General features: G+C 42.3%; 31 protein-coding genes. 24 read left to right on the forward strand and 7 right to left on the reverse strand.

The genetic code is table 11. The features are described from left to right. Positions 1-129: 129 nt before the first annotated feature. From AMS66_RS12170 to AMS66_RS12200, 7 genes are all read left to right on the forward strand, one after another. A complete protein-coding gene (locus tag AMS66_RS12170; RefSeq protein ID WP_053781057.1) occupies positions 130-996 on the forward strand; it encodes a carbohydrate ABC transporter permease in 867 nt (288 codons plus the stop codon). A gap of 28 nt (positions 997-1,024) precedes the next feature. Continuing rightward, on the forward strand, positions 1,025-3,040 hold the full coding sequence (locus AMS66_RS12175) for a YIP1 family protein (RefSeq protein ID WP_053781058.1): 2,016 nt from the start codon (positions 1,025-1,027) through the stop codon (positions 3,038-3,040). A 46-nt stretch (positions 3,041-3,086) separates the two neighbouring features. Further along, the gene (locus AMS66_RS12180) at positions 3,087-5,258 is read left to right on the forward strand and encodes a DUF5696 domain-containing protein (protein WP_053781059.1); all 2,172 of its coding nucleotides are present in this window, start codon (positions 3,087-3,089) and stop codon (positions 5,256-5,258) included. Further along, positions 5,255-6,151 carry a carbohydrate ABC transporter permease gene (locus AMS66_RS12185; protein WP_053781060.1) on the forward strand — a complete coding sequence of 299 codons (897 nt, stop codon included), beginning with the start codon at positions 5,255-5,257 and terminating at the stop codon, positions 6,149-6,151. Before AMS66_RS12180 ends, AMS66_RS12185 begins: the two co-directional genes overlap by 4 nt. Further along, positions 6,148-7,125 carry a carbohydrate ABC transporter permease gene (locus AMS66_RS12190; RefSeq protein WP_053781061.1) on the forward strand — a complete coding sequence of 326 codons (978 nt, stop codon included), beginning with the start codon at positions 6,148-6,150 and terminating at the stop codon, positions 7,123-7,125. Before AMS66_RS12185 ends, AMS66_RS12190 begins: the two co-directional genes overlap by 4 nt. Positions 7,126-7,260: 135 nt before the next feature. Continuing rightward, a complete protein-coding gene (locus tag AMS66_RS12195; protein ID WP_053781062.1) occupies positions 7,261-8,622 on the forward strand; it encodes an ABC transporter substrate-binding protein in 1,362 nt (453 codons plus the stop codon). A gap of 112 nt (positions 8,623-8,734) precedes the next feature. Then, positions 8,735-11,887 carry an alpha-mannosidase gene (locus AMS66_RS12200; RefSeq protein ID WP_236703360.1) on the forward strand — a complete coding sequence of 1,051 codons (3,153 nt, stop codon included), beginning with the start codon at positions 8,735-8,737 and terminating at the stop codon, positions 11,885-11,887. Between the two features lie 118 nt (positions 11,888-12,005). Here the strand turns inward: AMS66_RS12200 and AMS66_RS12205 are convergent, their stop codons facing one another. Continuing rightward, positions 12,006-12,836: a helix-turn-helix domain-containing protein gene (locus AMS66_RS12205; RefSeq protein ID WP_053781064.1), complete on the reverse strand. Its 831-nt coding sequence runs from the start codon at positions 12,834-12,836 to the stop codon at positions 12,006-12,008. A gap of 154 nt (positions 12,837-12,990) precedes the next feature. On the opposite strand from AMS66_RS12205, the gene AMS66_RS12210 reads away from it, so the two are divergent. The 5 genes from AMS66_RS12210 (at position 12,991) to AMS66_RS12230 (ending at position 20,122) form a co-directional block, all read left to right on the forward strand. Then, positions 12,991-13,737: a sugar phosphate isomerase/epimerase family protein gene (locus tag AMS66_RS12210; protein WP_053781065.1), complete on the forward strand. Its 747-nt coding sequence runs from the start codon at positions 12,991-12,993 to the stop codon at positions 13,735-13,737. A gap of 18 nt (positions 13,738-13,755) precedes the next feature. Beyond that, positions 13,756-14,871, forward strand: coding sequence for a Gfo/Idh/MocA family protein (locus AMS66_RS12215; protein ID WP_053781066.1), 1,116 nt, complete (start codon positions 13,756-13,758; stop codon positions 14,869-14,871). A 275-nt stretch (positions 14,872-15,146) separates the two neighbouring features. Further along, positions 15,147-16,688 (forward strand): extracellular solute-binding protein, encoded by a 1,542-nt coding sequence (locus AMS66_RS12220; RefSeq protein ID WP_053781067.1) that lies wholly within the window; start codon positions 15,147-15,149, stop codon positions 16,686-16,688. A 19-nt stretch (positions 16,689-16,707) separates the two neighbouring features. Continuing rightward, positions 16,708-18,345, forward strand: coding sequence for a response regulator (locus tag AMS66_RS12225; protein WP_053781068.1), 1,638 nt, complete (start codon positions 16,708-16,710; stop codon positions 18,343-18,345). Continuing rightward, a complete protein-coding gene (locus tag AMS66_RS12230) occupies positions 18,338-20,122 on the forward strand; it encodes a sensor histidine kinase (RefSeq protein ID WP_053781069.1) in 1,785 nt (594 codons plus the stop codon). The genes AMS66_RS12225 and AMS66_RS12230 overlap by 8 nt, the downstream gene beginning before the upstream one ends. A gap of 6 nt (positions 20,123-20,128) precedes the next feature. On the opposite strand, the gene AMS66_RS12235 is transcribed toward AMS66_RS12230, so the two are convergent. Further along, positions 20,129-21,028 (reverse strand): AraC family transcriptional regulator, encoded by a 900-nt coding sequence (locus AMS66_RS12235; RefSeq protein WP_053781070.1) that lies wholly within the window; start codon positions 21,026-21,028, stop codon positions 20,129-20,131. Between the two features lie 157 nt (positions 21,029-21,185). On the opposite strand from AMS66_RS12235, the gene AMS66_RS12240 reads away from it, so the two are divergent. The 6 genes from AMS66_RS12240 (at position 21,186) to AMS66_RS32305 (ending at position 28,253) form a co-directional block, all read left to right on the forward strand. Continuing rightward, a complete protein-coding gene (locus AMS66_RS12240; RefSeq protein WP_053781071.1) occupies positions 21,186-22,541 on the forward strand; it encodes an MATE family efflux transporter in 1,356 nt (451 codons plus the stop codon). 66 nt (positions 22,542-22,607) lie between these two features. Next, on the forward strand, positions 22,608-23,237 hold the full coding sequence (locus AMS66_RS12245) for a DapH/DapD/GlmU-related protein (RefSeq protein WP_053781072.1): 630 nt from the start codon (positions 22,608-22,610) through the stop codon (positions 23,235-23,237). Between the two features lie 563 nt (positions 23,238-23,800). Further along, the gene (locus tag AMS66_RS12250) at positions 23,801-25,237 is read left to right on the forward strand and encodes a helix-turn-helix domain-containing protein (protein WP_053781073.1); all 1,437 of its coding nucleotides are present in this window, start codon (positions 23,801-23,803) and stop codon (positions 25,235-25,237) included. Positions 25,238-25,394: 157 nt separating this feature from the next. Then, positions 25,395-26,102 (forward strand): purine-nucleoside phosphorylase, encoded by a 708-nt coding sequence (deoD, locus tag AMS66_RS12255; protein ID WP_053781074.1) that lies wholly within the window; start codon positions 25,395-25,397, stop codon positions 26,100-26,102. Between the two features lie 342 nt (positions 26,103-26,444). After that, positions 26,445-27,626: a NupC/NupG family nucleoside CNT transporter gene (locus AMS66_RS12260; protein WP_053781075.1), complete on the forward strand. Its 1,182-nt coding sequence runs from the start codon at positions 26,445-26,447 to the stop codon at positions 27,624-27,626. Between the two features lie 279 nt (positions 27,627-27,905). After that, positions 27,906-28,253 carry a leucine-rich repeat domain-containing protein gene (locus AMS66_RS32305; RefSeq protein ID WP_053781076.1) on the forward strand — a complete coding sequence of 116 codons (348 nt, stop codon included), beginning with the start codon at positions 27,906-27,908 and terminating at the stop codon, positions 28,251-28,253. Positions 28,254-28,387: 134 nt separating this feature from the next. Here AMS66_RS32305 and AMS66_RS12270 read toward each other — a convergent pair whose 3' ends face one another. After that, a complete protein-coding gene (locus AMS66_RS12270; RefSeq protein WP_053781077.1) occupies positions 28,388-29,494 on the reverse strand; it encodes an FAD-dependent monooxygenase in 1,107 nt (368 codons plus the stop codon). A 298-nt stretch (positions 29,495-29,792) separates the two neighbouring features. Here AMS66_RS12270 and bglS point away from each other — a divergent pair, with 298 nt between their 5' ends. From bglS to AMS66_RS12285, 3 genes are all read left to right on the forward strand, one after another. Further along, positions 29,793-30,506 (forward strand): beta-glucanase, encoded by a 714-nt coding sequence (gene bglS, locus AMS66_RS12275; protein ID WP_053781078.1) that lies wholly within the window; start codon positions 29,793-29,795, stop codon positions 30,504-30,506. A gap of 210 nt (positions 30,507-30,716) precedes the next feature. Next, positions 30,717-31,094: a hypothetical protein gene (locus AMS66_RS12280; protein WP_053781079.1), complete on the forward strand. Its 378-nt coding sequence runs from the start codon at positions 30,717-30,719 to the stop codon at positions 31,092-31,094. A gap of 327 nt (positions 31,095-31,421) precedes the next feature. Next, positions 31,422-33,395: a Na+/H+ antiporter gene (locus tag AMS66_RS12285; protein WP_053781080.1), complete on the forward strand. Its 1,974-nt coding sequence runs from the start codon at positions 31,422-31,424 to the stop codon at positions 33,393-33,395. A 665-nt stretch (positions 33,396-34,060) separates the two neighbouring features. On the opposite strand, the gene AMS66_RS12295 is transcribed toward AMS66_RS12285, so the two are convergent. Together AMS66_RS12295 and AMS66_RS12300 are read right to left on the reverse strand one after the other, a co-directional pair. Beyond that, the gene (locus AMS66_RS12295) at positions 34,061-34,651 is read right to left on the reverse strand and encodes a class I SAM-dependent methyltransferase (protein WP_053781082.1); all 591 of its coding nucleotides are present in this window, start codon (positions 34,649-34,651) and stop codon (positions 34,061-34,063) included. Continuing rightward, a complete protein-coding gene (locus AMS66_RS12300) occupies positions 34,648-35,148 on the reverse strand; it encodes a DedA family protein (protein ID WP_053781083.1) in 501 nt (166 codons plus the stop codon). Before AMS66_RS12300 ends, AMS66_RS12295 begins: the two co-directional genes overlap by 4 nt. Positions 35,149-35,460: 312 nt before the next feature. Here AMS66_RS12300 and AMS66_RS12305 point away from each other — a divergent pair, with 312 nt between their 5' ends. Beyond that, positions 35,461-36,159, forward strand: a complete 699-nt coding sequence (locus tag AMS66_RS12305) for a response regulator transcription factor (RefSeq protein ID WP_053781084.1) — start codon at positions 35,461-35,463, stop codon at positions 36,157-36,159. After that, a complete protein-coding gene (locus AMS66_RS12310; RefSeq protein ID WP_053781085.1) occupies positions 36,134-37,435 on the forward strand; it encodes a sensor histidine kinase in 1,302 nt (433 codons plus the stop codon). The genes AMS66_RS12305 and AMS66_RS12310 overlap by 26 nt, the downstream gene beginning before the upstream one ends. A 73-nt stretch (positions 37,436-37,508) precedes the next feature. Here AMS66_RS12310 and AMS66_RS12315 read toward each other — a convergent pair whose 3' ends face one another. Beyond that, the gene (locus AMS66_RS12315; RefSeq protein ID WP_236703361.1) at positions 37,509-38,450 is read right to left on the reverse strand and encodes a LuxR C-terminal-related transcriptional regulator; all 942 of its coding nucleotides are present in this window, start codon (positions 38,448-38,450) and stop codon (positions 37,509-37,511) included. Between the two features lie 407 nt (positions 38,451-38,857). Here AMS66_RS12315 and AMS66_RS12320 point away from each other — a divergent pair, with 407 nt between their 5' ends. Then, complete coding sequence (locus AMS66_RS12320) at positions 38,858-39,601, forward strand: SDR family NAD(P)-dependent oxidoreductase (protein ID WP_053781087.1); 744 nt, start codon at positions 38,858-38,860, stop codon at positions 39,599-39,601. Positions 39,602-40,176: 575 nt separating this feature from the next. Here the strand turns inward: AMS66_RS12320 and AMS66_RS12325 are convergent. Then, on the reverse strand, positions 40,177-41,544 hold the full coding sequence (locus AMS66_RS12325; RefSeq protein ID WP_053781088.1) for an MFS transporter: 1,368 nt from the start codon (positions 41,542-41,544) through the stop codon (positions 40,177-40,179). Positions 41,545-41,961 lie beyond the last annotated feature (417 nt).

Raw genomic sequence — 41,961 nt, forward strand, 5'->3', positions numbered from 1 at the left:
CGACGATTATGCATTCATCCGGTTTGAACTTGGTTATGCTTCTGCAGTGTCGGTCATGCTGCTGTTGTTCAGCTATTTTGTGATGAGGTTTGCATATCGGCTGTTCAACTCGAAGGAGGAGCTGTAATTATGATAGCCAAATTACGTAAGCTCCGTTCAGTATCATCCTACGATGTCATTCTGATCTTGTTGTTTACTTGCCTGGCAGTATTTATGTCTCTGCCCATTGTATTTATTTTCAATCATGCCTTTAAACCGCAAAATGAATTGTTTTTGTTTCCACCTCAATTCTTTGTACAACAGCCGACACTAAATAACTTTGAGACGTTGTTTCTGCACGCTTCCAATGCCATGGTACCGTTCACCCGTTATCTGTTTAACAGTATGGTTGTTGTGTCATTTACACTGATCAGTGTAATCATGGTCAGTACAATGGCAGGTTATGTATTGGCAAAATATCAGTTCCATTTCAAGAAACTCATTATGGGGATGATCACGCTTTCCCTTATGTTCGCACCCGAAACTGTTTCCATTCCACGTTATCTGGTCAACAGCGCTCTTGGACTGAACAATACGTATTTCGGACACATCTTACCTTCGCTTGCATCACCGGTAGCGGTGTTCATGCTGGTCGGATTTATTTCTCAGATTCCAAATGATTTGATGGAGGCTGCTAAGATTGACGGTGCCAGTCATTTCGGCATATTCAGACGAATCATTCTCCCTTTATCCGTTCCAGCCATTGCAACGATATCCATTCTTACTTTTCAAAATGTGTGGGGCGATGTCGAGACCTCAACTTTGTTCATGCAAAAAGAGGCAATGCGTACATTACCGTTCTATGTGAATAGTCTGCTTAGCGGACTGCAGAACAATGTCGCAGGACAGAATATGGCAGCAGCAGCCGGACTGCTCATCTTCATTCCAAATTTGATCATCTTCCTGCTCTTCCAACGCAAGGTATTGGAGACGATGGTCCATTCCGGTATTAAGTAAAGTCATCAGTAAAGGAAGTAGAGTCGCGATGAAAAAATGGTTATCAATGGCACTCATAGGCTTGATTGCGTTAACCGTTCTGCCGAAGGCAGCTTCGGCAAGTCTTCCGTACTGGACGGCTTATTATGACAGTAACCAGTCTAACTGGTTCCAAATTCAGCCGATTTACAGACCAGCAGGCGCTTATTCCGCCGATTTCGGGGAACCGGTAGACCTTGACGTAGCCTCAGACGACAAGGTCTACATCGCAGATAAGAAGCAGAACCGAATCGTAGTGCTGGATCAGGATGGTAGCCTTCTGCGTACGATCGGTGAAGAAGAAGGATCAGGACAGTTGTCTTCACCGGAAGGTGTGTTTGTAACACCGGAGCATGCAGTGTATGTTGCGGATTCAGGTAATCAGAGGATCGCGGTATTTAATCAAAACGGGGTGTTTCAGCGTGATTTCAAAAAACCGGATACACCATTAATGGGATCCGAGCACTTTGTGCCCGTCAAGTTGATCGTTGATCGTCGGGGTGTCATGTACATACAACTGAATTCATCTTATCAAGGACTTGTACGGTTAAATCCCCAAGGTGAATTCATGGGTTACTTCGGTGCTAATAAAGCTGATCAATCTATGCTCAACTGGTTGAAGAAACTGGTTCTGAATAAAGATCAATTGGCCAAGGAGAAGGCGGCGCTTCCTAAACCGATTACGAATGTCTCGCTAGACAAAGACGGCTTTATCTATACCTCGACTGCTGGCGGTGAGGGGAAGGGAGCCATCCGTAAGCTGAATGCAGGCGGCGTGGACATATTCAAGAATAAGACGTTAGAGAACGGTCACGGTATTGTTGATGTTGCGATTGATGCTGACGCATTTCTCTATAATATTGACCTTGATTCTATGCACATCAATTTGTACGACCGTAATGGGGAAGCGATGTTTGAGTTTGGTCTTGTCAGTAAAGATACGCAGCAGTATGGCATATTGGGTTATCCGACAGGCATCGGGGTGGACAGCCATCATGCAATCTGGATCTCGGACAGCGGTACAAACACCGTCCACAAATATGTACGTACTGATTTGGGGCAGGACGTCCTGAAAGCGCTAGCTTTGTATGCAGATGGGAAATACGAGCAAAGCAAGCCTTACTGGGAAGCCGTGTACGCCCGTAACGATATGTATAACGGTACCTTTCAAGGACTAGGAAAAGTGCTTCTCCATGAAGGACGGAACGATGAAGCGTTGATGTTTATGAAGGCAGCCTTTGATACGGAAGGATACTCCAAAGCATTCTGGAAGCTGAGGTTAGACTGGTTGCAGAACCACTTTATGATCCTGATATCTAGCCTAGTAGGGGGTGGACTCTTCCTCCATTTTGGTATACGTGGATTACGCGCATACCTGCGGAAGCGGCCGCTTTCCGAGCGCTGGCAGCAGCCTCTGGCTGATTTAAAGAATTTCAGTTATGTGATGTTTCATCCATATGAAGGATTCTACCGGATCAAGGAAGCAAGAATTGCATCATGGATTACGATAGCACTGCTGTTTCTCGTCCTGACCATCAAATTGTGCACAATCTACTGGACGGGGTTCCTCTTTCATCCAGTAGAACTCTCAGAAGTTAATTTACTGAAAGAGATGGGGTTATTCATGATACCCTGGATCACCTGGATTGTTGCCAATTACTTAGTTTGCAGTGTCAAAGACGGTGAGGGTAAATTTCGGGAAGTAATTCAAGGAAGTGTGTATGCGCTCTCACCCTACGTGTTCTTCTCGATTCCACTACTGTTATTGTCTAACATCGTCTCACTGGATGAAGCGATCGTCATTCATGTGATGAATATGGTGATGGTACTGTGGCTTCTCTCCATGTTCTTTGTGATGACGCAAGTAATTCACAATTTTGAATTTGTGGAAACGATCAAAAACTCGGCCGTTACTGTGTTTGCGATTCTGACGATCTGGATGTTTGGCTTCATTATATTCGGATTGTCCTTTAATCTGTATGACTTTTTCTATGAGCTTTACAAAGAGGTGAACATCAATCTATAACACACTCAAACGAAAATGGAATAGGGCAGGGTGGTCCGCCGTCATTGTGCTGGTGCTTGGCCTGATGCTGATCATGTTGGTGATAAAACCATGGCAGCAGAGTACAACGGAGAGTTTTGCCGCTACTGGAATGCAAGTACAGCTGCCAGAGAAAGATTCCCTCTATAAAGGTGAAAGATGGAAGCCTTCTGCACAAGTAGATGGTTATGCAATTGCGGTAGATAACGATCAGTACGCTCTGTATGTGAATCCGCTCAATACTCAAATCTACGTTCTGGACAAAAGAAGCGGATACCGTTGGACCAGCAATCCTACTGAAGTTGAGCTCGCGGATGAGACCGTCAAGGGGAAACTGTTGGATAATTTGCAGTCCCCGTTTGTATTAACCCATGTACGTACGCAAGGGGCAGATCAAACGGTTAGGGAAACTTTGAACAGTAAAGCGCCTGGTTTAGAGACGACGATGATCCGTGGTATGAAAGGACTTCAAATTCATTACTGGTTTCCTGACAAACGCATCGGTTTTGCTATTCAATACGAATTGACGGAATCCGGATTAAAGGTCAAAGTGCCTGCAGCAGGCATCCGCGAGGAAGGAGATCACGTGTTGTTTTCACTGGATGTCCTGCCCCATTTCGGCGCTGCTATGGCTAGTGAAGATGGATATTTATTTGTGCCTGATGGTCCTGGCGGACTGATCCGCTATGATACGGCAAAGGCAAGCCTGTCCAGAGGGTACATCCATCAGGTATATGGCCAGGAACTGACCAATTCAGGGAATATAAATTTAATGGTTCAGAACAGAGAGGATATCGCTTATCCGGTATTCGGGTTGAAACGGGGGGATCATGCTTATGTCGCTGTCATGAGGAAGGGCGAGGATTCTGCTAATGTAGTCGCAATGGCACCTGGACAACGCTCATCCTTCTACAATGTGTACTCGAGTCAAATCTACCGAGAAGAGTATTTATACAGAATGAGCAGGTTGGCTACACCAAGCAAGGCCATTCAGAAGCAAAAATTGGACCTGGACCGTGAGGTAGAGTACCGCTTTCTGAATGGGGAGCAAGCTTCTTATATCGGAATGGCGAATGCTTACCGAGATTATCTACAAGAATCCGGCCAGTTGGGAGAAGCTTTGCAACCGGTAGAGCATGTGCCCCTCTACCTGAAATTGATGGGCGGAAATTATGAAAAAGCTTTTGGAAGAGTGCAATATGTTGCTACCACTACGTTTGATCAAGCGACTGAGATCGTAGAGCGGCTGCAACAGCAGGGTGTCGCTTCGCTTAAGACGATATTTTATGGCTGGCAGAACGAGGGCGATTACAACATGGAGAAGCGTTTTCCGATTGAGAATTCGCTCGGAGGTGAGGTTGGTGCTAAATCCTTCGTCGCCTCGATGAAGAAATCCGGCATTGATGTTGCTTTCCAAGAGGATTTCCTATGGTTGGATAGTGAGTCATCATTCTCTGGCAAGTCAGATGCCATCCGCGGTATTGATGGCACGGCTTATAACATTGATGGGTGGTATCTTGCTAAACCATTATACACCGCAGTAAGTGCAGCAAAGACCATCGACAAGCTAAAAGATATTGGAGTGCATGGGATCCATTACAGCGGATTGGGCGAGATTCTGATGCATGACTATGAGTTGTCCGGCATCCGTACAAGAGAATATACGAAGACCGTATACAACGGTTTACTTGATTACACCCGCAAGGAGTTGGGATCGGCTAGCGTTGAACGCGGCAATGCTTATGTGCTTGGCAGCACTGATTTCATTGACGGAATGCCATCCTCCTCCAGTTACGATTTCATGATCGATGAGACCGTTCCGTTTTACCCAATCGCACTGCACGGCAACGTACCTTACACATTCGAAGAAGGAAATTTGCGCGATGATGAGGATACTGAATTTTTGAAGGCGATAGAATATGGAGCGCTGCCATCCTTTTTCGTCACTCATGATGACTCCCGGAAGCTGAAAAACACCCCTGTATATGGGCTATACAGCAGCAGGTTCGACAAGTGGGAGAACCGCATTGTGGAGGAATACGGATTATTTGATAGCTTAAGCGATCTTTATTCGCTTAGGATTGTTGATCACGAGCAAATAAGTGATGAGCGTTATATGACCACGTATGAGAACGGAACTCGCGTCATTGTGGATTATGCAGGCAAGAGCTTCAAGGTGGAGAAAGGGGCTGCCCAATGAGCCAGTTGCAAGAACACAAGAAGAAGGCGGTTCAGTATCAATTCAAGCGCTATGGCGTCGGCTTGCTTTTCATGCTGCCCTGGATGATCGGATTCAGTGTGTTCGTAGCCATACCCATCGGTTGGTCAATGTTCATGTCCTTACACAAGGTGGCGGTGGTGCCAGGCGGATTTAAGTATGATTGGATCGGCATTCAAAATTACCGGGATGCTTTCCTAAAGGACAATGTGTTCCCGATCGAGATGATCACCTATTTTCAGCAAATGTTGTTGATGGTCCCGATTATCGTCATCTTCGCTCTGCTTATTTCGCTGCTACTGAATCAGAAGTTTCCCGGCAGGTTCATCTATCGCGCTTTATTCTTTCTACCTGTCATCTTCGCCACTGGTCAGGTGTTGTCGGAGCTGTTTACGCAGGGGGCAGGCGATATCCCCTTTCTGGATCAATACAATCTGGAACCGTTAGTGAAGCAATATGTCGGAGGCGAAATGGCGAAGATGATCATGGAAGTGCTGGGTCGCGTTGTCCTAATTCTCTGGTATTCGGGGGTACAGATCTTGATCTTTATCGCCGGATTTCAGACGATATCGCCATCCATTTATGAAGCAGTACGGATTGACGGGGCATCGCCTTGGGACAGCTTCTGGAAAATAACGCTGCCTGCCAGCATTCCGTTCATAAGCCTTAATGTGCTGTATACCATCATAGATCTCTTCACCTTCCCTCTCAATCCGGTGCTGAAGCATATTCGCGAAAATATGTTCAAAGTGGATACCGGATACGGATATGCAAGTGCGTTGGCCTGGATCTATTTCGGATTCATCTTTGTCCTGATCGCGATAGTACTAGGAATGTTTAGCCGTAGCATGCGCCAGAGGGGGAGAAGATCATGAAAGAAGAACTATGGTTCGATCGGGCCAAAAATTATGCAAGAGATTTGCTGTGGCGGAGAGAATCGCAAAGGCTTAAAGCTCTGCTTATGGGCAGGAATTTGTCAGACGGATTGCTGGCTAAACTGATCATTTATGTGCTGCTGTCTATTGTGGCGTATCTGTATCTGCAGCCACTTCTCTACATGATAACCACGATGCTAAAGACGGTCAGCGACCTGTTGGACCCGTCTGTGAAATGGATCCCCCGCGTCGTTACATGGGAGAACTTGACAAAAGCTTACGAGGGATTGCGATACCCGGAAGCACTGCGGAATACGGCGGTGATTGCTCTTACTTGTTCACTTGTACAGGTGCTGGTCTGTTCTATGACCGGATATGCACTTGCACGGCTAGCAATCCCCTTCAAAGGACTAATTACAGCACTGGTATTATTGACCTTTCTTATACCTCCACAGGTCATCATTATTCCGCTGTATGTTATTTTCAGCAAGTTAGGACTGCTCAATTCTTTGTTTGTATTCCTGGTACCTGCGATCTTCGGCCAGGGTTTAAAGGGAGCGCTGTTTATTCTCATATTCCGCCAGTTCTTCAAATCTCAGCCTCCTAGCCTTGAAGAAGCGGCGAAGCTTGACGGTGCATCTGTAGCCCGACTTTACTTCCGGATTATGCTGCCGCTGGCTCAGTCCGCCTGTCTGGTCGTCTTTCTGTTCTCCTTCATCTGGTATTGGAACATGTATTATGAACCATCCATGTTTTTGGCTAAGGGGTTCACACCGTTGTCGATACGTCTGGACAATCTGGAAGAAGTATTGAATCCCTCTCTGCTCAGCAGCCAGGAGTCGGTTAATAACCCGGTTACGGAAGGGACCAAAATGGCAGCGGCATTCCTCATTATTTTCCCGCCGATGTTGATTTTTATGTTCCTCCAGCGCTGGTTCATCACCGGAATTGAACGAACTGGAATTGTAGAGTAGATCACTAACGGGGATGTATAGCGATTATAACTTTGACTTCACTGGAAAGGGGGAATGCTGGCCAGTAGTGGCTGTGGGCGGTCTGTATCTTTGAAGGAATGATCACAAATAAGATCAAAATGGGGAGGGAAAAGCTTGAAAAAGAAGCGGTTAGGAACATCGATATTGGCTGCAGTCTTGTCTCTGACTTTTATGTTGGCGGGATGCAGCGGAAATTCAGGAACTAGCGGGAATAAGGAGAGTTCACCGCCTGCGGGGAATGACACTGTAGTAACGGAGCCGGGTCAGGATGGGGACCGGGAGCCGGTTACGCTCAAGTTCATTTCCTGGAAAGAGGGCACTTATGACGAATTATATGAACTGTTCCATCAAAAATATCCTTGGATAACCATTGAGCAAATTCCGGTCAATAAGCAACCGATCATGGAAATCATTGCGTCACTTGAAGCTGCCGGAACACCGGCCGATGTGACCGAGATCGATACCGATTTGGTGGCTTTTGAGCAGGGGGGTCTCATTGAAGATTTAGCACCTTACATTGAAGAAAGCGAAATTTTCCAGAATGCGAAATTTCCTGAGGGTTTCTTGGACACCATGACGTTCAACAGCAAAAGACTGGCAATACCGATGGTCGATGTACCGATGTGGATCTTGGTGAACAAAGATTTACTTGCTAAGCATGGCGTCGATATGCCTTCTAATGATTGGACCTACGATGATTTCCGGAATATTGCTAAGCAGATTACCGATTCGAATGCGGGCGAGTATGGAGTGACTAGCCAACCAGAAATTCAAATGCGCATGCTCTCCAGTAAAGCGATTGCGGATGGTTATGCTGCGAACCACCAATACATGAACGAAGATATGACACAGAGTTTGCTGAGTACGCCGGAGATCATGAACGAAGTGAAGTGGTTCCAGGAGCTGGTTACCAAGGATGGTTCCATGCAGAGCAACGCAGCCGCAGAAGCAGACGGAAATGTGACTAAGGATTTCATAAACGGTAAAACAGGTTTTGCAATTGGTGGCGACTGGGTACTTCCGACATTGAAGGAGAAGGCGCCATTTCAATGGGATGTGCTTCCGTTCCCTAAAGGGAAAGTGAGCCAGCCGGGTTATTCCATTTATGGACCGCTCGCCATGCTCGCAGGCTCCAAACAAAAGGAGGCGGCGTTCCTGTGGCTCAGCTTCCAATTCACGCCAGAAGCGCAGAAATGGAAGATTGACCAAGGGGCAAATGCATCGGTTAACGATCCAGAAATCACCGCTTATTACGATGAAGCTCCAATATGGGAGGGTAAGAACATTGAAGCGGTAAAAATTGCACAGCAAAATGCTAGAATCCAGTCTGGTTTGACCGTAGTGGGATGGAGAGAATACAACTACAATAACCTCTTGAACGATATTATTTTCGGAGATCGCGATATTAACGATATCATTCCGGAAACCGAAGTCTGGAACAAAAAAACGCTAGAGTTACGCGAAAGTCTGAAGTAACCTGAAGCGAAAATAATAACCGTTGGTCCTATGATCAGCGGTTATTCTACTTGGTGTTATATAAGATAAAAGTGAGAACGAAATCGTTGAATTGACAGGAATTTCTCCGCTCATGCTTGAAGTAACAATGTATGCTAGCCTACCAAATCATGTTATGGAGGGTACTCATATGATGCCAGATAGACAATTAGAACGGATGCTCGGGAAGTTAGTTCGCTTTACCAAGACCATTGAACCTCTTATGTTTACCAAAGTGGATGAAGTGCCAATGAAGAAATACCATACAACAGAATCTCTATATTCGATTCCAGACGAATCGAATTTTAAGGATTGCAAGAAGGGGGATATTTGGGAAGGAGAAAAAACATACTGCTGGTTTAAAGGAAGCTACAAAGTACTCAGTAATCTCGCCGGACAAAATTTATATTTGTATCCTCACATCGGTGGATATGAAATGATGATGTGGGTCGACGGCGTACCGTCTGGCATTTTCTGCTCTAAAATCATTGTGAACAGCCATGGTAACCATTACTGCGACATGTTAAAACAGCAGGTTACAGGTGGCGAGAATATAGAGATCGTTTTGGAAGTCTATGCTCATCATGATTTTCCGGGTGTAGCGCCTCTGGAGACAGAGAGTCAAGGAAACTTTACTTATGTGTATGAAAGCGTTGATATTTGTACTAAGAACGATGAAATTTGCGAATTCTATTTTGATTTAAAAACGCTTAATCAAGTTGTTTCTAAATTGGACTCTAACAACTTCGTGAGAAGCAATATCGTCGCCCAACTAGTCGAAGTGCATAAAGTATTGTACTACGATTACGACAATGTAGATTACGATACTTTTATGGGTGCTATACGACAAGCACAACCGATTCTGCAAAACCTACTAAAGAATCGAAATTCTGTATCCGCACCAAGTGCCGGAATTATTGGACACTCCCACATGGATACAGCGTGGTTGTGGCATAAAGACGAGACATTGAAGAAATGTACTCGCACCTATGCCAATCAATTAAACCTTATGAAACAGTACGATGAATATAAATTTGTACAAAGTTCCGCATATCATACGGCAATGGTTCAGCGGCATTACCCTGAAGTATTTGAAGGTATCAAAGAACAGGTTATAAACGGCAGGTATGAACCCAATGGAGGGGTATGGATCGAAAGTGACTGTAATTTGCCTAATGGTGAATATTTAATCCGCCAATTTATTTGGGGACAACGATACACGCAGGAGAATTTTAATTACCGTTCGGATTGTTTCTGGTTACCGGATACGTTTGGCTATAGCGCTTCTTTGCCTCAAATTATGAAGGGCTGCGGAATAAAATACTTTTTGACAACGAAAATGGACTGGAATGATACGAATGTATTCCCGTATGACACATTTATTTGGAAAGGACTAGACGGATCGAGAGTTTTCGTTCATTTTAATCGAACTCATATATGGCCTGATGCTGCAAGCTTGGTAGATTATGTTGCCGGGGGAGATATGAGGGGAATTAAGGAAAAATCCGTTACAAACAAAAGGTTATTAGCCTATGGTTTTGGTGACGGCGGTGGAGGTCCACAATTTGAAATGATTGAAATGGCACGTCGTGTTAGGGATTTGGAAGGGATTCCTAAAGCAAAGCACACTACAGTAAGTGAGTTCATGAGAGAACTCAAAGAAACTGCAATAGATCCGTCCATTTTCAGCGGAGAACTATATTTGGAACTACACCGCGGAACATTAACCAATCAACATAATATCAAAAGGAATAACAGATTGGCCGAAGTTTCTTTAAGAAACCTAGAATATGTAACGGTACGTGAAGCCATTAGGAAAAATACTATAGCCAGTGATGAGAAAATTCGTCCGCTAATGGAAGATATGCTGGTTAATCAATTCCATGATATTTTGCCAGGTACAAGTATCGCTCGAGTACATGATGAATCCTTAGCTGAAACATCTGCAATCATTGATAAATCAGCTCAATACATTCATGAATTGATTAAACCTCAGAACAGACCGCTATCCAGAACGGTTATAAACACCTTGTCTTTTGACCGGAGTGAAGTCGTTTATCTTGATTATACTGATGGTTTAAAGGTCCAAGGAGATTATCGTCAACAAGTGACTACCGACATTCACGGCAACAAGAAACTAGCAGTAAAAGTCATGATTCCAGCTTTCTCTGGCATCGTGCTAAAACTGGAGGAAGGTGTGCCTGAAGGTGAATCAGAGTTTAGTTTGGAGGGAAATCAATTAGAAACGCCTTTAATCAAAGTAAGTTTTAATGAAAAGGGTTATATTGAATCATTCTTTGACAAAAAAGCCAAGAGGGAACTTCGTGGTGAAGGCTATGCATTCAACACCTTCCTTATAGCAGAAGATGTTCCGACTGCATGGGATAATTGGGATCTGGATGTTGATAGCCAGTATAAATTCGCGGATACTGCTGCAATGATTTCAAGAGAATTGATTTCTAATGGCCCTATTGAAATACGTATTCGAAGCAAGTATCAAATTACAGCGAAAACAACCATCATTCAGGATATGGTGTTCTATAGTGATGGTCTGCAAGTGAGGTTTGATACTCTGATTGATTGGCAAGACGAACATCGTTTCTTGAAAACAGCCTTCGATACATCTATTTTTACGAATACAGCAAAACAGGAAATACAGTTTGGATATATTGAACGGCCAACAACAAGAAATAATTCTATAGAAAAAGCCAAGTTTGAAGTGGTTAATCACAAATATACCGATTTGTCCGAAGCAAGGTATGGAGCCGCATTATTGAATGATTGTAAGTATGGAATCAGTGTGGAAAATTCAAGCATGCAACTTTCGCTACATAAGGGAGGTAATCGTCCAGATCCTCGAGGGGATAAAGGCTTACATGAATGCAGTTATTCTTTCTTACCTCATGATGGCTGCTATTGTGCGAAAAATGTTGTGCATCCTGCATATCAATTCAATATGAAGCCGCTTATTTTTGAAGGGGAATTTAAGGAAAATAGTTTATTATCGATAGATGCTGATAATATTCTCGTTGAAGCTATCAAACCGTTAGAAAATAATGAAAGAGGATTTGTCATTCGAATGTATGAGGCAGAAGGAGCATATACAATCACCTCTTGGAATTTAAATATCTCTGTTGACAAAATGGAAATAACTAATATGTTGGAAGAAACACTTGAAAACTTAGATTCTAATATGGACCTTGTTTTCAAACCATTTGAAATCAAGACCATTAAGGTGATTTATTAAAATAGCTAGTGAATAAGAACTAAAAATATGAAAAGAGCGCAGAAACAAGGAATCCTTGTTTCTGCGCTCTTTTTTTGATGATTGAATGTTAAATATAATTACAGAACGAATAAATACATCACTTGAGAAGCATTGTATTTTGTTTGACGGAAGGTGCATAGCCGAGAACCTTTTTATAAGCCCGGAAGAAAGATGAATAATCGTGAAAGCCTACGGCTGATGCTGCGGAATTGGCTGTTTGGCCCTGCGACATCAAATTTTGCGCCATAACGACCCGTTTATGAATGACATAATTGCCAACCGTTGTGCCTGTTGCTCTCCGGAACATTTTGTTCAGATGGTGTTTGCTGATGTAGAAGACAGCAGACAAATCGTCCAGCCTAATTGATTCGGTAATATGATCGTTTAGATAAGCAATGATTTTTGATACAGATTTAATGGATGATGAAGATTCAGATGCCCCTTTGAGCGAATAGCTGCTTATCAATATTTGTGATAAAAGAGCTTCGAGACGCACACGAAGCGACAGTTCACGAATGGCCTCGTCGGCGAATCGGGCGTCGATCAATTGTTTAAAAAAAGGGAACATAACATGATCCCCGTTATCCGTGTAATAGATGTCAGCCGAACCGTAATCAGCATGGAACGGAGACAGTAAGACCGACTGGTTTTCAAGAGGCAGAAAGCCAGGTACAAAATGTAGCGATATTCTCTCATAGGGAATGTCGCTTTCGATTTTGACCCCATGAAAAACGTGGGGAGCAATGAGCAGGAGGCTGTGGGGCTTGGGAACATAATGTTTGCCCTCTACAAGATAGCTCACATCACCGGCAACGAAATAGAACACCTCGTAGAAATTGTGGCAGTGCAGCGCATATTGTTCAGTCTTCTTACGGTCTATAGCATGATGAAGAATTAACGAGTCGGTATGGATATTGACAGTTTTCATCCAGTCACCTCCTCCAATCGGTGTAATGTCAGTCTAGTAGATCGACGCTATATTTGCAATGTAATTGCTCCGATTTACAATGGAAAATCTGCACGTCAGAACTATAATTAATTAATGTAAACACATTCCAAACGTAGAGAGGGAGCTGTTTCCCGTGATTTCAGGTGCACAGTTGTACACAGTACGTTCTTTTCTCCAAACTGAGAAAGATATTAGACGTACATTGCAAAAAATTGCAGAGATGGGCTATACATCGATTCAAGTTTCTGCAATCGGTAAAATCAAGCCGGAAACACTTAGATCCATGTGCGACGAGTTATCGCTCCAAATTGCTCTGACGCATACGAGCCCTGACCGGATATTGAACGAAACCGATCAAGTGATTGAGGAGCATAACATTCTTGGCTGCGATTACATCGGTATCGGAGCTATGCCGGATAAATATCGGGCACTGGATTGGTACGGATATTTCGCGAGTGACTTCCGGGAGGCGGTTGAGCGGATCGCCAGGTCCGGAAAGCTATTCATGTATCACAACCATCATTTCGAGTTCGAGAAAACGAATGGCAAGCGTATGATCGAACGCCTTATCGAAGATTTCTCACCCGAGGAACTGGGGATTACTTTGGACACGTATTGGGTGCATGCGGCCGGGGCTGACGTATGCGAATGGATCGACAAATTAAAGGACCGCCTCCATTGCGTGCATTTGAAGGATATGGGTTGGGATAAGCAAATGGAGCCGGTGATGGAAGGAAACATGAATTTCACAGCAATTTTGAAAGCGCTTGAAAAAGCGAACACGAAATATTTGCTCGTAGAGCAGGACGTATGTCAAACGAGTCCGTTCGATTGTTTGCAGACGAGCTACAACAATTTGGCTTCTCTTGGCTATCGCTAGGGGGAAAGGAGATCGATCATGAAAAAATTACGTATCGGTATTATCGGAATGGGAAATATGGGATCGGACCATGCGAAAAAATTGATCAATGGCACCATAACGGAGGTGGAGCTTACCGCCGTTTCAGACATGGATGAAATGCGGCTTACGGCTTCCAAGACGTATTTGCCGGAGACATTCGGTTATTTTACTAGCGCGGAAGAATTGATAGACAGCGGTCTTTGCGACGCTGTTATTATCGCTACGCCGCACTACGATCATCCAAGACTTGCAATACAAGCTTTCAGTAGAGGATTGCATGTATTATGCGAGAAGCCGGCCGGAGTGTATACGAAGCAGGTAAGAGAGATGAACGAGAAGGCGCAGGAAAGTGGCGTCGTATTCTGTATGATGTTCAATCAGCGAACAAATCCAATGTACCGGAAAATGCGCGAGTTGGTGCAAGGCGGCGAGCTTGGGGCCATCAAGCGAGTGAACTGGATCATTACTGACTGGTACAGAACTCAGGCTTATTATGATTCCGGGAGCTGGCGCGCAACTTGGGCCGGCGAAGGCGGTGGTGTGCTCATCAACCAATGCCCTCATAACATCGACCTGCTCCAATGGATCTGCGGCATGCCTTCGAAAGTCCGCGCTTTTTGCCATGAAGGTAAGTGGCACGATATTGAGGTTGAAGACGACGTGACGGCGTATTTGGAATTTCCGAACGGTTCCACAGGCGTATTTGTAACAACAACCGCAGATCTGCCAGGAACGAACCGTCTTGAGATTACGTTGGAGATGGGAAAGCTCGTCTGTGAACACGGTAAACTGACGCTGCATAAGCTCAGCCAAAACGAACGCGATTATTGTTTCAAATCGAAGGAAGGCTTCACAAATCCGTCTGTTGAAGTATCCGTCGTTCCGGCGGAAGGGGATAACAGCCAGCATATGGGCATCATCGCTTCTTTTGCCAAGGCGATCCTGCACGGCACTCCGCTTATTGCGGACGGCGAGGAAGGCATCCATAGCTTAATGTTGTCGAACGCGATGCATTTGTCCAGCTGGATCGGTGAAACCGTCGAGTTCCCGATCGATGAGGATTTGTATTTGTACGAGCTGAAAAAGCGAATCTCGTCATCCAAACGAAAGTAGCCGAATCGGTACTGTTTGATACGACAGGAAGTTTTGGCTCATAAAAAGGATGGAGAAAGAAACCTGATGATTAACAAATGAAGTTGGAGGGGCGGCTAACCCCTCCTTTTATACCACTGAGAAGAACATCGTTTAAACAGGATGAGGCATATAATTTCCATTGTTTTACTAAAAAGAAGTGGGTATATTTAAATAATGAACTCGGGCGGTTGTTTTTTGTATAGAAGCCCTGAATGGATGACGATATCCGTATTTCAGAAATGGAAGGGGATTAAATGAAGATTTCCATTTTCAGATTTAAGAGGCGGGTGGCACCGTATCTTATATGTCTGGCTTTGGCATTATCCGGATGCATGGGCAACCCAGGTACAGATATCAATGATTTCTTTCCATCGTCTAATCATCCGAGTGAGCCGGTGGTGACACTCAAGTTTTATTTTGGGGGAGAGAAAAAAGCAGCGACCGATGAAGTTTGGTCGGCAGTCAGCGAATACGTAAAAGACAAAGGACTGAATGTAAAGTTCTCCATTCATTTCATTTCATGGCCCGAATATTCGGAGAAACTACTGGTTATGGCTGCGGCCGGTGATCGGTGGGACCTTAACTTTGATTCGGATTCTTCCTTCAGAGTGATGGCCTCGCGTGGTTCTTATATGGCCTTGGATAAACTTTTACCCGAATATGCGCCAAACCTCTATAAAAAATATCAGATGGATGGTAACTTGCGTTCTACTACGATGAATGGAGATATCGTCGGGCTACCATGGTCCATCAAAATGAATCAGCGTCCGTATGCCGGATGGCGGGTAGATCTCGCAGAGAAAGCGGGGATTTACCGGGAACCGGATTCGGTTCAGACAGTTGAAGATGTGGATGTACTCTTACATGAGCTGAAGCACGCTTATCCGAACAGTAAAGTGACTCGGTTAACAGCACTTCCATTCTATCTCGTGCGGGAGGAATGGCTAGATTTGGGGTTTCATGGGCTAGGTATTAATCTGAATGACCCTGATCTTAAAGTGCAGGCCATTGAACAGCAACCCTTCTATGTGGAAGCCGCGACCATGAGCAAAAAATGGTATGAAGACAAGATTTTGAGTCCAGAATCACTGATTGACCGCGCGGATAGCTCCGATCAATGGCGCAATGGTAAAGTGTTATTTACTCTTACTTCACATGAATGGGCACACGCTGCTGATCAGGGTTTTGTTAATCCTAACTATCGTCAGCAAATGTCTCTTCTTTACCCGGATAAGAAGCAGATCAACCGCAGTCTGATTTCGAACGTTGTTGCCATTAACCGTAACTCGGAGCACGCCGAATTGGTGCTGCAATTTCTCGATATGATGGAGACTGATCGAAAGCTGTATGACTTAGTTATCTACGGCATTGGAGGCAAGACCTATGAGATGGACGGGGAACAGGTGGTATATCCGCACAACTTAAATGATTCGACAAGCAATTATATGGGCTGGGGCGGACAATGGGCGCTTTGGAATTCGCGATTCATCAGGTCCACGGAGACATACCCTGGTGATTTCTGGGAAGAAGAGACCCGGTTTGCCAATATACCGGTCAATTTGGATTCCCCGTTAGAAGGCTTGCTGCTTAGTGATTATGCGATCAGCAAGGAAATCGAAAAACGGGTTCAGTTATATGAAGATATGGGTCGGTCCATTGAATTCGGACTGGTCTCTGCTGTCGAGGAGGCAGTATTGGATTACCGCATACGACAACAGAACAGCGGGCTTGATAAAATCATTGTCGAGGTGCAGCGGCAGGTCGATCTGAATCTGGCGTCGAATCACCCTGACTAACTCCTGGGAGGCTTACTTCATGATTAGTGTGTTAATTGTCGATGACGAGTATGAAATTCGTGAAGGTCTTCGTAAGCGCTTTCCATGGCATGAATATGGGATTGGAACAGTCCGTTCTGCCTCTGACGGCGACGAAGCACTACAGATTGCACAGGAGTATAAACCTGATTTGATCATTACGGATATCAAGATGAACCGGATGTCGGGACTTGAACTGCTCAGTGAATTGCAGATGACGGAACCTAAGGATTGGAAAGCGATTTTGATTAGCGGTTATGATGATTTTTCCCTGGTGAAGCAGGCGATTCATCTGGGTGCTATAGACTACATATTGAAACCCATCAACATGGATGAGATGGAACGGATTGTGCGCAAGGCCACGGATTACATCAAGCAGGAGAGACTAGAGCAGCAAAACAAAACCAATATCGCGTACCAGGTTCAATTCGCTGTTCCCATACTGCAAGAAGAGCTTCTGCGCGAGGTGGTAGAAAACGAATTTAATCCGTATCGCGAAACCCGTATTATCCATCGACTAAATTCTTTGCATTTGGATTGGATGAAAGAATCTCCCTTGCTCCTGATGGTCGTTGAAGGAGATGATTTGAAGGCGCTGGTCAACATGCAAGTGCTGACGGATGAGAAGGAACTCGTCCTATTCGGCATTGGCAACGTGATCAGCCAGACACTGGCTGAAGAATTATGTGTACCCGCCGCATTATTCAGGGATTCCATGGAGCGTTGGGTGGCTGTGATCAGTTGTCTTGATCAAGAAATACTGGAGTTATGCAAATCAGTGGCTGAGATTTGCTTACAACGGATCAATCAATTCGTAAAGGTGAAGGCCAGTATTGCAGTGAGTCCTGTACCGAAGGAGCTTAAGCATCTTAATGCCTTATACGTTGAATGCGGTGAATCGTTAGAGCAGAAAGTGATTTATGGGGGCAATCGGTTATTCACGGAATCCGTTGATGGGATGGATACCGAGAATGAGAAGATGTCCATTCGCGAACCGGCGGCAGTGCTGGATCTGGTCAGGTACGGTACGGAAACGGATATTACTGAATCCATGAAAGGTTTCGAAGACATGGTGAAATCATGGGAGCTCTTAAGTCTTAAGGACATTCAGCAGCAAATATTCCAGTGGTTGATGGGCATCTATCGAACCGCTGCAGCCGCCGGTTGGCCGGACCGTTCATGGGAACGCGATCCCATTGGGCTGTGGGAACGCTTGGAACAATATGATACGTTGGAATCCCTAAAGAAGCATGTAGAAAAAAGCCTACAATTTTTAGCAAGTGATTTCCATAAAATGGACACTTCTTCTAGCAGGATTGTGCAGGAAGCTGCAAAATTGATCCGAACCCGTTACAGCGAGAATCTCTCACTGCAATACGTCGCATCGATGGTTCATGTTACTCCGATTTGGCTCAGCAAGCTGTACAAAAAAGAAACGGGCCATACCTTTCTGGAGGATTTAACAAGTATCCGGATGATACGAGCCAAAGAATTGCTGGGGGATATAAAATATAAGATTTATCATGTTTCATATGAAGTTGGCTATAAGGATCCGGTACACTTTTCAAAACTGTTCAAAAAGCATGTCGGGGTGACACCGAAAGAATTCCGTAGACTACGGGGGATTTTGGATGATTAATGCTTTTCTGCGCCTGGCATCTTCCTTCCGTAATCGTATGATTCTGATCTTTCTCTCGATAACGATCCTCCCCTTCATCCTATTCTCTGCATATGCCCATACCAAATCGATAGAAGGCATTCAGCAAGCCAATATTACATTCTCGATGAGTTATCTGGAGCAAGCCAAGATAAACGTGGAAACTTATTTAGCTCAGTTAAACGAAGGTATCAATAGCCTGATTGGTGACAAGACATTGCAGTATTTATTGGAGAGGCCTCCGTTAAGTCCAAAGGAAGAAGAGACGATCTCCGTTGATATGCTGAGTATCGTGTATGAAAAGAAAAAACAGATGGATGCGCTGCAGCTTCGAGTATATCCACTAATTCCAGCAGATTATCCAACCTATATGAGAGCTTTGGAGGAATCTGCCTCGGTTGGTGAGGAGGAATGGTTTCGGCAAGCAGCGGACAGCAATGTGCCGTATTGGCAATTATCAGTAAGTGATGGTCCGAATCGGGGGCCGCTGTTGTCTTATATCAAGACGTTCACAAGTCTGCACAGCAGGACGCCCCGCGGCATTGTGGTAACGGATCTGGCTGACAATCATCTAAGCAGATTCTTCTCACCTACCAAACGGCTGCAAAGGCAAAAATTTCTGATCATTGATGATAAAGACGCCATTCTTTTTGATTCGGCTGAGAATGAATGGACAGGCGATGTATTGCCCTCTCCACAACTGCTGGCCAAGCGCAATCTGTATAACGAAGGCGTTGAGAAATTGTCAATCTATGATCAAGAGCATTTGATCACTTTCGTCCGGATGGACAGCCTACCCTGGACGATTATCAGTCTGACTCCGATGGATGCTCTAGTGGAGCCCGTTACGGAGATGAATCACCTGCTCCTTGTCATTATTATTGTCTATTTGCTTGTATCCATTGGCGTCGTTATTTATCTTACCCGAAATTTCACTCAGCCTGTCCTTCGATTGGTACGTCTGATGCGAAAGCTGGAAGAAGGCGATTTTGGAATGTACATCCCGCATCAAGAACGCAAGGACGAGATAGGATGGCTGTTTCGTGGATTCGGCAGCATCGTACGTAAAATCGAGGATTTGATTGCACAATCCACCCGAGCCGAACGGAGCAAGAAAGAACTTGAATTTCAAGTACTCAGTCATCAAATCAATCCACATTTTCTGTACAACACGCTGGAATCGATCCGCTGGAAGGCAGAAAATAATGGACGCAGCGATATCGGGGAGATGGTGTCCGCACTAGGTAATTTATTGCGTCTCAGTCTCAATCAGGGCAAGGATATTACGACAGTGGGTCGTGAAATCGATCAGGTGAAGGCTTACGTGCAAATCGAACAGGCCAGAATCGGCATGCCGCTACGGGTGGTGTACTTTTTTGATGAAGATATGCTGAATATAACGTTCATGCGGCTTTTACTGCAGCCTTTGGTTGAGAATGCAATACAACACAGCATTCGTGGGAATTTCGAGCATGGCAAAGTTATACTCTCCGGACGAATAGAAGAGCAGGATCTGGTCATTGACATTACAGATAACGGGAAGGGAATACCCGATTCAGTTATACAGGCATTGGAGGAGGAATCTGAGGATCAGAAGATGAGTGGGCGATCTGGTGTCGGCCTGCGCAATGTCAATGAGCGGTTAAAGATTTATTTTGGTTTAGAGTATAAATTACAAATCGAATCCAAGGAGGGCATAGGCACCCGAATTACAATCCGGCATCCGATTCTAAAAGAAAAATTAGAGAATGGGGCATAAATCGTTTTAATTCTCCGTTTTACTTAAGCCATTCATGCCGCTTTTGCGATATGCTAGCGGAACTAATCCTATTTGTTTGCGAAAAAGGGATGAGAAATAGCTCACACTTTGAAAGCCGCAGGCAAGTGCGATTTCACTCACAGATCTTTTGGTCTCCCTCAACATCTCACAACTTTTATGAAGGCGGTATCGAGTTAGATAGTTGTTGGGAGTTTGACCCACGTATTTATTAAATAAAGTACAGCAGCGGCTTCGACAAACGGCTCCTGAGGACGCAATGTCTTCAAGAGTTATTTTTTGCTCGTAGTTTTGATGAATGAATCGAGTCATTTTCTGAATATTCGTCCATAATTGCACATCATGGATATCCCCCACCTTCTGTTGCAAGTGATCTCCAATACCAGCACATAAAGATAAAGCCTGTGAAGTTAAGCGGAACGGATTTGGAGCAAAGCTATTGTGCATTTCAGCATAGATCGATTGAATGGATAACAATATCTCGTGCTGCCAGGATATCTGTTCTGCTAGTAATACAAAATCATCCATGTTTGGACCAAACTTCTCTTCCCAGTAAGCTCGTATGAACGAACCTTCCCCGATGAGAGAGGAATGGATCACTATAACAATAAATGCACAATTACAATGAGTGTGAGAAAAACCAAAATGCAAACGATGGCTATTCACAAAAATCCCATTTCCTTGCTCTAATTTAATGGTCTGTCCGTTAACAGAATACTCCATGGAGCCTTCCAGAATGTAAATGAACTCTACGTCCGAATGCCAATGAGCGGCAGCTGTAAAATTATCAAATTCATTCAAGCTTCCTCTCCGGACATACAAGGGTAGGTCAGGTAGATTATAATTCAATCGTTCCGATAAATCAGAAAATACCTCTAAATTTTTCATCCAACAAAGTGCCTCCAATAAATATACGATTTTGACAAAAGTATAGCCAATATTTATGGAAAGGACAATGAATTTATCCTATCTTGATAATATGGAAAGCAACAGAGAGGAGTGGATGTAAGTTAAAAAGAAAAATCCTATACAGTTAACTACTCCTATGACGCGAGATTTTAATAAGGAATTAATCACGCTTGTCATTCCCATTGCATTACAAAATCTAATCTCAGCCACAGTCATATCAGCTGATGTAGTTATGTTGGGAATGATTAGCCAATCTACAATGTCGGCCGTATCGCTAGCGGGACAAATCACCTTCGCATTAACATTGTTTTACATGGGAATGGCTACGGGAGCAGGGATTCTAACCGCACAATATTGGGGGAAGAAAGATGTACAAACCATACAGCGCATTCTCAGCACTGCCTGCATGTTCTCATTTAGTATCTCAATTTTGTTTTTTTTAGTATCTTTTTTATATCCTGAAACGTTAATGCATTTTTTTTCAAATGATAGTGAATTAATTCGGTATGGTTCAATATTTCTAAAGATGAATTCGTTTTCTTATCTTGCAATGGGCATTTCACAAATGTATCTAAGCGTGATTAGAAGTATGGAAAATGCAAGACTAAGTGCTTGGATTAGTTCACTATGTTTAAGTTTAAACATTTTGTTTAATGCGTTATGCATCTTTGTGCTTTTCTCAGACAGACCTGAAATGGCAATCATGGCGGTAGCTCTTGCTACAGTTTTAGCTCGGTTTATTGAGTTGGGCTGCTGTGTTATTTATTCCGTGACGAGAGGATCGATTCGCTTTCGTTTTCCCATATGGGATGGTATTCAACGCAATCTCTTAAAAGATTTCCTGAAATACACCATGCCTGTACAAGGCAATTATATTGTTTGGGGAGGGGCACTAACTGCGACTGCTGCAATTATTGGACATGTAAGTGCTGATATGGTTGCGGCGAATTCTGTTGCATCCGTGGTTAAGAATTTAACCATTGTCCTGTGTGGAGGTATTGCTAGTGGAGGATCTATATTGGTTGGGAAATATCTAGGTAAAGGGGAGATCGAGAAAGCCAAACAGGTGGGAAACAGAATGAATCTATATGCTTTACTATTTGGAATAATAGCAGGATGCACAATTATCCTGATAAAACCGCTTGTTTTCTCCGTAGTAAACCTAAATGTCATTTCTCAAAACTACTTGGATGGAATGTTATATATTAGTGCAGTTTATTGTATTGCTAAATCCATTAATGCAACCAATATCTCAGGAATATTCACTGCAGGAGGTGACTCTAAATTTGGCTTTTGGTGTGATTCGATTGTAATGTGGGGTATTATTTTGCCGCTTGGCTATTTCTGTGCTTTTGTATGGAACGTATCACCCCTTGTGTTATATATCGTTATTAGTTTGGATGAGATCATTAAGTTGCCATTGGCATTTATTCGTTACCGCCAATACAAATGGCTAAATAATATTACAAGGACTTTTTCGCCAGCCAGTTAAGAAATATGCGTCTTAGAATGTAAGGTCAACTAAAATAAATAGATTAAATGCAGAGGGGACTAAGGCATGAATATTACAGAACGAATGGCAAACCGACAACTGTTTACTGATCACGATGCGAATTATCCACAGGAAGCTTCTGATCTGGCTCGGGCGCGTCAACGAGGAAAGGCACTATGTTATGAGATCAATCGCTTACATCCCGATGATATTGAAATGCGTAAGGCTCTGATGGAACAACTTTTCGGTAGTATTGGTGAAAATGTTTGGATGGAACCTCCTATTCGGATGTCTTATGGATCAAACACTACAGTAGGCAATAATGTCTATATCAACTTTAATTTAACTGTTGTCGATGACTATAAAGTCACGATTGGAAACGATGTCATGTTTGGCCCAAATGTCACGATTGCTGTAACCAATCATCCAGTACACCCAGAAAAGCGCAAAGAAGGTGGAATGTTCGCTCTACCGGTAGTTATCGAGGATGGTGCATGGATCGGTAGCTGCGCTGTGATTGTGCCAGGAGTTACTATCGGTGCGGGTAGTGTGATCGGTGCAGGAAGCGTGGTAACCAAGGATATCCCTAGTAATGTAATCGCTGTCGGAAATCCCTGCAGGGTCCTACGTGATATCACGGATCATGACAGAGAGTATTACTACAAAAACATGCGTTTCGACCAAGTGGAATGGTAATGGATAACCAAGCAAATAATCAAATCTAACTTGGGCCGATTAGACGCTACCTGGCAAGGAGAGAATATGGAAGAATGATGCCACTCATTGTTGAAATCATTATATCAGTTTGTATTTTGATTGGATTATATTTTGTAATAGGTAGGTTATTGGAATCCCCACGTGTTGTCAGTTACGCAGAGCATCTAGAAGAACAATTTGAAAAAAATCTTTATGAAGACAACCCAAATTGAATAATAAGGTATAGGAACTATAAGATTAAATTGCTGTTATCCCCTTTTCGTAGACAAGAGAAAAAAGACATCTGTTAAGATGGACTTGATCTTGCTGAGCGGAGGGGGTTTTTTTCATGGATAAAAAAGGAAAAACCAATAAATGGTGCCGAAAGGGTCGGCTCGTATATGAATTGAACGAACGGGTGGGATAGTTTAAGCTTATTCACACTGGTTTATCATAGATTGTATTTAAACACATTAAAAAGCCGATTCTTTCCTTATGCGGGAATGAGTTTTCTTTAGCCAAAAACACGATGACATTCAAAATAAGTGAAATAGGGTGGAAACATGGATAAGGGATTTACATTAGCTAGTCAACTATTAACGCTGCTTGATACGGAACAAAGATGGTTTACCTTAGCTGAAGTTGAAAAAAGTTTAGGGGTCTCAGATAAAACAATACGTAAGATGGTGGATGAAATCAGCAAGCAATTGCCGCCGACTGTAACTATAGAAGTTTCTAGAGGAAAGGGAATCGTTCTTCTGCGTGACGGGCGAAGTGAGACGATGAGTGAAGTGATTTCTTCGATGTTCAGACAAACCATCTTTTATCGACTGATGAATGTATTGTTTACGAATGTGGAACGGCTGTCCGTGGAGGAGCTTGCCGGAGTCATGTTTATGAGTACCTCGTCTTTGAAGAAACTAATTGTGCAATTAAATAATAATGATCTAAAAGCGTATAAGCTACGCATTACGTATTCAACCCCAATGATCAAAGGAAATGAAATGAATATTCGATATTTCTATTGGAAGTTATATTGTGATGCGTATGAGTTCACAGGATGGCCCTTTGCAAATGTCGATTTTGCATATATCAATCAGTTAATCACAAATACAGAGAATGAGAAAAACATTGTATATTTTATCAATTCCAAAAGGAGATTATCCTTTTTGTTGGCCATTGTTGTGGAAAGAGTCGCTAAAAGGGAATACGTAAAAATCGACGAAAATGGCTACCCCTGGGAAAAAGGGATGTTTTATTTACCCGTGGAGATCCTTGCAAAGAGTCTTGAAGAAAAGTTCTCCATTGATTTCTCCAAAAGTGAAATTTGCTTTATGCAGTCCCTGGTTAGTCTCAGCCAATATCATTATTATGAAGGATCGGAAATAACGCCGATGAAAGAAGTCGAATTGCATAAAGATAAAGAAGAATATCAAATGGGGAATCTGCTTCTAAGACTACTGGCAAAAGTATACCCCAACTTGGAGATGGAAGAACGATTTATATTGGAGATATACGCGTTCTTTGACAAGTTATTAATCGATAATGCAATTTCTGAATGGATGATGATTTCAAAAAGTAATTTAACGGCATATGTACAAAAGGAATGCCAGCAGATTTATCAAGAACTGCAAACCTGCATGCAAACGTGGAGTAAAGCTTATCCTGCCGTTTTGTATAATCATTTTCATTTGACCAAGCTAACCTTAATTGTTCGTTCAAGTTTACGTTATAAAAAGAAAAGAGCCTTCTTAGTAATTGGGGAAGAATTCTCAATTCGTCATTACATAGCCGATTTGATCAAGAAGGAAATTGGGGATCAGTTGATCATCAATACGTCCATAATGAAAGGGCTCTCCGACGAAATGATGCAGCAAAATCAGATTGATTTTGTCATTAGTAATATCCCGGTTTCATTGCAGACCGTGCCTGTTGTTATTATCTCTACGATTCCGTCCAAAAGAGATCTAGACAACATTCGTAAAGAATTGCTTTTATAATTTGATCAATTATTTCCCTGACCCTCCGTAAGATTTTGGTCTAGTTTGTTATGACAAAAAATCTTATGCTCAATGTACTTTCCAAACAAATTTTCTTGAAGGCAAGAAGAGATTTCTTGGGAAGCCTGGTTTCACATTGAGAGTAGGAGGCAGAAATATGAGTAGGCATTTAGGCGCGAAAAAGGGAGAAGTAGCGGACATCGTTTTGCTTCCAGGAGATCCTTTGCGTGCAAAATTCGTAGCAGAACACTTTTTAGATGAGGTCAATTGTTATAACGAAGTAAGAGGCATGTATGGGTATACGGGATTATACAAGGGGATACGGGTATCCGTTCAGGGGACAGGGATGGGAAATCCATCGATGAGTATCTATGCAACGGAATTGATCGTCGATTATGAAGTTAAGAAATTGATTCGTATCGGTACATGTGGAGCCATGCAGAAAGAAATTAATATCCGCGATATTGTAATAGCCCAAGCCGTGTCTTCAGATAGTAATATGACGGATAAGATTTTCCATGGCTGTAATTATGCACCTACGGCAGATTTCTCATTGTTAATGAAAGCGTATCAACAGGCACAAACTAAACAAGTAAGTGTATTTGTTGGTAACATCTATAACTCTGATGAATTCTACCGTGAGAACTTAGATCGACTTCACAAGTTTATGGATTTTGGTGTATTAGCAGTCGAAATGGAGAGCACAGCCCTATATACGTTAGCCGCTAAATATGGTGTGAAAGTATTATCCATCTTGACAGTAGGCAGTCAGCTGTTAACACAGGAGCACTTAACTCATCAAGAAAGTGAACAATCTTTTTATGAAATGGTTGAAATAGCTCTTAACGCAGCCATTGAGAGCTAGTTTATCGATAAGAGGTGAAATCGCTGAGTCAATTGCTATCGCAGATTTATATAACCTAACACCCATGTAGGCTTCTGGAATCATCCAGAGCACAATGATTACTTTAGGGATAGCTGTATTTTTGCAAGGCCTAATTAGCCAATATATATTTGCTCTTATTGATCTTTCAAATAAGCGGTTCTTTTATGAAAGGTATGATGGGGATCACGTCAAGCCACACCTAGTTGGATGTTATATTTTTCTTGCTGAGTGTGATAGTGATCTGCATTAACCTTTGGGTTAGGGAACAGTCGCTTTGTTTTGCTGCGCCAATTTTCAGTAAGTATTTTAGGAGGGTTAAACATGCATTATCTCATTTCTGTTGCCGGTCTGATTATTGTGCTATTACTGGCATGGCTTGCGAGTAATAATAAGCAAAAAATTAAATATCGTCCAATCATTATAATGATTGTTATTCAGATAGGTTTGGGACTAATTATACTAAAAACGAGTATAGGCGAATTCTTAATTAAAGGCTTTGCCGATAGTTTTTCGAAATTACTTGGATATGCCAACGAAGGAACGAACTTTGTTTTTGGTGGGATTGCAAATGAAGGAGCCCATACATTTTTCCTGTATGTTTTGATGCCTATCGTTTTTATGTCAGCATTAATAGGGATTCTGCAACATTACAAAATACTGCCGTTCATTATAAAGTATATTGGTCTGGTGCTAAGTAAAGTAAATGGCATGGGGAAATTGGAATCTTATAATGCGGTTGCAGCCGCAATTGTAGGACAAAATGAAGTATTTATCTCTGTGAAAAATCAGCTTGGATTATTGCCAAAGCATCGCTTGTATACATTATGTGCATCTGCAATGTCAACGGTATCTATGTCCATTGTTGGTTCATATATGACGATGCTGGAACCTAGATATGTAGTAGCTGCATTAATATTAAACCTATTTGGCGGCTTTATCATTGCATCCATCATTAATCCGTATGAAGTTACAGCTGAAGAAGATATTGTTGAAGTTCAGGAAGAGGGAAAACAAACGTTTTTTGAAATGCTGGGCGAATATATTATGGATGGCTTTAAAGTAGCCATTGTAGTGGGAGTAATGTTAGTTGGTTTTGTTGGAATCATTGCTTTAATTAACGGGGTCTTCAGTGGCATATTTGGCATCTCGTTCCAAGGTGTTCTAGGGTATGTCTTTGCACCAATTGCCTTTATGATCGGTGTGCCATGGCATGAAGCTGTTCATGCCGGTAGTATCATGGCAACGAAACTGGTTGCGAATGAATTTGTAGCTATGCTTGACTTTGTTAAGATCCAAGATGGTTTAAGTGGGCGTACTACAGCCATTGTTTCCGTTTTTCTAATCTCATTTGCTAACTTTGGGTCCATTGGTACAATCGTGGGTGCAGTAAAAGGGCTGAATGAAAAACAAGGGAACATTGTTGCTCGGTTTGGATTGAAGCTGTTATATGGGGCTACACTTGTAAGCGTTTTATCGGCCATAATTATCGGTATTATATTTTAGTTGAACCAACTGGAAATGAAGCTGTCCTAAATGATATGGAAGGTTAATGTAGAGGGACACCAATATCTTCGTTGAAAGTCGCTATTTTAGCGGCTTTTTTTCGTTTGTTAGCTCATATTCGAGTGACGAAACATATACAATCAAGAAAGTATATATTGACACCGATATGTGGTCGCCGGAATCATTCTGATTCTTTGCTTTGGACTTACACTACGGAGCGAAGGAACTTAAATTGGTCGTGACTGACGGGGGAAATGGCAATGGATCTGACCATGCCACATGGGGAAATACAAAGCGGCATTACAGGCAGCAATAGCTGGATTAACCGAAGTTAATTTAACTGCGCCGATTGTCATCCAAGATGTTTATCTAAGAGATTCTATTAAAACAGCATTAGGAATAACGGGAGATCTAACCTTTGGAGATATGCTGAAATTGACAACACTAAATAGCAAATCTGGAAGACTTAGATCCTTAGAGGGTTTGCAGTACGCAAATAACTTGGTGAGGTTAGATATCACGGGTAATGCCATCACGGATTTCTCTCCATTAAAAGGGTTAACTAAACTCGATAATTTGTTGGCAAATCCCCAAATTGTTGAAATTCCATTGAAACCGCTAATTTAGCGGTTTTTTTTTAAGGAATCAAGTTCTTGCCCCAAACTGAGGACAAGAACTTGGTCCTAATCATTAAACTCAACAAATACACACTGAAAAAATACCATCAAATGATAGCCTCTCAATATCCTACAAATCGGTCCCTAGATGTCCTTAATGGATGCCGCTTGCGAAATTCTTTCGCGAATGTCTTCTTCAGTTCGTGGGACAAGAAAATCTACCATCATTTCCGCGTTTGCTTGAACTTCCTCGATGAAAGGACGGAAACTCTTATTATATTCTTGGAACGCAAGTTCAAAATTCCCATGGTTTTTTTGGAAAGCATCAGCCAAGGCTGCTGCCCCATCTATTGCCAGTGATCCACCCATGCCAGCAGCCGGAGAGGCGCAGTATCCAGCATCACCGACTAGCGCTACCCTGCCTTTTGTCCACGACGGTATTTTCATTTGGCACAGCTTGTCAAAGTAAAAAGTTTTCGAGTTCTTCACTTCTTCCAGCAATTCCGGCGTTCGCCAGCCTAGTCCGGAAAATTGATTCAGAATGATATCCCGTTGCTGATCTTCGTTTCGGTAGTCGTATGGGAGTTCCTTCACCGAAGAAAAGCAGAGGACAATATCGGTTTTATTGTTATAAGTGTTCAGCATGACCGCCTTGCCCGGCTCGTTGTACATCTGTGTCGTATTCTCCCGGATCAACAACTTATCCACGATCGTGATAGAGAAATACGTTTTAAGAAAAATCGAAAATTCCGCCTCCTCGCCGAAGCACAATTTTCTGACGGTCGAATGAATACCATCACAGCCGAATACCAGGTCATACGAGCGCTTTTGTCCTCCTTTGAAAGCTACCTCAACGCCATTATTTTCTTCTTTCAATGATGTAATGCTATCTCCGAAAATAAACTCAACGTCATCTTTGACAGCCTTGAACATGATATCCAGCAATACATCTCGCTCGATTTCATATTCATCTTCTGCGAGCTGCTCACGGATTTCGAATCTTTCAGTGACATCATCGGAATTTTTGAATTCCATCAATTCCATGTCTATTTTGTTCGACTGGATTTGGCCTAGCAGACCCATACGTTTCACGATGTCGACGGTATTTTCGCGGATATTTACAGGTGTGCCGCCTTTTTTAAGACCTTCAGCGATCTCAACAACGGTCACGTTGTAGCCAAACTGCTTCATCCAGTAGGCTGTTGAGATGCCGGCAAAACTCGCCCCGCTAACTAGAATATTTTTTTTCATATTCGTTCCTCCCGTGATCCATAATATTTCTAATGATTTTGTATAGAATAAAATAGCTTTATGAACTGAATATGAACAGCTCGTGCAGAGCCAGGCGTTGACCTTTTCCTCACGAAAAGCTTTAGAAATGAATATCTATCTTTAAAGATTGCTATAGTTATCCCATTTACATCCATATAGAATGAAAACACCAAACGTGTAAGCGCTTTATATTATGCTTCCGCAAGAGGATCTACTACTTTTGGGGATCCCTTGCCCAAACTTCGTACATGTTTGGAATCATTCATGGAGGTGTGTGATGAAAAGGAAGTCTTGGTATACTTTGGTGGTGGCATGTGTGGTATCTTTGTTTGTTTCGGTAAGTGCTTTCGCAAGTTATGTTTTCTGGGAACCACTAACTTATTTTAACCCGGAAACATGGCAAAAGGCAGATGGCTACTCCAACGGAGAAATGTTCAACTGCACATGGCGGGCCAACAATGTCAATTTTACGAATGATGGGAAGCTCAAGCTAGGTTTGACAAGTTCTGCGTACAACAAGTTTGATTGCGGGGAGTACCGCTCCACTAATAATTATGGATATGGGCTGTATGAAGTCAGCATGAAGCCTGCCAAAAATACCGGCATAGTATCCTCCTTTTTCACCTACACAGGACCTGCTCATGGCACGCAATGGGACGAGATTGATATTGAATTTTTAGGAAAAGACACGACCAAAGTGCAATTTAATTATTTTACAAATGGGGTGGGTGGTCATGAGAAAGTTATTAACCTTGGCTTTGATGCATCACAGGGGTTCCATACCTATGCTTTCGACTGGCAACCAGGGTATATCAAGTGGTATGTTGATGGCGTATTGAAGCATACCGCAACCAGCAATATCCCCATAACTCCCGGTAAAATTATGATGAATATATGGAATGGAACCGGGGTTGATAGTTGGTTAGGTCCTTATAACGGTGCCAATCCATTGTACGCAGAATACGATTGGGTTAAATATACGAGTAATTAGTTGCAGAAGCAGCCGCTCAGCGGCTGCTTTTGTTTTACGACCGCGTTCCTCTATTCATTTTAACGAATCAAATGACGATAAATCATCTGTGAATCTCACAAAAAAATAGAGAAGAATCTCGGCAACAACGTTACGAGTTATACGGCGAAAACCAAGGAAGGTAAAATAGTATGGACTAAAAAAATAAGTAACGTAAGCTACCGGGAAGATATGAAGAATTCGGTGCGTGAAGGCAAAGATGTTTTTTCTATCGGATTCACAGGAATTCTATCCAATGGCAACTTTTTCATCATAGACCGGAAGGGTGTCATGCAGACAGTTCCTGCTTCTGCAAAAAGCTATCAGACAGCTCCAGATGGAACTGTGATGCTGGTCGAGAATTCACGAGTATCTATCTATCAGGTAAGTGAGTCGGCGTCCACCAAATTAAAATTATTGCATACAATCAATATTTCTGAAATCGCCGGATCTACCTCAACGTTTGTGTATGAGGGTGGGGGCATCGTCTATTACATGAACGACAGCAGCCAGATTATCCGATATGATTTAAACAAGGCTCCTGGGAGCAATACGACCGTAAAACAGTGAACTGTGACCCATAGGAATGAAACTTAAAAAAAATTCTCATTACTGGTCCCAGTTCAACGCTTAACTTTAAAAAATTTGTAAAACGACAAGAACACACAACGCTTAATAGCCGCGTAACTGCGGCTTTTTTATATATTGATGTCAATCCGTAGGAAAAGAACATGGATCGTTAGCCGGGGGGATTATAGAATATGTCTCTGAGCAGCCTACGTGAAAAGCGATTCATTCACATACAGTTCATAAATGCATTTTACAATAAGATAAATTCTTGTTAGAAATAATTACGAAAAGCTGCTTATTGCAGATAAATATGGAGGTAAGATTCGTTTGGAATTATTTGAATATATTTTGCTGATGCTTGCGGCGGTCTCATTATCTAATTTAGTAAACCGGTTTATCCCTTCGGTCTCCGTGCCTATTATTCAAATCGTGCTGGGGATGTTGATTACTTTGCTACCCTTGCACTATGAACTGAAATTAAATCCGGAGCTGTTTCTGCTTCTATTCATAGCCCCGTTGCTGTTCAATGATGGCAGGCATGCAGATAAAGAAGCGCTCTGGAAGCTGAAGAAACCTATCCTTTTGCTAGCGCTTGGTTTGGTCTTTGTAACGGTAGCCGTGATGGGTTATTTCCTAAATTGGCTACTTCCGGTCATCCCACTGGCGGCAGCTTTTGCATTGGCGGCTGCACTAGCACCTACCGATGCTGTGGCCGTTGGTGCACTGGAGCAGAAAGTAAAGATCCCCCATCAGACAATGCAAATTCTTGAGGGAGAATCTTTAATAAATGATGCATCAGGGCTGGTCTCCTTTCAGTTTGCCGTAGCCGCAATGGTCACAGGTGTATTCTCTTTCAAAACTGCCAGTATCAGCTTTATTTCCATTTCACTTGGGGGTGTGGTACTGGGCCTTCTGCTCACCTTAATTAAATATGGTGTGGTGAAGTGGTTGCGGAAACTGGGGATGGAGAATGTCACGCTTCACATGCTGATTGAGATCTTGACTCCATTTTTGATTTTCATGGCAGCGGAGGAATTAGGGGTCAACGGTATCCTGGCTGTCGTCGCCGCAGGAATCGCCCATTCTTTCGGTTACAAGAAAATGAACCCCGAGGTAGCCAAGCTGAGTGTTGTATCCAAAAGCACCTGGTCGGTCATTATCTTTGTATTGAATGGACTGGTTTTCCTGTTGCTTGGAACACAGCTTCCTGATATTATCCAGACGATTTGGAGTAACCCGGAAATAGGGAATTTTAAAGTCATTATGTACACACTATTATTGACTTCAGCTGTACTCGGGCTGCGTCTCATCTGGGCAATCCTGATGGATATTTCTAAAGGACTCAAACAGAGCGACCCTTGGCATCTTAGGTTGAAGAAGGCGCTTATCCTTAGTCTATCGGGAGTCCGGGGAACGATCACACTAGCGAGTACATTGTCACTGCCGTTTTTTCTTAATGATGGCACTTCATTTCCGGCCAGGGATCTGATCATTTTCCTAGCGGCTGGGGTTATTCTGTGGACGCTTCTGGCATCCAACTATCTGTTGCCGCTTTTATTGGGTAAAGAAACACAAACGGAGCAGGAAGAGGACGAGATTCAGGCGAAAATTGAGATTCTGAGGAATGTGGTTACCGGATTAAATGAATCGATCACGGACCAGAACCGGCTTGCGACCGCTCAGATCATCAATACGTATACTTCCAGAATTCGAACGCTCAAAAAAGATGAAAAGAAAGATAAGGTACAGCGATCCTTGGGTTTGTCTGTCCTGAAATGGGAAAGAGAGAACACTCTGCTTGCACTTGAAAAGAAAGAAGTGAATCCATACACAGCATACCGTTACCTTAATCGAATTAACAAACTATTGTATATGCACACAAGAGATGCGCGCTATAAAAAAGAGCTTTTCCCCGTTAAGCATTGGGACGAAGTGTTCGGAATGCTGCAGCAATTCCGGTTAAGTTTCCGAGAAAGAAGGGCGGAACTGAACAGACTTAGAATTCAAAATGTTACTTATGTCATTAAGCAGCTAAATGTTCTGCTCGCAGAAGGCGAGCGGGATATGGAGATGGTCAGCTCACTGATTCTGCAATATGAACGTATGCTGCTGGGTCTGACCAGAAATGAACCGGACATCGGCACCCGAAAAGAGTTGGGCAAATCGATGCAGGAGCTGGCCCGAGTCGGAATTCAGCTGGAGAGAGACAACATCCAGTCCATGTTCGAGGCTGGACGGATTTCAAGACAGGGCATGAAGGAAATGAAACGCGATATTCTTTTCATGGAACATGATTTGTGAGAAGAGACAAGTTGAGAGAGGTCTCGATTCTATGTTTTTGTCAAAAGCGTAAGGATAGCAGAATAGCGCCTAAATATGGAAAAAATTTAATATATCAATTGCGAAGTTGATTGGATATAATGCAAAAGCATATAAAAGGAGATATAAAATATATAAAAATAACAAAAAGTGAGGAATGTATGTGGTTTACTTTTTATGGACGATGTATCTTGGATTGCTCGGAACAGCATCTCTCGCTTTTTTATTAAAAGGAAAGTATAAATCAAAACTTAGCAAAATAGATTTCGTCGTGTCTGTCATTACATGGATTGGGTTGTTGGGGTTCGTTACGGAAACCACTATTCTAACTCCTGCGTTCTGGAAAATTGTTACCGTGACAGCTTTACTGTGGGATATCTCATTCACGATGCTACTAAAGGATTATGAAGGTGAAGAACTCCTGAAGGAATTACCGATTGTGGTGAGGAGAGTTTTGATGTTAATAACATTAGTTATCATGATTGGACCTCTTTACTACGGGCTTTTCAGATATTCTTTTTCATGAATCCGTGTAAACGAAATAAGAATGTAAAACCAGTGGAATTTAAATTCATTCACTGGTTTTTATCTATCTAGGATGCAGTTTGAAAAATTACAAATGAGTCATGGAGCATCCTTAATTCAAACTACAACAACGAAGACTGTGGCTTTGCATTACTTTCTTTTTTACGACATACATAAACGTATGCGAAAGGAATATTCAGAGGTACAAACACAATTTTTTCAATAATAAATTTTTCGGATAGCTGTTTTTTCATTTGTAGAGAATATTGAAAAGCAATAAATTGTCCTCCAGGTTTTAGAGCTTGGTGAATCTGTTCGATTAAGGTGTCCCTCAATGTACGCTCAAAATTAAAAAATGGCAAACCGCTAAATATATAATCGAGTGCATCTATACCTTCGTTCTTCATTGTATTTAGTAAAGCAGCAGCGTTTGGGTGAGAAGTGAAATTTGGATATTTAATTCGTAAATTGCTGCGCATCCTCTGATCCATTTCAAATAATAAAACTTTTGTGTTTTCATGTCCATTTTTTTGAATGTATCGGGTAATGGCTCCAGTCCCTGCTCCAAGCTCTGCAACTGCCATATTTCCTTGCCAAATTGCTTGTTTAACCATCGCATTAGCCAAAAAACGAGAACTTGGAATAATACTCCCCACATTTTTGGGGCTCTTTACAAAGCTTCTTAAAAATAGCAGACTATCATTTGATTTCATTTTATATCCTCCAGCATTGCTAAGATGGGAGTTCCAAAGAAATTTCCCAAAGCAAAGAAAGTAATCGTCCAGAGTAGGGCGCTTGAGTAGGTTATAAGAGCAAATTTTTTAAAATGAACACCGCTCAGTCCAATGAGCAAAGGCATGAAATAACGCACAACAGGGATAAACATTCCGATACACATCGCTACATGGCCTCTTTTTCTGAAAATGGATTCGGCTATGAGATAGTGCTTATTGTGTGAGAACTTATTCTTCAATTTGTGGCCGAATAATTTGCCTGTAAAATAAGCAACCGTGATCGCTGTTAGCAGACCAATCAGAATACTGATATAGGCAGTCCAGTGATTGATAAAACCCGAGCGACTTAGAACGGCACTGGTAAGAATGGTTACTTCATTAGGAATTGGGATTCCGAATGGGCCTAGAGAGAAGGCTAGAAAAAAGAAAAGGTACCCATATTGATGGATAAGATCTAGCACGTTATGAACAATCATTTTTTTTCAGCTCCTCATGTTGATAGCTGTATCTTACCGAGAAAAATTAAGGGAATGATGAGGGTATTTCTAAAGAAAATCTAAAGAAGTTGCAGTTAGTGGGATTGAAATTACGATGTATAAAAACTTCATTAATTCCTTCGTTTTTGTACTAGAGATTTTTCATTTAAATCGTGTATTATGACTTAAATTGGGCAAGAAAAGCTATGTATATATAATCAATTGCACATGCTCCACCGGCTATGTTAAATTTCCGGGATACATTTGTTCCAGATTAGAAGTAATAGCAATAACGTGATAAAGGTGAGAATTATGGATATAAATAATATTCTAGTTGTAGACGATGAACCGGAAATTCGAGAAGCTCTCGTTATTTATTTAAAAAGCAATGATGTAGATGTATTTACGGCCTCTAACGGTTTAGAGGCGCTGGAAATCCTTGAACAAGAAACGATTCATCTTATTATCATGGACATCATGATGCCGCAGCTCGACGGAATCAAGACAACATTTAAAATTCGTGAAAACAAAAATATACCGATCATTATGCTTTCCGCCAAATCGGAGGATAGTGACAAGATCTTGGGGCTCAACGTTGGAGCCGACGACTATATAACGAAACCGTTTAATCCTCTGGAACTGGTAGCAAGAGTTCGATCTCAGCTACGCCGGTTTACGAATTTAGGTTCCTTCCAATCAATTGGGGAAGAGATCATTCAAGTAAAAGGACTCGTGCTGAACAAAAGCTCGAAGACTGTTGAGGTGGATGGAGAGGACGTTAGACTGACTGCGAAGGAGTATAAAATTTTGGAGCTGCTGATGGAGAACAAGGGTAGAGTTTTCTCCATTGATGAGATTTATGAGCGCGTATGGAATGAACCGATCTTTGCTTCAGAGAATACGGTTGCCGTACATGTGAGAAATATTCGTGAAAAAATTGAGATCAATCCTAAAGACCCAAAATATTTAAAGGTGGTATGGGGAATTGGATACAAATTCGAGAAAAAGTAAAGCAGATCGAAAGGTGGGAATCGATCTGCTTGTCATCATTGTCGCCACTATTTTATGGACCTTCATACTTATAAACGAGTATTCATACCTAGGGTTGAGTCTGAGATTTTCAGCGTCCAGTTTTATATTGGAAGTTATTTCTATTATTATCCTCGGCTTGTTGGCAGCCAGAATATTTCGTTATTATAAAGCACCGCATAATAGACGTTCCTTCTGGCATGGCAGTGTGCTGATAGATTACTTTCATATTTGGAGAAACGGTCTTAGAGCCAGCCTGCAATATGGGAGACTAACGTTTGGCCTCATCATTATACTTTTGCTGACTGCGATAGCCGGTATTTGTTTTTGGGAGGCAGTCACGTATTACGGACAGGGATGGCTCATAATTTTTTTGTTGCTGTATGTGTTGCTTCTTGCTCCATATATACTATCCAAGCTTAGACGTTACATCGCTATCATCAACGGGAGCAAAAAGATTGCCGAAGGGAATATTCAGAATTCAATTCAGGATAAAGGAAAGGATTCCTTATCTGAACTTGCTGGCTATATTAACAATATGAAAGCCGGATATCAAAATGCATTGAATAATCAAATGAAAAGCGAGCGGTTAAAAACTGAACTGATTACCAACGTATCGCATGATTTGAAGACCCCGCTTACTTCGATTATCAACTATGTCGATTTATTAAAAAAAGAAAATCATTCTTCTGAAACAGCCCGAGCCTATATTGAAACGCTAGATCGTAAGGCGCTGCGACTGAAACTGTTGATTGAAGATTTGTTCGATATTTCAAAGATGGCCAGCGGTACAATAGAGCTGGATATGGAGTACGTCGATGTGGCAACGTTGTTGACACAAGCGATTGCGGAGTCAAACAACCACATAGGACAAGCGTCGCTCGAAATTCGGGAGAGGATTGCGAAATTTCCAATCCATGCGTATTTGGACGGCAACAAAATGTGGCGTGTTTTCGAAAATTTAATTGGCAACGCGCAGAAATACTCACTTCCAGGAACCCGGATCTATATTTATTTGGACGAGACTGATGATTTGGTAAGATTCAAAATTCAAAATACCTCTGCCTATGAGATTGATTTTGATTCGGAAGAACTGTTCGAGCGGTTCAAAAGAGCAGACGAATCCCGCCAGACAGAGGGCTCGGGACTAGGACTGGCTATTGTGAAAAGCATCATTGAGTTGCACGGAGGGAAGATTAAGGTCGAGATTCACGGCGATCAATTCAACGTTATTCTGCATTTATCCAAGAAGCGCTGAATGAAATATAAGATCATCAACATGATACACAAGTTGGTGATATTATATTTTTAACAAATTAAATTCAAAGGTTCTAACTTAATAACCCCCAACGGAAAGCATAGGCAACGACCTGTGTCCGATTTTTGGCACGCAGCTTGGTCATAAGGCTGCTTACGTAATCTCTCACTGTATACTCGCTTAGGAACAACAAAGAAGCGATTTTCTTGTTATCGTATCCTTCCGCGAGAAGATCGAGAACGGTAGATTCCCTTTCTGTTAATACAATGGCCATCGTTTTGGCGGTGTTTTCCTTCTCTTTTCTGGATAAAAACAAACCAATTCTCTTTCCCACTTGTTCGAGCAAATCCAGCTCACTCTTTGTGCAGTCAAATGAATCTCCCATTTGGTCAAACGTGACCCAGCCATACAATTGATGCTCATGGGCAATCGGTACAAATATGATTGAAGACAACTGAAATAACTGGATATGCTCGTCCTTTAGATAAGGTTTTGGATTTTTCAAATAGATCGGTCTTTTGGAGTTGAAGATTAGAGTTTGCTCGGTCAATTGTCCTTTCATACTCTGAACCTTTGGAAGCTCTTCACCGATGACCCCATAGAACTGGTTGGACCAAGGTACATAGGCATAGAAGACACAACGTTTATAATTGAAATACTTCTCACATTTTTTAAGGATAAAGGCTAGATCGGAAACTCCGGAAGAACTGACTAGGAGTTGGTTTAATTGGTCCAGCAAACGCAGTTTATGTATTTCGTCATTTTCCTTCGTATCATGAGTTACAGGCTCCGTATCTGCCCATTTATGAAAGCTATGCATCAGATAAGAAAAAACAGATAACAGGAACATGAGTGGTTCCATCATTCGCTGATGTTTCAATTGAATCAATAGAGTCAGCAAAGATTTTTCAAATATAATTTGAAGCCAATGTAAGCTTGCCATATTTAATATGGATAGCTGAGATTGAACCCAGGTGTCCAAATAAGAAGAGTAGTGATTTTCCATATTATCCATGTCTGAATGAGTAAATATCCGAAAAAAGGATCCCATCAGCACTTCTGTTTCGTTCCGATGTGTTTCAGAGATGTTAGTTTCCGAAATCAAGTAAATGTTTGTATTTTCTTCGAGCTGTTTGTTATGCGTTCTGAAAAACAATACAAATTCCTGAAAAGTCATATCAGTATATGGATGAAAATGTTGTGTCATAATAAGCCGTTCCTTTCAAATGAAATACCCTACAAATGGGGGATATACAATCCATTATTACACAGAACTTTATAGGATAGTATTTCAAAATTAAAGGAGTAAGATTGAAGAGTACAAGTTCTTAAATCTTTTGAGTCCGATTAGGATTTATAAGATGTTAATGAATGGACAAACTATGTATATATAACTAATGATGAATGGAGCGGTTGAATCGTATGAAATTAAATGAAAAAGTTGCTATTGTTACAGGTGGCGCCAGTGGAATTGGAGAAGCAACCGTTCGTCTTTTTGCAAAAGAAGGAGCAAAAGTTGTCATTGCTGACTTTTCTGATCATGGTAAGGAACTAGCTGCCGAACTCAATGGGGAAGGTCTTGATACGTTATTTGTCAAAACAGATGTTACTAAAGAAGAAGATATAAAGCACATGATTAATAAAACCATTGAGAAATACGGTAAGCTGGATATTATGTATGCTAATGCAGGGGTTGCCGATGACGACACCGCTGACGTATTGTCATATGATAAATGGAAACGAACAATCGATATTAACTTGTCGGGTGTATTTCTTTCCGATAAATATGCAATCGAACAGTTCCTTAAGCAAGGAAATGGCGGAGTTATTGTGAATGCTGGTTCAATTCACAGCTTCGTTGCGTTGCCTAAAACAACAGCGTATGCCTCGGCAAAAGGAGGCGTTAAGCTGTTAACTCAGAATTTATGTACTGCTTATGCAAAAGACGGAATTCGTGTCAACGCGGTATGTCCTGGATACATTGAAACGCCTCTGTTGAAGAACGTAGATGCAAAAAGCAAAGAATATTTAACTTCACTTCATCCACAGGGCAGACTTGGACGACCAGAAGAAGTAGCAAAAGCTGTGTTGTTCCTAGCTAGCGATGATGCTAGTTTCGTAAATGGTACTACCTTGCTTGTTGATGGAGGTTATACCGCACATTAGTTTTGGTAAGATAAAAGATGGTATCTGAAAACAGATTATCAAATCGAAATAAACCTCTAATCATTGAAGACTTCTTCAATGATTAGAGGTTTTCTTTTACATACGAAGGTCAAGGCAACAGAATTATATTTTCAAGTTTTTAATTAATTAATTCAATCTCTTGTGCAATAATAGTAGGAGGCATGGTGTCCAATTGTTCGTTTTCGACCTTGAAGCGCATTTTTGAACCTACCGTGAACATAAGAACGCTACACTCCATAAGCTCAATTAAATTGTTTCATTTTTTGAAAAACGCGATTTATCAGTACCTTTGCGCCCTAACCATCAGGCAAGCTACGGCACTGGCATGGATCGATAACTGTCAGTAATGCCTTTGAAGCACTTGCCGTAAATAATCAAAGACCTATTAGAAACGAATTCATATAAAAAGCGCTTTGAACAAATCGAGAAGCACTGGAATTTTGGCCTGGAACTAAGGAGAACTTCTTAAATAGCCTCCAATACCATTATTGAAATGGACTTGGAGGCTTCATGTTCTAATTAATGAAGCTCCAGAAAATCCCTAGAGCAGTAAATCATTGACGATTGCGCTTGTACGACAGAGCGAACAGGAGGCCGCCAAACGTCACGAGCGCAATAAATATCAGCATCATATTGCTGTAAAGCGCGGCTGTTTGACTGGTTACGGTCGCGATTAGGGGGGAGTTTAGCCACGACTTCGTCAGCAGTCCGCCCACACCGGCAATGCCAATACCTTCGGCAAGGAAACAGGCGAAGTTGAGCATGCCCATTCCGGAACCTGCTTCATCCGGCTCGAGCGTCTTGGCGACACTTGCCGAAACGACAGTTTTTACAAACGAAAGACCTCCAAACGTCAGGATAATCGAACCTGTAATAAGCCAAGGCGCTCGATCCGTATAGAAGAGTACGATCAGAAAACCGGCGACAATCATGCCAAGCCCGGACAACATCCCGGCGATATGGCCCCGGCGGTCAGCCAGCATCCCGCCGAGCATCCCGAACAAGATGACACTTAATGTGCCCGGAAACAGAATGGCGCTTCCGATGAGGCCGGTCGGCATATGGTACACCGCTCTCATCAAATAAGGCACCATGGAAAAGAAACCGGCGACCGTGCCGAGCAGCAAGGCACCGGTGAGCACACCGGCAATATACCTTTTCTTCCGAAATAGGAACGGTTCCAGAAACGGTGCCTGTTGCCGGCGGATATGAAGAGCGAGAAGCCCGAACAGAACCAGACTTGCAGTGAGGTAAATCCAATGGTAAAGCGTTGTGAACAGCGCAAACGAGAGAATGCCGACGGATAGCAGAACGGCCCCGGTAATATCGAATGATTTTCTTTCCGAAGTCTCGTCGGGCAGAGTCCGTAGTACGAAAGGAAGGGCTAGCAGCGACAGCAAGGGCAGTGTGAATAACAAGGACCAATGAATATAGTCGGAAATCGCACCTCCGATGACCGGGCCGATCCCCTCGCCAAATGCAACCACAGAGCCAATCAGGCCGAACGCCTTGCCCTGTTTTCCCGGTTCGACAATCTTGACGATGATCACCATAATAAGCGATGGAACTGCCGAAGCGCCAACTCCCTGAAAAAAACGCGCGATCAGAACGCCCGGATACCAGGTATGACACAATAGGCCGGCAATCGAACCGAAACCGTAGATCAGAATACCGAATAACAGCAACTTTCTCATATCTATATGTTCCGATATCTTACCGTACACAGCGATGCCAATGGCGAAGGATAGCGAGAAGCAGGTATTAGTCCAATTTGCCGCCGACGGTGGAATATCAAAATAAGCGGCAATATCCGGCAATGTTACGTTAAACATGGTTTCGTTCATAACGCTGAAAAACGTTAAAATGCTCAGCCAAAGGATGAATCGTGACGCGTGAACTTCATTTCGATGTAGCACTTGCATATAACCCCTTTAAGATGAAGGGGAATCGCAGTTTATAGGGTCAATTATGCGTCTTCCCCTAAATGTTGTACCCTTACAGAATTGTTTTGCCGCATGATATAATACGCCTCCAAATATGTGAAATTAAAAAATAAATAAATACAATTTTATCATATCCTGTTAAAAGAAGTAAGGAGAAGATTAGTTGAAAGAATAAATCATCAACACATCGAAGATATTTCTCATATATATGGTTTTGCAAATTCCTATAAGGCGAAAAGAGTATTGTATTATTCAATAGATTCGATGAAAATAATACACTAATTAATGCATTTAGTTCGGAAATTAGTAACTCTTATGCTGAAATTGAGGATGAGGAAAAGAATAGATAGAGACATAGTATATAGAGGTAAACAGAGGCGGTTAGATGTTGGAAAA

Origin of the sequence: Paenibacillus xylanivorans, assembly GCF_001280595.1 — a bacterium.
In the GTDB taxonomy this organism is placed as follows: Bacteria; Bacillota; Bacilli; order Paenibacillales; family Paenibacillaceae; genus Paenibacillus; species Paenibacillus xylanivorans.

Coding starts and splice junctions, on each gene's coding strand:
- AMS66_RS12170 (WP_053781057.1), top strand. CDS start 130: ATGATAGCCAAATTACGTAAGCTCCGTTCAGTATCATCCTACGATGTC.
- AMS66_RS12175 (WP_053781058.1), top strand. CDS start 1,025: ATGAAAAAATGGTTATCAATGGCACTCATAGGCTTGATTGCGTTAACC.
- AMS66_RS12185 (WP_053781060.1), top strand. CDS start 5,255: ATGAGCCAGTTGCAAGAACACAAGAAGAAGGCGGTTCAGTATCAATTC.
- AMS66_RS12190 (WP_053781061.1), top strand. CDS start 6,148: ATGAAAGAAGAACTATGGTTCGATCGGGCCAAAAATTATGCAAGAGAT.
- AMS66_RS12200 (WP_236703360.1), top strand. CDS start 8,735: ATGCTTGAAGTAACAATGTATGCTAGCCTACCAAATCATGTTATGGAG.
- AMS66_RS12205 (WP_053781064.1), bottom strand. CDS start 12,836: ATGAAAACTGTCAATATCCATACCGACTCGTTAATTCTTCATCATGCT.
- AMS66_RS12215 (WP_053781066.1), top strand. CDS start 13,756: ATGAAAAAATTACGTATCGGTATTATCGGAATGGGAAATATGGGATCG.
- AMS66_RS12220 (WP_053781067.1), top strand. CDS start 15,147: ATGAAGATTTCCATTTTCAGATTTAAGAGGCGGGTGGCACCGTATCTT.
- AMS66_RS12225 (WP_053781068.1), top strand. CDS start 16,708: ATGATTAGTGTGTTAATTGTCGATGACGAGTATGAAATTCGTGAAGGT.
- AMS66_RS12230 (WP_053781069.1), top strand. CDS start 18,338: ATGATTAATGCTTTTCTGCGCCTGGCATCTTCCTTCCGTAATCGTATG.
- AMS66_RS12235 (WP_053781070.1), bottom strand. CDS start 21,028: ATGAAAAATTTAGAGGTATTTTCTGATTTATCGGAACGATTGAATTAT.
- AMS66_RS12240 (WP_053781071.1), top strand. CDS start 21,186: ATGACGCGAGATTTTAATAAGGAATTAATCACGCTTGTCATTCCCATT.
- AMS66_RS12245 (WP_053781072.1), top strand. CDS start 22,608: ATGAATATTACAGAACGAATGGCAAACCGACAACTGTTTACTGATCAC.
- AMS66_RS12250 (WP_053781073.1), top strand. CDS start 23,801: ATGGATAAGGGATTTACATTAGCTAGTCAACTATTAACGCTGCTTGAT.
- deoD (WP_053781074.1), top strand. CDS start 25,395: ATGAGTAGGCATTTAGGCGCGAAAAAGGGAGAAGTAGCGGACATCGTT.
- AMS66_RS12260 (WP_053781075.1), top strand. CDS start 26,445: ATGCATTATCTCATTTCTGTTGCCGGTCTGATTATTGTGCTATTACTG.
- AMS66_RS32305 (WP_053781076.1), top strand. CDS start 27,906: ATGGGGAAATACAAAGCGGCATTACAGGCAGCAATAGCTGGATTAACC.
- AMS66_RS12270 (WP_053781077.1), bottom strand. CDS start 29,494: ATGAAAAAAAATATTCTAGTTAGCGGGGCGAGTTTTGCCGGCATCTCA.
- bglS (WP_053781078.1), top strand. CDS start 29,793: ATGAAAAGGAAGTCTTGGTATACTTTGGTGGTGGCATGTGTGGTATCT.
- AMS66_RS12280 (WP_053781079.1), top strand. CDS start 30,717: ATGAAGAATTCGGTGCGTGAAGGCAAAGATGTTTTTTCTATCGGATTC.
- AMS66_RS12295 (WP_053781082.1), bottom strand. CDS start 34,651: ATGAAATCAAATGATAGTCTGCTATTTTTAAGAAGCTTTGTAAAGAGC.
- AMS66_RS12300 (WP_053781083.1), bottom strand. CDS start 35,148: ATGATTGTTCATAACGTGCTAGATCTTATCCATCAATATGGGTACCTT.
- AMS66_RS12305 (WP_053781084.1), top strand. CDS start 35,461: ATGGATATAAATAATATTCTAGTTGTAGACGATGAACCGGAAATTCGA.
- AMS66_RS12315 (WP_236703361.1), bottom strand. CDS start 38,450: ATGGATAATATGGAAAATCACTACTCTTCTTATTTGGACACCTGGGTT.
- AMS66_RS12320 (WP_053781087.1), top strand. CDS start 38,858: ATGAAATTAAATGAAAAAGTTGCTATTGTTACAGGTGGCGCCAGTGGA.
- AMS66_RS12325 (WP_053781088.1), bottom strand. CDS start 41,544: ATGCAAGTGCTACATCGAAATGAAGTTCACGCGTCACGATTCATCCTT.